The following is a 54,503-nucleotide window of genomic DNA, read 5'->3' as shown; positions in this document are numbered from 1 at the left end:
AGCAGCAGCCGCGCAGGAAGAAGCGCGACCAGCAGCAGACCGAGCAGGCGCCCGCCGGCGAGGCCGCGCCTGCCAACGACAACCAGCCGACCAAGCCTGGCAGGAAACACAAGCTGGACCAGCAGAAAGAGGCGCCGTCCGCCGTGCCGGAGACCGCTCCGACACCGAAGCAGGCTCCTGCCGGCGAAGCGACGCCGAAGGTTGAATCCCCTCCCGCCGGCGAGCAGGTTCCCGCCCAGAGCGAGCAATCCCAAGACAAGACGAAGAAGCACGGCAGGAAACCGGCTGGCGAACAGCCGGCGAATGGCGAGCAGCCCGCGACCGGCGAACAGCCGCAGACCGGTAGGCAGCCCACCACCGGCGAACAGCCGGCGACGGGAGAGCAGCCCGCCACCGGTGGGGCCGCTACCAATGGGAAGGCCGCGCCTGTCCAGGGCGAAAACCCGGTTCAGGGCGAAGCCCCCGCCGACAAGAATGCCGCCCCCATCCTCGACAGCCAGAAGGATGCAAGGCGCAAGGGTCGCGGCGAGAACGGCCAGGGCGGCGGGAACCCGGCCACCCAGCCCGCCAACCAGAATGGCGAACAGCAGAACGGCGGGCAGCAGAATGGTGGGCAGAATGCCCAGCAGGGCGGTGACCAGGGCCGGAAGCCGGTAGTGGCGCCGGTGGATCAGGGTCCGCCTCCAACCGACGACAGAGCCGCCCAGGAGGCGATCAAGACGGAAAAAATCGTCCCGGTGACGCAGGAGAAGGGCAAGCGGCTCGAGCGCGCGCCTGACGAGGACATCCGTGACCGCCGCCGGCCCAAGGGCGTCGACGTGCTCAAGGAAATCGGCGACCGGGTGATCGTCCAGTTCAACGACCAGACGTTCGTCCAGAGCAACGATCGCCCGCGCCTGACCCGCGGCGCCAAGGATGTCTACTACGAGGACCTGCCGCAAGGCCGCACGCGCGAGACGGTCGAGCGCGACAATGGCTTCCGGATCGTCACCATACGCAACCGCTACGGCGACATCCTGCAGCGGTCGCGCATCGCGCCCGACGGTCGCGAATACGTTCTGAGCTATGTCGACGAGCGCAGCTACCAGGACGAAGATGACTGGCGCGATCCCGGCGATGACCTGCCGCCGATGCGGCTGACCATCCCGCGCCGGGACTACATCCTCGATTCCGAGGATGTCGATAGCCCCGACGACTATTACACCTTCCTCGAACAGCCGCCGGTGGAGAAAGTGCAGCGTCTGTATTCTATCAACGAGGTCAAGCGTTCGGCCCGCGTGCGCGACATTGCACGGCGCATCGATCTCGACACGCTGAACTTCGAATTCGGCTCGTCCTCGATCTCCGACACCGAGGTGCAGAAGCTCCAGGGTGTCGCCGACGCCATGGAGAAGCTGTTGAAAAAGAACCCGGCCGAGACCTTCCTGATCGAGGGCCATACCGACGCCGTCGGCACGCCCGAGGCAAACCTTGCTCTGTCGGACCGTCGCGCCGAAGCGGTCGCCGAAGCGCTGACCAACGCCTTCGGCATCCCGCCCGAGAACCTGACGACACAGGGCTATGGCGAGGAGTATCTGAAGGTCGACACCTCGGCGCCCAACCGCGAGAACCGGCGCGTCGCCATCCGCCGCATCACCTCGCTCGTGGCGCCGGTGGCGAGCAACAACTGACCTGCTTTTCTAGCCACTTGCAGTGGTTTCTGGAATCAGGTCGGCAACAAGGTCCCATCCCGGTCAACCGGGATGGGATAGACCGCGGACGGCACGGCCCGGGTCAACAAGAATTGTACAGACCCCTAGAGCCGGGTCATTGAATCACCGGGCTTCGCACCCCAGATTCCTGACTGGGCGTTCCCTGCCCCGTCCCGACTCCAGCGGGACGCATTGAACCCCGCCGGCCCTCTCCGGCGGGGTTTTTTGCTTCAGGTCCACCTAGCAAACGGTGGCCTGCCGGCCGAAATACGCGCTCAACGGGACGAGGCGAATTGATGCCTACGGAAGAAACCGGCGATCAGAGGCTTGAGCGGCTTCGTCGGGCAATCGACGAGGGCGGCCAGTCAGGTGAACCGGAGCCGTTCGATGTCGAGTCCTTTTTTGAAAGCAAGCGGCGGCGGCAGGACCCCTTCAGTAGATGTTCCTGATCTTGCTGTCCGTCCTGGCAAACACCTCATCTGGCACAAAAAAGTCTCCGGCCAGCGGTCCGGTTGCGTCAGGCGCATAGACCGAGAAATCGCTGACGCCCTCGGCGCGCAGCACCTCTTCGTCGATATAGAAATTGCCTGATGCCTCGCGCGACGGCCGCATGAAGATCGCGTGCGCGGCATCGGCCATGATGTCGGGCGACCGGCTCATCGCCGCGACCGTCGCTCCGCCCAGAAGGTTGCGCACCGCGGCCGTGTCGATGGTCGAGATCGGCCACAGCGAATTGACCGCGATGCCATCCCTGGCGAATTCCGCGCTCATGCCCAGCGTGCACATCGACATGCCGAACTTGGCCATGGTGTAGGCGACATGGTTCTTGAACCATTTGGCCTTCATGTCGAGCGGCGGCGCCAGATTCAGGATGTGAGGGTTCTTCGCCAACTTCAGGTGTGGAATGCACATTTTGGACACGAGGAAGGTGCCGCGCGTGTTGATCTGATGCATCAGATCGTAGCGCTTCATGTCGGTTTCCAGCGTGCCGGTAAGCTGGATGGCGCTGGCATTGTTGACACAGATATCGATGCCGCCGAATTTCTCGACGGTTCTGCCGACCGCCTCGGCTACCTGCGCCTCCTCGCGGATGTCGCATAGCACCGGCAGTGCCTTGCCGCCGGCCTGCTCGATCTGTTCAGCGGCGCTGTAGATCGTTCCCGGCAGCTTCGGATGCGGCTCCGCCGTCTTGGCGGCGATCGTCACATTGGCGCCGTCGCGCGCGGCGCGCAGCGCGATCGCCAGCCCGATGCCACGTGACCCGCCGGAGATGAACAGCGTCTTTCCCTTGAGCGACATTTTTCCTCCGCCTGGATTGTCTTGTGTCGCGATCCTTGCGCGCGCCAGAGCGGGATACAAGAGCTTGTGGTGCGACGCGATGGTGACGTAGCGGAGGGTACCGTGCCTTGTCGGCTGCAAACGACGTGGCGCCGAAACCGATTTGGCGTATGATTCCATACCGGATGGCAGATCACCAAATGGCTTTGTTCATCAAGAATGTCGAAGTGGAGCGGTTGGCCCGAGAACTTGCCAAGAGCCGTGGTGTGCCGGTGACCGAAGCGATCCGGCAGAGCCTCGAAAACGAAACTGCTCGCGAAAACCTGACTTCTCAGCAAAACGAGTCTGACCTGATCGCGAGGCTGATGGAAATTTCAGAGCAAGCAGGCCGGATACCTCATCGGGACCACCCAATGACCGAAGACGAAGTACTCGGTTACGATGAACTCGAAATACCGAGCAGCTGACGGATACTTCGTCCGCACCGTCGCGCCGCCCCTCATTGCCCTGCCGGGCATTTCTCCCCGTATAGTGACGGGGAGAAAGACGCTCTCATCGCGGACTTCGCCAATCATCACCTTTGCAAAAGGAGCGCCGAGGTCGCGGCAACTCCCTTCTCCCCGTCACTATACGGGGAGAAGGTGCCGGTAGGCGGATGAGGGGCAGCGCCGACCTCTGAAGGGATAATCGTCAGACTTGCCCGACATCACTCCTAAACCAGAACCAGTCCCTGCCGCATCGCGATCGCGATGGCGTCCGTACGATTGGCGGCACCGAGCTTGATCAGGATCGCGGCGACATGGAACTTCGCTGTGTGGACGGAGATGTTGAGCCGCCGCGCGATCACCTTGTTGGGCGCCCCTTCGGCCAGCAGCGCCAGCACTTCCGCCTCGCGCGGCGACAGCGCTGGCCGGGCGGCGGCGCCATCGTCGACCGTTTCCTCGCCGAACAACCCGCTATGGCTTCCATCCCCATTGGCCGCGTCACCGCGGTCGAAATCCTCATGCCTATCGGGCATCGAACGCCCTTCGCCGGACACCCGGTAGCCGGCGGCGGCCAGCCTGACGGCAGCGGCGATCAAAGCTGCGTCCGCGGCCAACGGCAGCACCGCAAACACCTGGCCTTGCGGCCGGCCCGCGCGGTCCGAAAGCAGTACTTTTGGGGTCGTGCTGCCGCCGACGCCGGCTCGATCGACCGAAGCCGTGCCGTTGGCGACAGCGTCATCGACGATGGCGACATCGGCGACCCCGCCGCCGGCCACGACCGGCAGCAGATCGTCGGCCATGGCAAGCGAAGTCGACAAGCGCTCGGCACGCACGGCATCGCGCAGTGCGATCAGCACCACGAGCTGGCGTTCGCCGCGCGCCACGTCAGGCCTTGTCAGCGTGTCGCTTTCCATCCGTCCTCTCAGCTCAGCGGCTTTTCGCCGATCGTCAGCACGACGTCGCGCTGTTCGCCGCCGCGCACGACACCCAGCTTCACCGAAGCACCGGCGCTGTCGGGCCCGAGCCGACGGATCAGGTCTCGCGGACCATGCACGGCCTCGCCGTTCCACGCCACGATGATATCGCCGAGCGAGAGGCCAGCTGCCTTGGCCGGGCCATTGTCGTCGAGGCTCATCACCATTGCGCCACGCGCATCGCGGTCGCGCACCGGATGCAGGCCGGCGCCGAGGTAACCACGTGCGACATGCCCCTTTTCGCGAAGCGTCGCCACCGCGCGTTCGATCGTCTCATAGGGCATGACCAGCGCGCGGCCACGCGGGCCGAACAGAAGCATGCCGATCAGCGCGCCCTTGGCGTCCAGCACCGGGCCACCCTCGAAGCGGCCGCCGGCACCGACAGCCAGGTTGATGCGCCGGTCGATGGTGCCGCCGCGCATCGAGCGCCAGGCCGGGCCGACTTCGCCGACCGAGCCCGACACGGCCAGCACCGCGCCCTGGCTGCTGCCGATGGCTATGGCGATATTGCCTGGCCGAACGGGGCTGGCTCTATCGAGGACAGGCGCGGTGGCCGCATCCGCGGGCTTCAGCAGGGCGACGCCCGTCGAAGGATCGCGGCCGACCAGTTCGGCCTTCGCCGTCTCGCCGGAGGCGAGCGTCAGTTCGATCTCCTCGCCGGCCTCGACGGCTTCCTCGGCGGTGACGAAATAGCCGTCGCCCCAGTGGAAGGCGCTCGCCGTGCGGTGATGATGCGTGGCGAAGCTTGCCGTTGTCGGCGTCGCCTTGGCGGCGATATCGGCGATGGCATCGGAAAATGCATTCAGATTGAAGTCGCTCATGATGATCTCCTGGGTTTTCTCATGCCCCAGATATCGCTCGGCAGTACGCCAGGAGGTACTCGCCTGACGGCTAGTTGCGGGTTCGACTGGCCATCTGGTCAGGTCGCGGCGGTTCCGGCCGCTCCGCACATATAGTCACGATCAAGCCTGAAAACACGGAGCCCCCATGGCCCTCGCCGCGCCAAAATTCCAACCGGACGAGACATTGCTCGACGCCTATTCGACGACGGTTGCCGACGCTGTCGACCGCATCGGCCCGGCTGTCTGCCGCATCGAGCGCATCGGGGGGCCGGGCGGCCATGGCTCGGGCTTCGTCATCGCGCCCGACGGGTTGGTCGTCACCAATTTCCATGTCGTGGGTGACGCCAGGACGGTACGCGTCTCGATGCCGGACGGCGCCTCCAGCGAAGGCCGCGTGCTCGGCCGCGACCCCGACACCGACATCGCCCTGGTGCGCGCTGACGGCAGCTTCGCCGACGTGGCGCCGCTGGGCGATTCCAAGCGGCTGCGGCGCGGCCAGATCGCGATTGCCATCGGCAATCCGCTGGGCTTCGAATGGACCGTCACCTCGGGCGTCGTCTCGGCGCTCGGCCGCTCGATGCGGGCTTCGACCGGCAGGCTGATCGACGACGTCATCCAGACCGACGCCGCGCTCAACCCCGGCAATTCCGGTGGTCCGCTGGTCTCGTCGGCCGGCGAGGTTATCGGCGTCAACACCGCCATGATCCATGGCGCGCAAGGCATCGCCTTCGCCGTCGCCTCCAACACCGCAAACTTTGTCATTTCCGAGATCATCCGCTTCGGCCGCGTGCGCCGCGCCTTCATTGGCGTCTCCGCCGACACGGTAAACCTGCCGCGGCGCGCGGCTCTCTTGTCGCAGGTCTCGACCAGCACGGCGGTACGGCTGCGCAGCGTCGAGAAGGACGGCCCGGCGGCCAGGGCGGGTCTCAGGGAAGGCGACATCATCGCCGCCATCGACGCCCGCCCGGTGACCGGTGTCGACGACCTCGTGCGCATGCTCGACGCCGAGCGCATCGACCGCGAGACGCTGTGCACCGTGGTGCGCCGCACCGGCGTCAGCCAGGTGACGGTGACCCCGGTGGCACGGGCGGGCTGAGGCTGCCGTTCAAGCCCCCGCGGCGCCTTGCGCATACTGCGCCAGGAACTCTTTGCTGGGCGGGATCGGCTTGATGACGTCGATCAGCACGCCGTTGGGATCCTTGGTGATGAAGTGGCGCTGGCCGAAAGGCTCGTCACGCAGCGTTCGCAGGATAGGCAGGCCGGCAGCAAGGATCCGGTCATGGATCGCATCGGGATCGCGGACCTCGAAATTGATCAGCAGCCCGGAAGTCCGCCCCCGCCCCTCCTCGGGGATCGTCTCGTGGTCGCCCTGAACGATGCCGAGATTGACGCGCTTGTTGTCCACCGACCGCAGATGCACGTACCAGTCGCTCTCAAACAACGGCCGGAAACCGAAATGCCTGACATAGAAGGCCGCCGTGCCGGCGACATCGCCGGTCATCAGCACCGGATAGTAGCTCGTCGTCTTCATCTTTCCTTCTCCCGTCAACTAACATACAGTCTGCATGTAAATTGAATTAACATACAGGCTGCATGTATGCAACAGGAATCCGCGCGTCGTTCCAACCGCGATCGCACAGAGACAACGCGCGCCGACCTGATCGCGGCGGCGCGCAAACTGTTCACGGAAAAATCCTATGCCGAGACCGGCACACCGGAGATCGTTGCCGGCGCTGGCGTGACGCGCGGCGCGCTCTACCACCATTTCGCCGACAAGCAGGCGCTTTTCGCCGCCGTGGTCGAACAGGAAGCCGCGGCGGTGGCGCGAGAGATTGACCGCGCCTCCCCGCCTTCGCTCAGCGCCCGCGACGCGCTGATTGCCGGTTCCGATGCCTATCTCACGGCCATGCGCGCGCCCGGCCGCACGAGGCTCTTGCTGCTCGACGGCCCCGCCGTGCTCGGCCGCACCGCCATGGACACGATCGACAACCGCCACGGCAACCGCTCGCTGCGCGAGGGTCTTGTCGCGGCGATGCGGACGCAGTCGATGAAAAGATTGCCGCCCGAAGCGCTGACCGCGCTGCTTGCCGCCGCCTTCGACCGCGCGGCGCTCGCCATCGAGGCCGGTGCGTCGGGCGAAGACTACCGTGCCGTGCTGACGGCGCTGATAGACGGACTGTCCCCTACATAGTTGGCGAGCCAGGCCCTGTCACATCCGCGAGCGGTGACCATAAAAACCGCCGCAGGACGCAACCCGAAACCGTCCAATCCCGTTGTGGCTGGCTCACCCACCTTGCGGGCTCACATTTGGGATGGACACATGAAAAGGACCTATGAAAAACCGACACTGCGCAAATGCGGAAAATTGACCGCCCATACGGCGCAGCTCGTGGTTTCCGGGGTGACGCAGATCGAATGATTTTCGGCTGAGTTCCAGGATTCAGCCGCCGGCGTTCGCATCACCGTCGGTGTCCGGCTCCTCTTCGGGCACCTCGCCCGGCTCGAACTCGTTGAAGCAGCCGAGCCCGCGCTTGAACCGGTCGATCAACCAGGCCGCCGCCGGCTTTGGACTGCGATCGTTGCGGTGCATGGCAAACAGGGGCGAACTCACTTCCTTGTAGGGTTCGAGGTCGAGTTCCACCAGGCGGCCGCTGGCCAGGTCGTCGGCGATCAGCCAGCGCGGCAGCCCGCCCCAGCCGAGCCCCTCGCGCATCAGTATGTGCTTGGTGCGCATGTCGGTCAGTCGCCACGTGCGGTGGGCGAAGACGCCGTAATCGCGTCCCTTGGTGCGCTCGGACTGGTCGATCACGACAAGCTGCGTATGCTCGCGCACATCCTCGAGCGCCACCGGCTTCGGCAGCAGGGCCAGCGGATGATTGGGCGCTGCCGCCGGCACCAGCGACATGAAGCCGATGCGCACGAGATGCACGTCGACATCGCCCAGCAGGCCGCCAATGCCGAGATCGGCCTGTCCGCTGACGACAAGATCGGGGATGAGACCGAGCGTGCCGATATACAGGCGCAGCATCACGGTCGGAAACCGCGCCTCGAATGCCTTGAGCACCCGCACCAGCACGGGGGAAGGCAATGATACGTCCACCGCCAGCGCCACCTCGGCCTCCAGCCCGTGATGGTGCCCGTCGACGCGCGAGCGCATGCGCTGCAGCACGCCAATCATGCGCCGCGCGTCTTCCAGCATCGCCCGGCCGATCTCGGTCAGTTGCGGCTCGCGCGTGCCCTCGCGCTCGAAAAGCTTCAGCCCGAGCTGCGCCTCGAGATTGGCGATACCGTAGCTGATGACGGATTGCGCGCGGTTGAGCTTGCGGCCGGCTGCCGAGAAACTGCCGGTATCGGCAACGGCGACAAGGATTTGGAGCTGGTCGAGGGTCGGGTTGGGCTGCATCGTTGTATCTACTTTATGGATGGATCGTATCGAAAATATACCAGTTTATCTGATTGGTCGATGCCCCATATATGGCGGGACAATTCATCCCACTGGAGAGACCCGCTATGTCCATTCTTCTCGTCACCTCGAGCCCGCGCGGCGCTGCCTCGCACTCGACCCGCATCGCCACCGAGTTCGCCCAGAAGCTTCTCGCCGCTGACCTGTCGAACACGCTGGTCGTGCGCGACCTCGTCGCCAACCCGCTGCCGCATATCGATGCCGACTATGCGACCGGCATCTACACGCCGGCCGATGCCCGCACCCCGCGCCAGGCCGAAGTGGTCGGCGTTTCCGATGTCGTGCTTGACGAGTTGTTCGCCGCCGACACGGTGATCCTGGCCACCGGCTTCATCAACTTCAACATCTCCTCGACGTTGAAGTCCTGGGTCGATCACGTCGCCCGCTCCGGCAAGAGCTTTGCCTATGGCGAGAACGGCCCCAAGGGTCTCGTCACCGGCAAGAAGGTCTACATCGTGCTGGCCTCCGGCGGCATCTATTCCGAAGGTGCGGCCGTGCAGTTCGATCACGCCGTCCCCTATCTGCGCAGCGTGCTCGGTTTCATCGGCATGACCGATGTCGACGTCATCCGCATCGAGGGCGTCTCCAAGGGACCTGACGCGGTGGATGCCGCGCTTGCCAAGGCTACGGCCACGGTCGATGCATTGGTTGCCGCCAGCCGTGATATCGCGGCTGCAGCGTAAGACTCTCGGTCCATGGTTTGTCAAAGGCAGGCGTTTGCGCCTGCTTTTTTCGTTCTAGCCGATCAGATGCCTCAACAGGCTGGCCGAAGCGACCCCGATCAGCACGGTTGGCAGCATGGAAAGGCGTGTCGCGGCGACCAAGGTGATGGCCAATGCCGCGAGATCGGCGGGATTGCGCGACACGAAGGCCGGCGCGATGACAGAGATCAGCACGCAGCCGGGTGCTGCCTCCATCACCGCCGTGGCGCGGGGACTGAGCACGCGGTTGCGCAGCACGACATAGCCGCCGATCCGCGTCAGATAGGTGACGCCGGCCATCAGCACGATGGTGAGAGGGGTCGCTGCGTCGATCATGCATCACCCGCCATCAGCCAGGCCGCGGCCAGCCCCGACACCGCGCCCGCCGCGACATACCAGGCGCCGGGAACGAAGAGATAGACCAGCGCCGCGACGGCCAGGCTGACAAGCCAGGGCCGTGCCGCCGCGACGCCCTTCCACATGCCGCGCATCAGCACCAGGAAGACGGCCGGAAACGCCATGTCGAAACCGTAGGTCTCGACATGGCCCAGCATCGGGCCGAGCAAGGCGCCCAGCGTGGTGAAGGCTACCCAGGTCAGATACATCGCCAGCGCGGCACCCATGTAATAGCGCGGGCTGAAGGCCGGTGCGACACCGGCGGCGGCGCGCTGTTTGGCGTCGGCCAGGCCCAGCGCCCAGCTTTCGTCGCATAGGAAGAACAGCGCCGGAAACACCTTGCGCCGCGGCAGGTCGCGCAGGAACGGCGCGAGCGCCGCTCCCATCAACAGATGGCGGCTGTTGACCAGGAAGGTGATGGCGACGATGAGCAGGATGTGCGGCGGCGACGTCCACAGCTGGACCGCCGCGAATTCCGAGCCGCCGGCGAAGTTCAGCCCCGTCATCATGGACAACTCGACCGTGCTCAGCCCTTTCTGCACGGCCTGGGCGCCAAGCACCAGCGCATAGGGGATGGTGCCGAGCAGCACCGGCGCGCAGGATGCCACGCCACGGCGAAACTCCGATCCCGAACCATTGCCGACCGTCTCGACTGCCTGTGAAATGCTCATACCCTGCCATTGGGCGGCCCCACAGCCGCCCTGCCCTGCGTTTGAAAATCCCGTGATGTCAGGGGCAAAACATACCTACAGCTCTCCGCAATTTGGTTGCGAAGATTGTTGTCTTTCGTCAGATTTTGGCATTCACTGTTGCGAAGCCGCAGGAAAATGGAATTCAACGCCATGAAGCTCGACGACATCGACAAACGCATCCTGCGGGCGTTGCAGCGAGACGGCCGCATGGCCAACAATGATCTGGCCAATGAGGTCGGCCTGTCGCCCTCGCCTTGCCTGCGGCGCGTCAAGCTCCTGGAGGAAGCCGGTATCATCGACCGCTATGTCGCCGTGATCAATCCGGCCAGCATCGGCAAGGGCCTCACCTTCTTCACCCGCATCTGGCTGAAGGCACAGGACGAGGACACGATCGAACATTTCGCCACCGAGGTCGCCAAGCTGCCGCAAGTGATGGAGTGCTATCTCATGCTCGGCGACTGCGACGCCATGGTGCGCGTCGTGGCCGCCGGCATCGATGACTACCGGCGCTTCCAGTCGGAGCATCTCAGCCGCATCAAGGGCGTGCAGAACGTCAAGACCGACGTACCGAGCCAGACGATCAAATACACATCGGAACTGCCGATCTAGGACAAGCCAGCGCAAATCCAAGGGTCTGTATCCGTCAAAGCCCTAACGTCCAGACTGGATAAAAAATGCAACCGGATTGTAGGATGGGCGCTGGTGCCGGCGTCCTTCGGACGCAAGGGCACGGCGAAGCTGGACCGTGCCACCACAAGACCGCGTTCCGGCATGGGAGAAAACCATGAACCATTCCTACCGTTGGGTCATCGTCGCGGCTGGCGCGCTGATGTCCTGTGTCGCCATCGGCACGATGTTTTCGCTGGCGATCTTTCTCGAACCTATGGCGCTCGATACCAATTGGTCGCGCGCGGGCATTTCGAGCGCCATGACACTCAATTTCCTGGTGATGGGCCTTGGCGGTTTCGCCTGGGGTGCCCTGTCCGACCGGTTCGGCGCCCGTATCGTCGTCACGATCGGCGCCGTGCTGCTCGGGCTGGCGTTGGTGCTGGCAAGCCGCGCCGGTTCGCTTCTCACCTTCCAGATCACCTATGGCGTGCTCGTCGGGCTCGCGGCCAGCGCCTTCTTCGCGCCGATGATCGCGCTGACGTCAGGCTGGTTCGACACCAATCGCGGACTGGCCGTATCGCTGGTCTCGGCCGGCATGGGCGTGGCGCCGATGACGATCTCGCCGCTCGCCCGCTGGCTGATCTCCGCCTACGAATGGCGTAGCGCCATGTTCGACATCGGCATCCTGGCCTGGGTGCTTCTGCTGCCCGCCGTGCTTCTGGTGCGCCAGCCGCCGAAGCCTGTCGCCTCGGGTGCCGCCGCATCACAAGCCGCCGAAGGCGCTGGCCTCACGGTCGGCCAGGCGCTGCGCTCGCCGCAATTCATCGTGCTGGGGCTGACCTTCTTCGCCTGCTGCGCGGCTCATTCCGGCCCGATCTTCCACATGGTCAGCTACGCCATGCTGTGCGGCGTCGCCCCGATGGCCGCTGTCTCGATCTACAGTGTCGAGGGTCTGGCAGGCCTCGGCGGCAGGCTGCTCTACGGCGTGCTGGCCGACCGGCTCGGGGTGAAGCCGGTGCTGATCGCCGGGCTGGCGATCCAGGCGATCGTCATTGCCGCCTATCTCTCGATCAGCCAGCTCGACCAGTTCTATATGCTGGCCGTCATCTTTGGCGCCACCTATGGCGGCGTCATGCCGCTCTACGCGGTGCTGGCGCGCGAATATTTCGGCCAGCGCATCCTCGGCACCGTATTCGGCGCCGCCACCATGCTCTCCAGCCTCGGCATGGCGCTAGGGCCGCTTGCCGGCGGCATGATCTTCGACGCCTATGCCAGCTACCATTGGCTGTTCATCGGCTCGGCGCTTATCGGCCTGGGTGCCGCGGGCATAGCGATCGCCTTCCCGCCGCTGCCACGCAGGGCGTTGCAGACGGCATAGGCATCGCCGCACTGCAATCGTCGCCAGAGGGCAGACGGGCTTGACGGGCCAATGGCCGGTCAAGCCATGCTACCTCGCGGTCACGCCGACTTGAGAACCGTGAACGGCCGCTTTTGAATGGCCCGCTTGGTCTGGAAATTCGCGGCCGGAGCGGGACGGCCGACGTGAAAGCCCTGGACCTTGTCTATGCCGAACTGGCGCATGAGGACCATCTGCTCTTCGGTCTCCACCCCTTCGACCAGAATCTTGTGGCCGCGATTTCTGACCAGCGCGATGATGTCCTGCAGCATCGCCATGCCCTTGGGGGTGCCGCAGTCGTGAAGAAACGAGCGGTCGATCTTGACCGTATCGAAGTCGATGAGACGAAGCCATGAAAGGCCGGCGAAGCCCGTCCCGAAATCATCGAGCCAGATCCTGATCCCGAGCAGCTTCAGGTCACTGATGCAGCGCAGGATGTCGGAATGCATCTCCATCTCCAGCCCCTCGGTGATCTCGAAGGCCAGCCTGTTTCCGGTTACGCCGGTCTCCCCCAGAATGGTCGCGACCGACGTCGCGAAGCCAGGCGTCTTGAGCTGGATCGGCGAGACGTTGACGCTGACGACGCGCACGTGATCCTGCGCCAGGAGTTCGGCGCACACCGTCCTTATTGCCCAGCGCCCGAGCTCAAGGATGGCGCCGGTTCGTTCCGCGACGGGAATGAACAGGCTCGGCGGAACCAGGGTGCCGTCAAGCATCTTGAGGCGCATCAGCGCCTCCACGGCCTCGAACCCGCCCGACGCGACGTCCTGGATGGGTTGGTAGACGAGCGAAACGAGGTCCTGGCCAATGGCGATCTTCAGCAATGCCGCCAGGTTCTCGCTCTCGTCGCTGCTCTGGGGATCGGTCGGATCGAACAGCCGGGCACAGTTTCGGCCGCTGGCCTTTGCAAGATAGAGCGCTCGATCGGCCTCGTGGATGATCTTCTCCAGCTTGGCGGCGGTCTGCTTCCTGGTGAACGCCGCGCCCACGCTCGCCGTCACGATCGAGATGCCATCCCGGCGCAACTCATGCGCGATCGCCAGGTTCTCGATCGTGCGGCAAATGGCTTCCGCCAGATCCGCGACCTCGCCCTTCTTGTCCATGCGGGCCAGGACGATGAATTCCTCGCCGCCATAGCGGCCGATGGAGCCATCATGTTGCTTGATCAGGTCGCTGAGCGCATCGGCGACCTGGATCAGGCAACGGTCGCCTTCCTGATGGCCATAGCAATCGTTGAACTTCTTGAAGAAGTCGACATCGATGAGGATCGCCGCGAAACCGTGGCCAAGCTTTTGCCAGTCGTTCCAATAGTCGCGCAGTTTTTCGTCGATGGCGCGCCGGTTCTCCAGCCCGGTCAGCGGATCCGTCCGCGACAGCCTGAGCAGGGCCTTGCCGCGCTCGGTCGCCTCCTTGTGCTGGATCTTGGCTTCCAGCGCGTTCAGGAAGACGTTGTAGCGTTCTTCGTTCAGCTTCCAGTTAACATAGGACGTGAATGTGAAGCACGAAACGTAGAAAGTGCCGAAGACCATCTTGTATATCAGCGTAGCGGGTAAAAAGTAGTTCACCACATACAAGATGCACAAAATTATCGTCGACGTTATGATCGAGACCTTGAAGCGGAATGTGAAGAAGAGATTGGCACTCATCATGAAAATAGTGCCAAAGACCATATAATAGGCGACGCTTTCCTTGTTCGCGCCCATGGACGCGGGGCAAAGCCAGCCGATATAGCCAAAGATGATGGCCGCGGCGCAGGTTACGTCAAGCCAGTCGGTGGCGGCTCCCCTGCGAAGCTGTGCTTCCAGGACCAACAGTGCAGTCAGTCCGACAGCGAAGCGGGCCGTGATTGTAAGGGCGGCCACGTCGGGTATCAGCAGCAGATCCGATACCGAAAACAAGACGTAGATGACGACGGCGATCCAGAGGCCTGGCCTGGCTTCCTTCCTTCGCTTCGCCTGGGCTTCCGTGCGGTAAAGGGTTCGAAGTTCGGCCGCCCCCAGCTCCTGGCGCGGCGGTTCCGCATCCACCGCATCGGCCACTGCGGATGACGCGCGTTCGTTCACGACAAATCCCGACTGAAGGACATTTCGCGTTCCGAACTCTTTTCCAGCTTCTGCCCCCAACGCAGACCGACTCCTTGGCGCGACACGACTTGCCGCGCGATCAAATGCAATGACGCAGGACAAGTTTCCGTTAACTCGAACCCGGAATCCCGCCCTCAAAAACCCCAAAGAATTGATATGGTTAGCGGGAAATTAATCATATCGATAGAATGCAACGGAGCCGCCGTTGGCAAATCGAGTATTCTACGCAATAAGTTAACTGACTGTTAACTATGGAGCCTTGGTGTGCAAACTGTCTTTGACGGCCAGAGTCTGATTACTGCTGAAGCGATCGCCGGTGGTCTCCGTCGAGGAAAGCCCGAGCATCATGGCGAAGCGTTCGAAACCGCTCGCGCGGAGCTGGCGCTCATCCTCCACGCCACACAGCAACAGGTCGAGCAGCAAAAATTTCCCGCCGAGATCGTTCGCCGCCTGCTGTCGCTTCTCAATGCGCTGCGCGCCAAGGTCCATCCCGACGTTTGGCAGGCGTTGATACCGGTGGCGCAGAACCACCCGATCCAGAAGTACTTTCTGGAGGATCCGCTGACGCATTGGTCCTTCACCAAGCCCAGGGGTTATTCCGGCGACGCGCAGTTGCTCGACTACATCTATTGCGACCCGCATGTTGCCGAGAGCGTCGCAAGCGCCTCGGAGGTCGGCAAGGCGCTTTACAGCCACACCCAGAACGTTCCGTCATGCGTCGCCGCACGCGAGCGCCGCGATCTGCTGACCCGCTATGTCGATGAAACCGCGGCCAGGAACGGACCCGAAACGGAAGTCCTGGCGATCGCTGCCGGCCATCTGCGCGAGGCGAACCGTTCGGCCGCATTGGCCGAGGGCGGCCTCAAGCGCTGGGTCGCGCTCGACCAGGATCCCCAGAGCGTCGGACTGATCGCGCGCGACTTCCAGGGCACCGCGGTCGAGGCCATCGACGGCTCGGTGCGCACTGTGCTCACCAGAGGCCACAAGCTCGGCAAGTTCGACCTCATCTATGCCTCCGGCCTTTACGACTACCTCCAGCACAACGTCGCCGTGAAACTCACCAAGACCTGCCTGCAGATGCTGAAGCCGAACGGGACCTTCCTGTTCGCCAACTACGCCGAGGGCACTCCTGACGCCGGCTACCGGGAAACGTTCATGGACTGGGTGCTGCTGCTGCGGTCGGAGGTCGACATGTGGAACATCATCAACGCCAGCGTCGACCGCAACGCAGTCGACGCGCAGGTCTACTTCGGCGAGAACCGCAACGTGCTTTACGGCGTCATCCACAAGCGTGGATAATACCCGTCTGGATGCAAACCGGCTGACGTAAGACCTCGAGCGCTTCGACCGCGATGCTCGAGGGTTCGGTCCTCTTACGCGCACCCCAGGCTCGCTTCGGGAACGGCATGCCCTAGCCGAAAATCCGCTCGCCCTGTTCGTCGACGAGCTGGATGCCTTTCTTGATCGAGATGTCGACGGCGTCGTCCAGCCCGGCGAAACGGTCGGCGCGGATGAATTTGTGCTCCTTCACAACGCCGTCGACCTCCTTGGAGACGACGCCGCAGGTCTGGTACTGGCCATCAGCCTTGTAGGGCGTGGCGCTGATCGTGAAGCCCTTGTGCTCGACCTGCTTGGCGGGCGCGGCATTTCCAGGCTCGGCCGCTTCGCCGCCACCGCCGCCGCCGAAAAGACGCTTCAAAAAAGACATCGCTCAAATCTCCCTGTCGCCGGCGATCGCGGTTCGCGTGCGATTCACGACGTTGTTCCTCCAGCATGCGCGAATGTGCCGCCGCGTTCCAGTCCCCTGATGAAGACGGAGACCAGGAGCTCGATCTGCTGGCCGATCTCATCGGCCTGGCGGCGGTCGGACCTGGCCGCATAGCCGCTGGTGACGATGCCATGTACGCTTGACCAGAGGGTTCGCGCGGCGATCCGGCGCGTGTCCTCGTCGAGATCGAAGCCGCCATCGGCAAGCACGCTGGCGATGATCTCGAACAGCCGGTCGAGCCGCGCTTCGTAGACGTCGGGCTCGGTCAGCACCGGGCGCCGCCTGTTGAAGGCAAGCAGCGCCGGCCAGCTGCCGGGATGCGCCTCGACGAAGCGAACATAGGCGCCTGCCAGTGCCATCAGCCGTTGGCGCACGTCGGTGATACCACGCCTGGCAAGCTCGGCCATCGCCGCGGCGCCCGCGCCCCCCAGCCGGTCGAGCAGGCGCATGTTGACGGCGCGGTGCACCCCGTCCAGATCGGAAAACAGGTTGTAGACCGAGCCGACCGAGATGCCCGCCTGTTCGGCAATGGTCCTGGCCTTCAGATTGTCCCTGCCGCCCTCGTTGAGCAGCACTTCGGCAATGGCCAGCACCCGCTCGCCCGTCTCTTCCTTGTCGAGTGCCATGCTTTCCTTCTGAATGAGCGCGCCTAGCAAATGACCTGCTGTTTTCGACCCGACGCTGCTTCGTTTACCACATCCAGGGTATCGTGAACAGTGTTCAAAAGGTCTTGAACGAGGTTCATTCCTGCTATTGGCTACTGGCCATGGGCATCCTGCTGCTCACCGGCAGCCTCGTGAACCTGGTCAAGTACCGCACCGACGAGCGCATCTCCGCCGAGACGGCCAAGATCGAGAAGGCGCGCACGAGAAGCTGATCAGTGAATATGTCGGCAAGGAATGATGCCGACCTGCCCTGACGAGAAAAGCCCGGATCTCCCCGGGCTTTTTGTTGAGCTTTCGCGCTTCAGGAGACGCGCCGCATCGTGGGCTCAGCGATGTGTCAGCGCTTCCAGCGCTTCGGCGGCGGCTTCCAGAATGGCGATCGCCTCGGCCTGCTTTTCGGCCGGGGCATCGACGATCTCGCCGAGTGCCGCGCGCAGCCGGTGGCGGATGGCGCGGAATTCGTCGCGCGTTTCGGAGCGCTCGCCACGTCCACCCCGGCCGCCGCGACGGTCCTCGCCGTCGTCGTTCCAGCCGAACCAGTCGCGCGCCTTGGCCATCTTGCGGCCGAACCGCTCGAGATGATCGAGCACGCCGTCGATCATCTCGCGATTGTCGGCCAGATGCGCCTGCCCGGCCTCGGTGATCGAGAACACCTTCTTGTTGCCTTCGCTCGACGACACGGCATAGCCAGCCTCTTCCAGGAAGGTCAGCGTCGGGTAGACCACGCCCGGGCTCGGGGTGTAGATGCCGCTGGTGCGCTCTTCCAGCGCCTTGATGATGTCGTAGCCGTGACGCGGCGCCTCGGCCAGCAGCGACAGCGTGATCAGCTTGAGGTCGCCGTCGGCCAGCATGCGCCCGGCGCGAAAGAAGTCCCCCGGGCCGCCGCGACCGCCGCCGCCCCTGCCCCCGAACGGGCCGAAGCCGCCGCCCCCCCTGCCACCGAACTTGCCGGCCATATGCATGAACATGCGCTCGCCGAAATGATGACGGTCGGAATGATTGTGCCCAAAATTGTGCTTGTGCATTGATTGCTCCTTGAGTTCTATCTCACGATATATCTTAATTAGGCACACCCCACCGATGAGTCAAGATATATCTTACGATGCATCTTATCCAGCGGTGACGTCCACGCGTCAGGCGCGGCAGGAATGGATGGTGTGTGAGTGGGCTACCAGCGGCCCTTGCGCCGATTCCAGCCGTAGAGCAGATCGGCGAAGCGATCGTAGGCAATGCGGGTCGGCGGCAGCATGAGCCGATTGCCGAACAGGCGCGCCAGCCATCCCTCGCCAGGCGTTGTCAGCCAGACCGCGATGGCCACGTCTGCACCGACCAGCAGCCTGCCCTGGGCGTCGGTCGCATGCAGCCGGCGGCGGATGTCCTCCAGCGAGACGCCATGCGACGACAGCGCATCCGGCTCCAGGTTGATGTCGCGGAATTCGATCCGACCGGCCTTGACCGCCTCGACCAGCCGCCGCTTCTGCCGGCCGATGCCGGCATCGCAGACGGGGCAGCGCGTGTTGTACCAGACGGTCAGCACGGGCCTGGACATGTGTCAGCCGTGATCGTGCCGGTGGTGCAGATCGGGATAATGCGGATGCTTGTGGCGCAGCGGCGCATGCCGGTGCAAGTGCGAATGCGGCTCCGTCACCGGCCCGTCGTGATGATGCTGGTGGTGCTCGTCATGCACATGGCTGTGCTCATGCTCCAGCGCCTCGTGCTCATGCTCGTGATCGTGGCGTTCCGACAGATGCAACCAGAGCCCGACGCCCATCAGCAACCCTGCAATCGCCAGCTTCAGCGTCACGGCATCGCCGAGCATGACGATGGCCAGCAAGGCACCGATGAACGGCGCCAGCGAATAATAGGCTCCGGTGCGCGCCGTTCCGAGATGGCGCAACGCAAGGATGAACATCACCAGGCTGACGCCGATGCCGAAGAAACCGACAGCCGCCGCCGAGGCGACAATCGGCGCGGCGGGAAGCGAGGCGCCGCCGATCAATGCCAGGCCGACATTGACGGTACCGGCCACGAGCCCCTTCAGCATGGCGATCACCACCGGGTCTGTGGCCGATATCCGGCGCGTGAAATTGTTGTCCAGTCCCCATGCCAGGCACGCCCCCGCGACCAGCAACGCGCCAAGGTTGAAAGTGACGCCATTACCTTGCCACGAAAGCAAAACAGCGCCAGTGAGAATGGCGAAGGCACCGAAAAGCAGGTGCCGGTCGACATTTTCGCGATAGACGAGCCAGGCGATCGCCATCGTTGCCAGCCCTTCGAGGTTGAGCAGCAATGCAGAACTGGATGCCGTGTTGAGGATGAGGCCGAACATCAGCAGGACCGGTCCAACAATGCCGCCCATGCCGATGGCCAGTGCAAGCCATGGAATATCCCCGGCGGCCAGTCGCGCCTCGCCGGCATTGGCTTGCCTGCCGCGCAACAGGCGATAGAGGGCAAGGCCAAGGCCCGCGCCGAGATATAGCAGGCCCGCAAGCATGAACGGATGGACGCTGTCGAGCAGCAGCTTGGACAGGGGCGGCGTCGCGCCGAACAAGACGGCTGAGCCGAGGGCAAGCGGTACGCCGGGCCAAAGATGCGAATGGGAATGGGTCATGGCTCACCCTATCATGGTGGCGCGCATGTCATCGACCACACCGCCAGGCACGGTTTGCGAGATCGCCCAACGGAAGTCCGCGCCTCAGTTCCGATGCATGACGGCCCGACGCGTCTGTTGTCGCGAAACAGCGCCCACTCTTCACAGAGGCGCCCGTTGGGCAGGTGGCAAAACCGTTGCCGGCCTTGTCCTTCTTGATTGTCAGGCGTCCGCCAATCGCTGCGCAATGGACCGATGCGGGATTGGCCGTGCCGACCTGTTTGCGCAAGGCGGATACCGTCATCCAAGCGACGAGATGATCTCGCGGTAAGCGAGCTCCGGGAAAGCCTTCATCGTCTGCGACCTGATATTGCCGCCCGCGGCCAGCATCAGCGCGAAACGCGCCAGCACCGCATCGTCGGGCGCCTCGACCACCGCCACCATGTCGAATTCGCCCATGGTCAGGTAGAACGACTTGAACGATCCTCCCATCTCGCCCAGTTGCTTCCTGGCGGCGTCGAGGCGCTTGGGCGAGTCGCGCACGTTCTTGGCGCCGTGCTCGGTCCAGTTCATCAGCATGATGTAGGTCGTCATGGTAGGCCTCTCTCCGGGGCCACGGAGCACGGCACTCAGGCCATGGGCTTGTCGACACGGCCTCGGCCGGGGCTGGCTTCCGGGGTTGTCGCCCGAAAATGCATCCGACGCCGGAGTATCCTCCCGCTGCCGACGTCCTGCAAGCGCTACTGCGCGGGAACCCAATGCCGAGTGAGCGCGACCTCCCGCCAGCCGACACAACAAAGGCGCGGGCAGGCATCAACCGCAAATCAGCCGGCGGCGTTCAGGTAAAGCCGGTTTAAAAACCCGCCGGATTGCGGCAATCTCCGTCGTGGCCCCCAGGCCGGCAATACCCCATCCGGGGCCAATCCAGCCGCAGGAGAGCTTCATGCGCGAGACATCAGAGCTGCCGCCGGAACAGATCGAAATTCCCGCCGCCTGGATCGGCGAGGACATGGCGAAGCATCCTGAAAAATGGCTGGTCGACCTGGAGCCAGAGGACGTCGCGGAGTTGGAAGCTGCCGCAACCGGCTTTCTCGCCGGCTCGCACGATATCGGCAGTCTGACCAAGGCTGATTTCCCCTTGCCCCGGCTTGCCGGCCACCTTGCCGCGCTTCGCGAAAAACTGATTGCCGGAATTGGCTTCGAGGTGCTGCGCGGTCTCCCGGTCGAGAGATATTCCGCCGAGATGACGGCAACGATCTTCCGCGGGGTTGGCGCCCACCTGGGAAGCGCTCGGTCCCAGAATGCCCAGGGCCACATACTCGGCCATGTCCGCGACATCGGGGCCGACCCCAGGGATTCCAGGACACGCATCTACCAGACGTCGGAACGCCAGACATTTCACACCGATTCCGCCGATGTCGTCGGCCTGCTCTGCCTGCGCGATGCCAGGCAGGGCGGCGAGTCCCTGCTGGTGAGCACGGTGACGATCTACAACGAGATGCGCAAGAGACGGCCCGATCTGGTTCCCCTGCTGTTCGATCCGATTGCCACCGACCGGCGTGGCGAGATCCCGGAAGGCGAAAAGCCCTACTTCGAAATCCCGGTGCTCAACTGGCATGCCGGACTGCTGACCGGCATCTATCAGCGTCAGTATATCGACAGCGCGCAACGCTTTCCCGATGCCATGCGCCTCACTCCAGCCCATGTCGAGGCGCTGGATCTTTTCGACAGCCTTGCCAATGATGTCAGGCTGAACCTGTCGATGCGGCTCCGGCCTGGCGACATGCAGTTCGTCTACAATCATTCGCTGCTTCACGACCGCATGGGCTTTCGCGATTGGCCGGATCCCGACAAGCGGCGCCATATGCTGCGCCTGTGGCTGTCGGTCCCCGGCGACCGTCCGCTGCCGGACTGCTTCCGGCAGCGCTATGGCTCGATAGAGATCGGCAACCGGGGCGGCATCACCGTCAAGGGCGCGCGGCTGAACGTGCCGTTGCTTTGACGCCCGAAACGAAAAAGGGCGCCGATCGGCGCCCTTAACTGTTCGCGACAAAAATGAACTCAGCTATCGAGGAAGCTGCGCAGCTTGCGCGAGCGGCTCGGGTGCTTGAGCTTGCGCAGCGCCTTGGCTTCGATCTGGCGGATACGCTCGCGGGTGACCGAGAACTGCTGGCCGACCTCTTCCAGCGTGTGGTCGGTGTTCATGCCGATGCCGAAGCGCATGCGCAACACGCGCTCCTCGCGCGGGGTGAGCGAAGCCAGAACGCGCGTGGTGGTCTCGCGCAGATTGGCCTGGATCGCCGCGTCGATCGGCAGGATCGCCATCTTGTCCTCGATGAAATCGCCCAGATGCGAATCCTCCTCGTCGCCCACAGGCGTTTCGAGCGAGATCGGCTCCTTGGCGATCTTCAAGACCTTGCGCACTTTTTCGAGCGGCATGGCGAGCTTCTCGGCCAGTTCCTCCGGCGTCGGCTCGCGGCCGATCTCGTGCAACATCTGGCGCGAGGTGCGCACGATCTTGTTGATCGTCTCGATCATGTGCACCGGAATGCGGATGGTGCGCGCCTGGTCGGCGATCGAACGCGTGATCGCCTGCCTGATCCACCATGTCGCGTAGGTCGAGAACTTGTAGCCGCGGCGGTACTCGAATTTGTCGACGGCCTTCATCAGGCCGATATTGCCTTCCTGGATCAGGTCGAGGAACTGCAGGCCACGATTGGTGTATTTCTTGGCGATGGAGATGACGAGGCGCAGATTGGCCTCGACCATTTCCTTCTTGGCGATCGCGGCTTCGCGCTCGCCCTTCTGCACCTGGTTGACGATCTTTCGGAATTCCAGGATCGAAATGGCCGTTTCCGTGGCCAGATTCTGGATCTCGGCGCGCAAATCCTTGATCGCGTCCTTCTCGTTCTTGGTGAATTCCTTCCAGCCGCGCGAGGTCAGGTTGGCGATCGAGCGCGTCCAGTTGGGGTCGAGTTCGGAGCCCTGATATTCCTTCAGGAATTCCTCGCGGCGCACGCCATAGCTTTCGGCCAGGCGCAACAGCTTGCCCTCGTTCTGCACCAGCCGCTTGTTGATGTCGTAGAGCTGCTCGACCAGCGCCTCGATACGCGCCGTGTTGAGCGACAGCGACTTCACCGCCTTGATCAGCTGGTCCTTCAGCTCCTTCAGCCGGCGGTCCTGGCTGGGCGACAGCGTGCCGGCGGCGGCCAGACGGTTCTCGACCTGCTGGTCCTGCAGCTTCCTGAGCTTCTTGTAAGTGTCGGCGATGACGTCGAGCGTCTCCATCACCTGAGGGCGGAGTTCCGCTTCCATCGCCGCCAGCGACAGGCTCGCCTCGTCCTCGTCTTCCTCGTCATCATCGCCGATGCCGCGCGTGTCGGCGCCGACATTGGTGATGTCGTCTTCGTCATCGCGTCCGCGACGCGACTTTTCCTCGACCTTGGGTGCTTCCTCGACGCGTTCGACCACCGGCGCCTGCTTGGCTTCGGGGCCGGCATAGGTGGCTTCGAGGTCGATGATCTCGCGCAGCAGGATCTTGGATTCGTTGAGCTCGTCGCGCCAGATGATGATGGCCTGGAAGGTCAGCGGGCTTTCGCACAGGCCCGCAATCATCGTCTCGCGGCCGGCCTCGATGCGCTTGGCGATGGCGATTTCGCCTTCGCGCGACAGAAGCTCGACCGAGCCCATCTCGCGCAAATACATGCGCACCGGATCGTCGGTGCGGTCGGTCGGCTCTTTCTTGGTGGTGGTGGCGGCGACCGCGGTGCCGGTCTGCTCGGCCAGCTCGTTGGCGTCTTCCTCGGCATCGGCGGCGGTGTCGCCGGCCTCGGCCTCTTCGCCCTGTTCGTCATCCTCGACGACGTTGATGCCCATGTCGGACAGCATCGCCATCGTGTCCTCGATCTGCTCGGAGGTCACTTCCTCGGAAGGCAGCACCGAATTCAGCTCGTCCATGGTGACATAGCCGCGCTTCTTGGCGGCCTTGATCATCTTCTTGACAGCATCATCGGAAAGGTCGAGCAGAGGCCCATCGGTGGCGCCTTCGCGTTCGGTCTCGACCTCTTCCTTTTCCTTTGTCGCCATAGTCTTTATCTTCTCCTAGCGGCCGGCCATCGGGGCCGCGTAAGCTGTCGGACCAGTCAAATCGGATACGCCCGTTTTTCTAAACGCGCCTTACCCGGCCCACAAACTGCATCCACTCTTTTGTTTGGTGCATGCCGTTGCCCCAAAACCGGGTTTCACTCTTGGGCGGCATACATTAAGTCCAGATTAACCCTGATATCTGTGGCAGGCGGGCCGCCTGTCCAGTGACCAAGTACCTTGCATCGCTTGTTTCCCGTCGACGCGGGTGCGGGTTAACGTTTCGAATCGTCCTGATTCCGTCATTCTGTCCGAAGGTCAAGCGCCTCTGGCATGATTCGCATGAAAAAAGCGAATCAATTACCCGACTTAGCGCACCGCGCCCCCAAGGGAAGCGCGGCCGCGCCTTCATTCCTGCACTCAGCTGCACTTAGGCCCGCCCAGCCCTGCCCGACGAAACGCCAAATCCTTCGATCAGCGCTTCCGTCGCTTGTACATCCTGAAACTGCGCCTGAATTTCGATCAGATGGCGGAAATTTTCGTCCGAAGGGTCCGCCTCGAGCGCCGCTTCCGCCTGTTTCAGTTCCTTATGTAAGGTGCGCGCGCTGCGCTGCAAGTGCAACGCCTGGTTCAGGGCGTCGCGGGCATCCTCGAGCGCCGCCGTCTCCAGCGCCGGCCATTGCCGCGCCCGCTTGATCAGGCCGACGGCGCGCTCCCAGATCTCGGCGCAGCCGGCGCGCTCGATCGTCGCCACCACGGCGTGGCGGTCGTTGGCCATGTCATGCGCCATCGCGTCGAGGATGGCGGCATGCAGCCGGGTCAGATCGGAATTGGCGAGATCGAGGAACTCGACATGAGCGAAGTTCTCGTCGATCAGCGCCGGATGGTTGATCAAGGCGACGATGATCGTCGCCTCGCGCACCGACATCCCTTCGCTGCCGCGCTTGACCAGCGCCGACTGGCCGAGGCTTTCGGTGATCGCCATGCGGCCGCCGCCAGGCTTGGCGAATTGGCCACCGGGTGCGGCTGCCTTGCCCTGCCCCGGTTTCCAGTCCTGGCGGCCTTGGCGCGCATTGCGCTGGGAGCCGAAGAAGCTCTGCACCCGTTCGCGCATTTCCTGCTGGTAGTGGTAGCGCGTGCTTTCGTCGCGGATGCGGCTGCTGAGTTCCCGCAGCGTCTGTCCCAATTCCGCCCGCCGCTCCGGCGTGTCGAAGACGCCGCCCGCCGTCTCCCGCATCCACAGGAGGTCGACCAGCGGCCGCGCATCGGCCAGCACGGCGCGGAAGGCATCCGGCCCCTCGGCCTTGACCAGGTCGTCGGGATCCTTGCCTTCCGGCAGCAGCGCGAAGCGCGCCGAGCGTCCGGCCTGTACCGACGGAAGCGCCATGTCGGCGGCCCGCCACGCCGCCTTCAGCCCGGCCTTGTCGCCGTCGAAGCACAGCATCGGCTCCGGCGCCATGCGCCACAACAATTCGAGCTGGTTTTCGGTAAGCGCGGTACCGAGCGGCGCCACGACATTCTCAAAGCCGGCCTGCGCCAGCGCGATCACGTCCATGTAGCCCTCGACGGCGATGACCGTACCGCCTTTCGCCAATGCCTTGCGGGCGCGGGCGAAATTGTAGAGCACATTGCCCTTGTGGAAGAGCTCGGTGTCGGGCGAGTTCATGTATTTGGCGAGCGCATCGGGCGCCAGCGCGCGACCGCCGAAGGCGATGATCTTGCCGCGCGAATCCGGGATCGGGAACATGATGCGGTCGCGGAACCAGTCATAGGAGACCGGGATATCGTCGCCATGGCGCACCAGCCCGCAGGCCTCGATATCGGCCTTCGGCACGCCCTTGGCCGCCAGATGTTCCTTCAGCGCATTGCGGCTGTCGGGCGCGAAGCCGAGCCGGAACGACTGCTGCGTCGCGGGCGTCAGCCCACGGTCGCGCAGATAGGCGCGGGCTTTGGCGCCTTCAGGCCCTTGCAGGCGCTCCTGGAAGAAGACGGTCGCCATTTCCATGACGTCGGTCAGGCTGGCGCGTTCCTTCTCGCGCCGTTCTTCCTGCGCATCGCGAACCGGCATCGGCACGCCGGCCATGTCGGCGATCTTCTCGACGGCCTCGGGAAAGCTCAATCCCTCGAGTTCGGTGAGGAACTTGAAATGGTCGCCCGAGACCGAGCAGCCGAAACAGTGGTAACGCCCCTTCTTGTCCTCGCAGTGGAAAGACGGGCTCTTTTCGCCATGAAACGGGCAGCACGCCCAATAATCGCCACGCGAGGCATTGGTCTTTTTGCGATCCCACGCGACGCGCTGGCCGATAACCGATGAAATCGGCACGCGGTCGCGGATCTCGTCGAGAAAGGCGGGTGGAAAGCGCATTGAGGGAACTCGTTTCCCCACCATATAATCATGCCCGCGATCTCAGACGACCCCTAATGCGGACGATGCCCGGTTTCCACAGGCCAGATAGAAAGGCGGCCATTGCGGACCGCCTTTCTTTTTCAGTCCGGCACCAGTCGGAACTTACTGCGCGGCAAGCGCGCCGAAGATGACGCCGGAGAGGATGCCGACCAGCACATAGTCGTTGCCGACGCGGATCCATTCCTGGCCGCGGCCGGGATGGTGCAGGCCATAGCGGCCATAGTCGCGGATCGGCCGGTGCTGCCTCCAGCCGGAATATTTCTGGCCATTGCGCCAGTTGCTCCGCTTCACCACGACCTTCTTCTTGAAGACACGTTTTTTCATATCCCGGTGGTCGCCGGGCCTCTGCCAGTCGACCTTGGTGTAGTTCGACTGCGGCGCGACCGGAGCATTCATCGGCGCTGCCTGGCCGGTGAGTGAGGTGGCGGCCAGCATCGAGAAAGCCAGAGCGGAAAGCACAATGCGTTTCATGGGAAGTCTCCTTGGTTGTCGATGCCAGAGGAATAGCGGCCAGGGGATGAACCGAAACTGAACGTCAGCATTACAATTGTGTAATGAATCTCGCTGCTTAGTTCGAATATTTGAACATAAGCGCAAGGAGCGGCGCCAACACCCTCCCAGGTCCGCCAGATCCACGGCTCAAGCCCGTGCAACCATTTGGGGGCCCGTCCATTTTCCGACACCGGCTGTCGCCTCGCGGCGAGCCCTTGAAATCGACAAATTTTTATTACCCGGCTAAAATATTCCGACTATATTCCAAGGCTGCCATGACCATGATTCGTACCCTCGCTTTAACCACCGGTCGCCATGCTGCCCGCCGCACGCGCCATGCCGGCATGCAGGCGCCGCGATGAGCGGCTCCGTCGTCCTTCTGCACCTGGCCGGCGCGGTGGCGCTGATGCTGTTTGCCACCCGCCTGGTCAAGACCGGCGTCGAGCGGGCCTATGGCGACGTGCTGCGTCATCGCCTGCGCGCCACCATGCGCAATCCGATCATGGCGGTGCTGGCCGGCACCGGCCTTGCGATCGCGCTGCAAAGCTCCACCGCCGTCACCTTGCTGGTCGGCTCCTTCGCCGGTTCAGGCATCGTCTCGGGCGCCGCCGGTCAGTTGGCCGTGCGTGGCGCCGAGATCGGCTCGGCTCTGGTGGTCAAGCTTCTGACCTTCGACCTCACGCTGTTGGTGCCGCTCTGCCTGATTGCCGGCACGGTGATGTTCATGGCCACGGAGCGGCGCGACTGGCGCCAGACCGGCCGCATCCTGGTCGGCATCGGTCTCCTGATCCTGTCCCTCGAAATGATCGGCCAGGCGTCCGAGCCGCTGCGCAACAGCCAGCTGCTGCCGGTCATCCTCAATTACTTCTCCACCGATTCCATCACCGCTTACCTGCTGGCGGCAATGATCACCTGGCTGTTCCAGTCGAGCATCGCGGCGGTGCTGTTGATGGCGACGCTGGCCGGCCGTGGGCTGATCAGCCCTGAACTCGGCCTTGTCCTCATCCTCGGCGTCAATCTCGGTTCGTCGCTGATCGCGCCGATGCTGACACGCTCGGCCAGTCCCGAAGTGCGCGTCGTGCCGGTCGGCAACCTTTTGATGCGCGGGCTGGGTTCGCTGGTCATGCTGATCCTGTTCATGATCTTCCGGCCGCATGTTGCCTTCCTCGGCCCGACGGCGGCCGATCAGATCGTCAACGCTCATATCCTGTTCAACGTGGTCATCCTGCTCGCCGGCCTGCCGCTGGCCGGTCTGGTCTACCGAGCCTCCGAAAGGATCGTGGCGCTCGGCGCCAAACCGGCGCCGGCCGCTGCGCTCGACGTCGTCGAACTGTCGGCGCTCAACGAAAGCGCGATCGATGTGCCGAGCCAGGCCCTGGCCAACGCCACACGCGAGGTGGTGCGTGTCTGCGAGACGGTCGAGATCATGCTCAAGCGCATCATCGAACTCTACGAGGACGCCGACTCGGACAAGATCAAGGCGCTGGCGGCCCTCGACGACCGTGTCGACCGCAGGCACGCGGCCATAAAGCTCTACCTCGCCAAGGTCACCAGGAATCCGATGACCGAAGACGAGGCGCTGCGCTGCCAGGAGCTGATCGGCGCCTGCGTCAAGCTCGAGCAGGTCGGCGACATCATCGTGCGCAACATGCTGGTGCATGTGAAGAAGAAATTCGACCGCGGGCTGGAATTCACCGACGAAGGCTGGAGCGAATTGTGCGCCTTCCATGGCTCGGTGTTGGCCAATGCCCGGCTCGCCTTCAACGTCCTTGTCTCGCGCGATCCCGAAACCGCGCGCCAGCTCGTGCTGGAAAAGGACCGGCTGCGCGACCGCGAGAAGGAAACCAGCGCCAGCCATTTTATGCGCCTGCGCGAAGGCACCGCCAAAAGCGTCGAAACCAGCTCGATCCACCTCGACACCATCCGCGACCTGAAGCAGATCAACTCGCTGCTGGCCTCGATGGCCTACCCGGTTCTGGAAGAGCGCGGCCTGCTCACGGGATCGCGGCTGAAGGCGAGCTGACTGGCGGAAGCTTCCTGCAATCGCACCGATTTGGAACACGCTTCCATCATTCGGGAAGAGCGCCAAATTTAGCCTTTGCTTATCCAGCCATCCGTCGGCTAAGCATCCGTTTCCACCGGGAGGAAATCGATGGATACCCATTCGCGCAGTTTCGCCAAGGCGCTTTCCTGGCGCGTGACCGGCACCATCGATACGATGATCATCTCGCTGGTGGTGACCGGAAGCATCAAGCTTGCGGCCGCCATCGGGGTGACGGAGGTCTTCACCAAGTCGCTGCTCTATTATTTTCATGAGCGGGCATGGCTGAAGATTCCTTACGGACGCAAGTCCGTCACCTGATGGGCTTGCGATCGATGGGTCCCGTCAAGAAAACCTAAACCGGCGATAAAAATTTCTGGATTGCCTGCTACGGCCATCCATGGTTTGAGCCCTGCATTCGGGGGTTCCTTTTCATGTCGCTGCCGCTCATCGCCCTGTTCATCGCCGCCTTCGCTTTCGGCACCACCGAATTCGTCATCGCCGGCGTGCTGCCGCAGGTGGCGCAGGGGCTAGGCGTTTCGGTTCCTTCCGCCGGCTATCTCGTCTCCGGTTATGCCTGCGGCATCGCCATCGGCGGGCCGCTGCTGGCGCTTGCCACCAAGAGCCTATCGCGCAAGACCTTGCTGCTTGGCCTCGCCGTCGTCTTCACCCTCGGCCAGGCGGCCTGCGCGCTGGCACCCGACTTCGCCTCGATGCTGTTGCTGCGCATTGCCGTGGCTGTCGCGCATGGCGCCTATTTCGGCGTCGCCATGGTGGTCGCCGTCGGCCTTGTGCGCGAGGATCAGCGCGGCATGGCGGTCGCCGTCATCCTGTCGGGTCTCACCGTCTCCAACGTCATCGGCGTGCCGGCCGGCACCGCCATCGGCAACATCTGGGGCTGGCGCGCGACCTTCTGGGTGATGTGCGCGCTGGGCGTGGCGGCAACGCTCGCCATGGCGGCCTTGCTGCCGCGCACCACCGGATATCAGGCCAGGTCGGCGAGCCTTGCCAGCGAGGTCCGCGTCCTGGCGCGCCAGCAGGTCTGGACTTCGCTGATCCTGATGCTGATGCTGATGCTCGGCCAGTTCTGCCTGTTCACCTACATCACCCCAACGCTGCTGGAGGTCACCGGGCTCGATGAAAACCTGGTGCCCTGGGTGCTGCTGCTCAACGGCGTCGGCGCCACGCTTGGCGTCTTCCTGGGCGGCAAACTGTCCGACTGGAAACTGATGCCGTCGCTGATCACCATGCTTGCCCTGCAGGCGGTGACGCTGGCCATTATCTATGCCGTCAGCCCCTATCCCGTGCCGATGGTCGTCGCGATCATCGTCTGGGGCGGCCTCAACTTCGCCATCGGCACGCCGATCCAGACCCGGATCCTGGCTTGGACGGCGGACGCCTCGAACCTCGCCGCCTCGCTCATCCCGTCCGGCTTCAATATCGGCATCGCGCTGGCCGCATCGCTGGGCGCCGCCATGCTCAATGCCGGCTACGGCTATCGCAGCCTGTCGCTTGTTGGCGCCTCTGCGATGCTGGTCGCCGTCATCGTGGCTGTCATCTCCCATCTCTGGGAACGGCGCAGCGACATCGGCCCGCCAGTACCGGCGGCCGCCGAATAACATGGCAAGGACTGTCGCCGATTTCGGCCTGACCTGCGGCAACTTGCCGGCGGGCCCGCACAACGCGATCACCGATGTGCCTGGCGTGCGCGTCGGTCACCGCACGCTGCGCGACGGCGACATCAACACCGGCGTGACCGCGATCCTGCCGCATGGCGGAAACCTGTTCCGCAGCAAGGTGACGGCGGCAAGCCATGTCATCAATGGCTTTGGCAAGACCGTCGGGCTGATGCAGGTCAAGGAACTCGGCACCATCGAGACGCCTATTCTCTTGACCAACACGCTCTCGGTCGGCACCTGCGCCACGGCGCTGATCCGTGACGCCATCCGCCAGAACCCCGATATCGGCCGCACCACCGGAACGGTCAATCCGGTGGTCGGTGAATGCAATGACGGTCCGTTGAACGACATCCAGGCCATGGCAATATCAGAGCAGCATGCCCTTGCCGCGCTGGCGGATGCCCGAGAAGGCGCGTTCGAACAGGGCAATATCGGCGCCGGAACGGGAATGAGCTGCTTCGGCTTCAAGGGCGGCGTCGGCTCGGCCTCCAGGAAAATCGCGCTCGCCGGCGGACATCATCTTGGCGTTCTCGTCCTGTCGAATTTCGGCAGGGCCGGCGACCTCGTCCTGCCCGATGGGCGCCGGCCCGACCCCAGGCGGCAGGCCGAGGCCGAACGCGGCTCGATCATCGTCGTTCTGGCGACCGATGTGCCGCTCGAACACCGCCAGCTCGAGCGCCTGGCGCGCCGTGCGGGCGCCGGCATCGCCAGGCTCGGTTCCTTCTGGGGCAATGGCAGCGGGGACATCGCCATCGCCTTCAGCACCGGCAACCCGGTCGACCACGATGAAAACCGCGATCTGGTGCCGCTGCTCGCGCTCAACGAAGCACGCATCGACATCCTGTTCCGGGCGGCGGCGGAAGCGACGCAGGAGGCGGTGCTGAACTCCATGCTGTCCGCCGAGGCATTCACCGGCAGGGCCGGCACCCATCGCGCATCGCTCGCCGACTGGCTGCGCGACCAGCCCGAAAGGCGATAGGCGCGGAAAACGCCATCAGATGGCCGCCGGCGTGGAGTTTCCAAACGGTCTCTTACAAATCGATCCGAAACCGCAGGCTCTCCACGTCTTTGGCGGAGCGCCAGAACCTTACAATGCGGATGCACATGCGCCGCTTCACGCGCCTGACCAACGGCTTCTCAAAGAAAGGTTGAAGCTCACGCCAACGCGGTTGCACTTCACTTTATGTACTACAATTTTGTTCGCATCCATGCTTCTCTGCGCATGGCCCCTGCGATGCTGGCGTCACTGACAAGCTTTGGGAGATCGCGGACATCGTTGCGCTGATCGAGGCGAAGGAAGCCGAGGAGCCAGTGGTGCGCGGTCCTATAAAAAGCGGGCTTAGGCCTGTACCGGACCAGCGCATTGGGGAGCAGCATTATGCAACAGATGGTGGGCCCAAATGGGTTTTTCACAAACCTGTTTGGATTCAGTACCATCATACCTATAATCCTATTTCTTATCTTTATTGGTCGAATAGTTCTCAAAGACTGGCCTCTCATAGATCGGCAAGGAGGGTATCTTAGTTACTTCTTCATTCACCGGAAAAGAGATGCAAAAATCTTGATCGCCCTGTGGGTTGTTGGCTTATGTAGCCTTCTCACAACTGCGTTCCTCTCAACGCTTTAGCCCGAGAGGCACGCGACGCCGACCAACTCGGCAAATTCAAACTGACCCACTACCGTTCGTAGATATGGAGGCTCCCGCCGCAAGCCTTGACCCAGCATGTCCGTTTATGGATGGTTGCGCGTCGGCCTGGTCTTTTCGCGCCTACTTGCCGGTGCGCTAAACAAGATGTGTTTCGCCTGACGGCGCGCCGCGCTTTATGATCGCCTCGGGTGATTCCGTGGGGATCACAAACGGCTTCGACAGGAGAATGGGTCCGGTGCGGTTGAGATCTGTCCCGTTGGGTGTCGTTACGTTCCTCGGTCTCCTCGTCGTCGTCATGGCCTTGATGGCATCGGCCCGGTCCTTTGCCGCGCCATCGGCCATTCCGGCCTGGCTGCAGGCCCATGTCGGAGATGGCGATGGCCAGATTTCACAAGTGGTGCTGGAGCGGGCGCGCGCGCTTTACCTGAAAAAAGTCGCCCAGGGCGTCGTCCGGAACCCCTGCTACTTCGCCATGGACGCCACCCGTCCCGGCGATTTGGGCAATGGCGTGCTCGGGCGCCGCTACTATGTCGTATGCGAGGCCAGCCAGTCGTTTCGCGCAATTTCGTCGGGTCACGGCGGCGGCCGCAACCTGAAAGGCACGGTGGATTTCTCCAATGGCAGGCGCTGCGCCAGGAATTTCGGCAATGCCATGGATTCGGAACTGACCGCCGGCGGTCCCTACATGACCCGCGAGGCGAAAACCTCGTTCAAGGGCTATTATCGCATCGGCGCCAAACAGGACGTGGCCTTCCAGCGCACCTTCATCCAGTTCGACGGCGAAGGCGAAGCCGCCAACGCAAGGCAGCGCGTGATCGGCGGCCACGCGGCGCAGGTGCTGCGCGGCATGTGCCTGCGCAAGAGCCCGAGCAGTTCCTATGCCGACCATGACGGCTTCGTGCCGTTCGGCAGGCTGGTGGACTATGCCGGCGGCCGCAGCAATGGCTGCACCAGCTGGTTGCCGGCCGATGCCAGGCAGCTCATCTCGATGGTGAAGGACAACCCCACCACGCTCTATATCTATCCGGAATCGCGCGACATCGCCGCCGTGGCAAACGGCCATTCCGCTTCCGGCACCTACTGGAACGCATCCTGCCTGAAGGAGATCGGTACGCCGAAATTCTGGCCGCGAAAAACCCTTGAGCCGGTCATTGCCCAGTACAAGAAGGACCATCCGGCGGCGCCGCCGCAGCCACTGCCGATGTGCAAGGAGCCGTGAGATGGACCCACGGCACCCTGCTCCGGCTCAGTGCAGGAAATCGAGCACGGCCTGCATGAACTCGGTGGGGTATTCCACGTTCGACAGGTGAACCGCGGGCAGCACGACAAGCTTGGCCCCGGGCACGGCTGCCGCGATCAGTTCGCTGTGGCTGGCCGCCGTCACCGTGTCATGCTGGCCGGCGATTACCAATGTCGGCCGGTTGATCAGGGCCACCGTGCGGCGAAGGTCGGCGTCGCGAACCGCGGCGAACAGACCCGCCAGGCCCAGACGGTCGATCTCAAGCAACATGGCGCGGAATTTCTCGATGACGGGCTCGTTGGCCGCCACCATGCCGGCCGGGAACCAGTTGTTGAGGAACACTTCGGCGGTTTCCGACATGTCCGGCGCCTGTCGCACGACGGCGATCCGCTCGTCGAAATAACTTGCCGGCGAGAGGTGAGATGAAGTGTTGCTCAGGATCAGCCGGTCGATCCGCTCGGGCGCGTGGATGCCGAGCCACTGCCCAACGAAACCGCCCAGCGACAGGCCGAGGAAATGCACCCGGCCAAGGCCGAGCGCATCGATGAGTTCGATCACGTCGCGGCCAAGCCGGTCGAGCGAATAGGCGCCGACCGGCACGCTCGATCCGCCATGGCCGCGAAAATCGTAGCGCAGAACGCGGAAATGCCTGGACAGTTCGCCGATCTGGCCATCCCACATGTGCAGCGTCGTGGCGATGGAGTTGGACAGCACCAGCACCGGTTGCCCAGCGTCACCGTCGAGCTGGTAGGCAATGCGCGTGCCGTCACCGACAGTCACGAAATTCAGCTCACTCATGATTAAAATCCTTTTGGAACGTTGAATGAGGCAAAGCGTAGCTGTGGCTGGGATTTGGTGATATTACAAAGATAGGACAATCTCTGTAATCAAAGCTGACATGGCCGAATTCACCTTGCACGACCTCCAGTGCTTCGACTCGGTGATCCGCAGCGGCGGCTTTCAGCCGGCCGCGGCCCTGCTCCATCGCTCGCATCCGGCGGTGTTCGCCGCTGTCGCCAGGCTCGAACGACAGCTTGATCTCGTCCTCCTGGATCGCGGCGGCTATCGCGTACGGGCGACGGAAGCGGGGCTGTCGTTCCATCGACGGGCGCAATCGCTGCTGCGCGAACTGGAAGGCCTGAGCATCCACGCCGCCCAGCTGTCGATGGGTGAGGAAAGCGATATCCACGTCGTGATCGGCGACCTCTGCCCGCGCCCGCACGTACTGGGCATGCTCGGACGGTTCTTCGCCCAGTGCCCCGGCACGCGGCTGCATCTCCATTTCGAAGCCGTCGGCGGCCCGTGGGAACGCCTTTTTGACGACAAAGCCGATCTCATCCTGCACTGGATCGACAAGGGCGACGTACGGGTGGAATGGATCGATATCAGCAAGGTGTCGTTCATTCCCGTCGTGGCGCCGGGCTTTCTGCCGGAGCGCGTCGAACAACCGGTCACACTGGAGAAGATGCAGGCATTCACCCAGTGCGTGATGCGCGACACCGCCCTGCATTCGCCACGACAGGATTACTTCGTAGCCGAGGGGGCGCCGCAATGCCTGGTCCCCGATCAGGCCATGAAGAAGGAACTCATCCTGCAAGGGCTCGGCTGGGGCCACCTGCCTCACTTCCTGATCGCGGAAGAGCTGCGCGACGGCCAGCTGTTGTCCATAGCCGGCAGTCATCTGCCGGGCCGCACCGACGAATTGGTGGTGGCGCGCCGCCGCGACCGGCCGCACGGCCCGATCGCCAATCGCTTGTGGGTCCATATCCAGCGGGAAGCACCCGCATTGCGCCGCGCGTTGGAGCCTCGGGTCTAACAGCAAGCCGCGGCTTGGCGTCGAGTGGCCGTGTTGGAAGACGACGATGCGAGGGTAAAAAGCCCTACTGCAACAACCCCTTGACGATGCCGCTCGCCTTGCCGAAATCCATCTGGCCGGCATATTTCTGCTTCAGCGCCGCGATCACCTTGCCCATGTCCTTCTGGCTGGCCGCACCGGTCGCCGCGATCGCCTCGCGCGCCGCCGCCGTAACCGCCGCCTCGTCGAGCTGCGTCGGCAGGAAGCCGCGGATGATCTCCATCTCGCCGCGTTCCTGGGCGGCCAGTTCCGGGCGCTTGCCGTCCTCGAATGCCTTGGCCGATTCCTCGCGCTGCTTCACCATCTTGGCCAGGATCTGCAGGATCTCCTCATCGCTGGCGGGTTCCTTGCCGGCACCGCGATTGGCGATGTCGCGGTCGTGGATGGCGGCCTGGATCAGCCGCAATGTCGGCAGCCGGTGCTTGTCCTGCGCCTTCATCGCGGTCTTCAGGGATTCGGCGATTTTCGCGCGCATTGCTCTCTCTCCTTCGGTCGGCGCGGACAATAGCGCCGGGGACAGGCCAACGCAAACCCTGATATGCCAGGGCAAGCCTATGATATTCCTCAATGAAATAAATCGCGGCCGCGTTTCGCATGATCATTGACCGCCCTGCCCCCTTCCCCTATGTACTGGGCCTTGCATGAACTGAAGCTTGGGTGCGTGGAGGCCGCGAATTCGCCGCTTCGCGCCGTTTGCCGCGCCAACGCCCGCCGGGCTATGGAAGCGCGCGGCTTGATAGGAGTGCCGCCATGGCCGAGATGACGCCCGCCTGGGCCACTGAAAAGCCGACCGCCCTTCTGGTGCTGGCCGACGGCACCGTCATCGAGGGTCGCGGCCTCGGCGCCACCGGCTCGGCGGTCGCCGAGGTCTGCTTCAACACGGCACTTACCGGCTACCAGGAAATCCTCACCGACCCGTCCTATGCCGGCCAGATCGTCACCTTCACCTTCCCGCATATCGGCAATATCGGCACCAATGGCGAGGACATCGAAGACCTCAATCCGGCCGCTCGTGCCGGCGCCGTCGGTGCCGTGTTCAAGGCCGATGTCACCAACCCGTCCAATTACCGCGCCGCCGGCCATCTCGACCAGTGGCTGAAGAAGCGGGGCATCGTCGCGCTCTCGGGCATCGATACCCGCGCGCTCACCGCGCTGATCCGCGAAAAGGGCATGCCCAATGCCGTCATCGCGCACGCGCCCGACGGCGTCTTCGACCTCGACGACCTGAAGCGGCGTGCCGCCGCATGGTCGGGCCTGATCGGGCTCGATCTCGCCAAGGAGGTCACGTCGGGCCAGTCTTCTGTCTGGCGCGAGACGCCTTGGGTGTGGAACGAAGGCTTTGGCGAACAGGCCGAGCCTTCGCTGCACGTCGTCGCCATCGACTACGGCGTCAAGCGCAACATATTGCGCCTGCTCGCCGGTCTGGGCGCCAAGGTGACGGTGGTTCCGGCCAGCACCGGTTCGGAAGAAATCCTAGCCATGCGGCCCGACGGCATTTTCCTCTCCAACGGCCCCGGCGACCCGGAAGCCACCGGCGACTATGCCGTGCCGGTCATCCAGGACCTGCTCAAGACCGACATTCCGGTGTTCGGCATCTGCCTCGGCCACCAGATGCTGGCGCTGGCGCTGGGCGGCAGAACCGCCAAGATGCATCAGGGCCATCACGGCGCCAACCATCCGGTCAAGGATCACACCACCGGCAAGGTCGAAATCGTTTCGATGAACCACGGCTTTGCCGTCGATGCCGACTCGCTGCCCGCGGGTGTCGAGGAAACCCATGTCTCGCTGTTCGACGGCTCGAATTGCGGCGTCGCGTTGACCGGCCGCCCGGTGTTCTCGGTCCAGCATCACCCCGAGGCTTCGCCCGGCCCGCAGGATTCGCACTACCTGTTCCGCCGCTTCGTCAACCTCATCCGCGAAAAGCGCGGCGAGGAATTGCTGGCGGAAAGGGCCTGAGAGGCGTCGTGCCGCCCCTCACTTGCCTCCGGCTTATAGCTGGGCTGCATCTTCCACGACATCGTTCGTGACGTTTGCGACCGTCGCCGGCCTAGCCACCTTGGTGACGAAGACGATGACCGCCAGCACCAGGAAGCATGCACCGACCAGATAGGGCGCGCCGCCGAAGGTTACGGGCGCGCTGGGGCCGGTGAACCAGGAAAAGATCGCGGTATAGAGCAGCGGCGTGACGATCGAGGTGATCGAGAAGATCGAGGTCATCGCGCCTTGCAATTCGCCTTGTGCCGAAGGGGGAACCTTGGCTGCGGCGAGGCTTCTCAGCGGCGGATCGGCCAGCGCTTCCAGGCAGCCGACGACGATCACCGCGTAGACCATCCAGCCTTGCGAGGCGAAGGCATAGCCGAAGGCGCTGGCCGCGGTGAACGTCAGGCCGATGACCGCCGTCCTCCACTCGCCGAGCCTGGGGATGACGCGCGGCAGCACCGTGCCCATGATGATGGCGCCGCACAGGCCGAAAGCGCCGAGCGAGAAGCCGATCTGCTGCTCGCTCCAGCCGTAGCGGTAGTTGGAGACGAACGACCACACCGCCGGATACATCATGTGGCCGAGCGTCATCAGGAAGAAGACCAGCCCAATCCAGCCGATGCCCTGATATTGGCGCATCTGCAGAAGCGTGCCGACCGGGTTGGCGCGTTTCCACTCGAAGCGGCGGCGGTGCTTTTCATCGAGCGTTTCGGGCAGGAAGAACATTGCGATGAGGAAGTTCACGAAGGCGAGCCCGGCGGCGAAAAAGAACGGCACGCGCGGCCCGAACGTACCGAGCAATCCGCCCAGCACCGGCCCGATGACGAAGCCGACGCCGAAGGCGATGCCGAGCAGGCCGAAATTCTTCGCCCGGTTCTCGTCGTTCGAAATATCGGCGATGAAGGCCGACGTCGTCGAATAGCTGGCGCCCGAAATGCCGGCTAGGACGCGGCCGATGAAAAGCATCGGATAGGACCAGGCGATGGCGCATATCAAATTGTCGATGGAGAAGGTCAGCACCGAGGCGAGCAGGATCGGCCGTCGCCCGAACCGGTCGCTCAGGCCGCCCATGATGGGCGCGAAGAAGAACTGCATGGCCGCATAGACGAAGAACAGCCAGCCGCCCTCGATCGCCGCTTCGCTGATGCCGACGCCGGTCAATTCCCTGAGAAAGGCCGGCAGCACCGGCATGATCATGCCGAAGCCGATGATATCGAGCAGCAGCGTGGTGAAAACCAGCGCAAGGCCCCGCTTGGCGGTTTTGGGATCGATCATGATGGGTCAAGCTCCTCTGGCCGCCTGGGGCCGCGGGCGGACGCACCTTATAGGCGAGCCCGCGGAAAGGAACAGTGCGGGAACAGGCAGGAAGCTTTGATCCTGACAGCCCCTGACGGCGCGTTGGCCGCCAGGTCCATGTCCGAAAACGGCTGCTTAGAGCGGGCCGCTCATCGTGTTGCAGTCCGAAAGCTTGCCGCTCTTGTATCCGCGTGTCAGCCAGGTCTGCCGCTGCTGCGAGGTGCCGTGGTTGAAGCTTTCCGGCACGACATAGCCCTGCATCTTCTTCTGCAGCGTATCGTCGCCAATCTGCTTGGCCGCGTTCAGCGCGCTTTCGAAGTCGCCCTGCTCCAATATGCCCTTCTGCCCGGTGTAATGCGCCCACACGCCGGCGAAGCAGTCGGCCTGCAGCTCGATGCGCACCGACAGCTGGTTGGCATCGGCTTCGCTCATGCCTTGCCGCATCTGGTTGAACTTCCCCATGATGCCGGTGAGGTTCTGCACGTGGTGGCCGACCTCATGCGCGATGACATAGGCGCGGGCGAACTCGCCGGAAGCGCCGAACTGCTGGTCGAGCTGCTGGAAGAAGGTCATGTCGAGATAGACCTTGTGGTCGCCCGGACAATAGAACGGTCCCGCCGCCGCCGAGGCAAAGCCGCAGGCGGAGCGGACCTGGCCGGAAAACAGCACCAGCTTCGGGTCCTCATAGGTCAGGCCTTGCGACTTGAAGATGCCGGTCCAGGTGTCTTCCGTCTCGGCGAGCACGGTCGCCACGAACTGCTTCATCTCGTCATTGGCTGGCGTTGCGGCGCTGTCCTGGCCGCCGCTGTTGTCCGATATCTGGCCACCGCCGCCTGGCAGCAGGCCACCGTCGCCACCGCCCAGGATCGTTGAGGGATCAAAGCCGAAATACCATCCTGCCAGCACCACCAGGATGACGAGGAATATGCTACCGCCGCCACCGGCGCGGCCACCGATCGGAATGCGGAACTGGCCGCCACCACCACCGATCCCGCCGCCGCCGCCATCGCTGCGGTCGTCCTCGATATTGTCACTCTGACGACGGCCTCTCCAGAGCATGGCAACTCCTCGTGCTGCAAACTTCCCCATTGCTCCGGCAGGGCCGGCTCAATCCAACAAACAAGTATCGCAATGGTTGCTCCAAGTCACAGCATTTTTGTGGCCAGGCAGCGCCGCATGGCCGCTCCACCGCACTGGCCGGGAGCGCCGCAAGGCCTGTCGCATCGCCGGCATTGGAAGGGGGTTCCAGGCTTGAGGACGATCAGGTGTTTCCTGTCGATGCCGGTGGCGTTGCCGTGCCTCGGGCTTGCGAATGCCGGCGCGGTGACGCTCGATCCCAGCGTCGCCGTCACCGATCCGGCCACGTTGCAGGCGCTGGAGCGCGGCGGCCTGTCGATCAGCCATTTGCTCGGTCCCACGCTCGGCCTCACCCGCGACGCCGACAATAGCAGCCAGTTTTCGGTGCCGGCGCTGGCCAGCGTGCGCGACACGGTCAAGCGCGAGATATCAGACGAGCCGAAGACCAGCGAAGGAAATTGGGCCGGTCCGGCGGTTCTATCAAACGCTGAACCGCCCTAGCCGGCTTCCAGGCTCCGCCAGAACTGGAGGACCGTTGCGGCGATCGCCTCCGGCGCGTCTTCCTGGACGAGATGCTTGGCGCCGGCGACTGTCTGAAACGTCGCACCGGGAATGCGCCGCGCCAGCTCCCGGCCGTCCTTTATCGGGATCCAATCGTCATTTTCGCCCCACAGGATGGTGACCGGACAGCGAATCTCGCCATATCGCCACTCCACTTCCTCCGTGTACTTGTCGTCCACCTGCGCGACTTGCCTCCAGAACGCCTTCTGGCCCTCGTCGCCAAGCCATGGACGCAGATAGGCCTGCATCTCGTCTGTGCGCAACGAATTGTCCGTCGCGCCATCGATGTAGGCCCGCAAGATCGCTTCGTGGACATATGCGGGCAGCCCGGCAAAAACCTTCTCGTTCTGCCTGGCTGCCTGGACCAGCGGCGAACCTTGCGGGCTGATCGCCACTGGATCGATCAGCACCATCGAGCGGAACTCCAACCGTTGAGCAGATGACCGCGCAGAGCGGTCGATCCGCCGAAATCATGCGCGACCACGTCGGGCCGTTCCAGCTTCCAGTGGGCATAGAGCGCCGCGAACAGCTCTTTCTGCATGCCACGCGACACATCGCCGTCCGGCTTGTCCGACCAGCCATAGCCAAGCATGTCGAAATAGTGGACGCGTCGCTGCTTCGCCAGCCATGGCGCGATGCGGCGCCACTCGACCGAGTAGAATGGCGTGCCGTGGAGAACGACGGCGGGCGGTCCTTCCCCCATGACGCCCCAGGCGATCGAATGTCCCTGAAAAACAAAGCGTTCAGGCGGGCGCCACTCGATGGTCATCCGCATCGGTCCAGAGCTGCTGCCGCCTACTCTTTCTGCTTGGTACCGGCGCTCTTGCCATCGGAGCTTTTCGAGCGTTCCTCGAAACGATCGGCGCCTTTCTTCAGCGGATGTCCCGTTTCGGCCTCGGTCTTGCGCTCGTCCCTGGCGGCCGCCTGTTCCAATCCTGTGGCTGCCTGCTTGCCTTTTGCGGTCGGTGCCTGCTCGATGCCCATTGCTTCCTCCCTGGCGCGCGATAGGCGCGCAATGAGAGGGGAACGCGCATAAGCGCCGGCAGTTCCAGCGGCTAACATGGTCGAAAACGCGGCAATGAAGCGCTTCAGCGCGCCGTCATCGCCTTGCGGAACGCTTCCAGCGTCTCGGCGCTGACATGGTGTTCGATGCCCTCGGCATCGATGCGCGCCGTCTCGGCGCTGACGCCGAGCGAGCGCAGAAAGGCCTCGACCGTCTGGTGGCGGATGCGGCTTTCCTCTGCGACCTTGCGGCCGGCATCGGTCAGGAACACGCCGCGATAGGGCTTTCGCGACACCAGCCCGTCGGCGCATAGCCGCGTCAGCATCTTGGCCACCGTCGGTTGGGCGACGCCGAGGCGCGCGGCGATGTCGACCTGGCGCGCCTCGTTGCCGTCCTCGATCAGGTCGGCGATCAGTTCGACATAATCCTCGACCAGCGCGCTGCGGCGCGCTTCGCGCGTCTGCCGGAACCCTTCCGAATGGACATCGGCATCGAGCAACGGCTCACGCGGGACCGGTCTGTTCTTCAGCGCCAATGCGCGCTCCTCCTCGGGAGTTTGCCGTCCCTGCTTTTATAGCACGGGCTCTGATTCTTCAGGCCGTTTATTTGCATTCCGAGAGAGGCGCAACCGGCGTCTCCGGGGGCGTCATCCTCGCACGCACAGCGCGACATGCTAAAAAGCACCGACAATGAAATATAGCCTATTGCATAATGTTGAGCCATGGCATACCTTGAGGGCATCCTCCGGAAGTCGCGGAAAGCCTTTTCATGTCAGAAGCAGACGTCACAACCTCCCGGTCCGCATGGCGGTTCGCCAGACGGGATGAAGACGATCAGCCCAGCCTGCGCGAGGTCAACTCCTCCATCGCGGTGCCGACATCAGGCGTCTGGTTCCGCCGCTTGTTCGCCTTCATGGGTCCCGGCTACATGGTCTCGGTCGGCTACATGGACCCGGGCAACTGGGCGACCGACCTCGCCGGCGGCGCGCAGTTCGGCTACACGCTTTTGTTCATCATCATGCTGTCCAACCTGATGGCGATCCTGCTGCAGGCGCTGGCCGCGCGCCTTGGCATCGCCACCGGCCGCGACCTCGCCCAGGCCTGCCGCGCCTACTATCCGCGCCCCGTCAATCTCGTGCTGTGGATCGCCTGCGAACTCGCCATCATCGCCTGCGACCTCGCCGAGGTGATCGGCACCGCGATCGCGCTGCAGCTTTTGTTCGGCATCCCGCTGATCGGCGGCGCCATGCTCACCGCGCTCGACGCTTTCCTGGTTCTGCTCCTGATGAACAAGGGGTTCCGCTATCTCGAAGCCTTCGTCGTCGCGCTTTTGGTCATCATCTTCAGCTGCTTTGCCATCCAGATCTTCGTTGCCGCTCCGCCGGCCGGCACGATCCTGCATTCGATGTTCGTGCCGTCCTCCGAAATCGTCACCGATCCAGCGATGCTCTACATCGCCATCGGCATCATCGGCGCAACGGTGATGCCGCACAATCTCTACCTGCATTCCTCGATCGTGCAGACCCGCGCCTATGAGCGCACGGAGGCCGGAAAACGAGATGCCATCAAATGGGCGACGACGGACTCCACCATCGCCCTGATGCTGGCGCTGTTCGTCAACGCCGCCATCCTGATCGTCGCGGCCGTCGCCTTCCACGAAACCGGCCACCAGGATGTCGCCGAGATCGACCAGGCTTTCAAGCTGCTGTCGCCGCTGCTTGGCCTCGGCATCGCCTCGATCCTGTTTGCCGTGGCACTGCTGGCGTCGGGCTTGAATTCGACGGTGACGGCGACGCTCGCCGGCCAGATCATCATGGAAGGTTTTCTGCGCCTGCGCATCCCGAACTGGGCGCGGCGCCTGCTGACCCGCGGCCTCGCCATCATACCGGTGGTGGTCGTCACCGCGCTCTATGGCGAGAAGGGCACTGGCCAGTTGCTGGTCTTCAGCCAGGTGGTGTTGTCCATGCAGCTGCCTTTCGCGGTCGTCCCGCTGGTGCAGTTCGTGTCCGACAAGAAGAAGATGGGCAATCTCGCCATCCCGCGCGGCGTCGCCGCACTGGCCTGGGTGGTCGCGGCAATCATCCTGGTGCTCAATTTCAAGCTGCTCTACGACACCATGTTCGGGGTTGGCTGAAGTTCCGTTTAATCACGGGACAAACCGCCGGATCGCGCTATTTTCCCGATGCCATGAGCGACCTCGAAGATATCCGGACATTCTACGCGCGGCTGATGGCGGTCAACGCCGCCTCATCGGACCCGCGCCTGGAAGAGGTGTTCGCCAGCGTACCGCGCGAGGCCTTCCTCGGCCCCGGCCCATGGACGGTCATCACCGGCAACGGCACGGTCACCACGCCAAGCGCCGATCCGGCCCACATCTGCCAGAACGTCCTGGTAGCGCTCGATACCGACAAGGGCATCAACAATGGCGAGCCCTTCCTGCACGCCATGTGGATCGGAAAACTCGCACCAAAGCCTGGTGAGGCCATCACGCATATCGGCGCCGGCAGCGGTTACTACACGGCTTTGCTGGCCAAACTGGTTTCGCCATGCGGCACCATCACCGCCTTCGAGATCGACGAAAACCTGGCCGGGTTGGCGCGCAAGAATCTCGAAACCTACGGCAATGCGACCATTGTCCATGGCGATGCCGTGACGTCGCCGCTGCCGCCATCCGACATCATCTATGTCAATGCCGGTGTCGTTGCCCCTCCCGCCGGATGGCTGAAAGCGTTGCGCCCCGGCGGCCGCATGATCTTCCCCTGGCGTCCCGCCGAGCGCGTCCCGCTGGCGATGCTGGTGACCCGCACCGAAAAGGGCTTTGCCTGCGATCCGTTCATGCGTGCCTGGTTCATCCCATGCTTCGGCGCCTCGCTCGCGGATCTTGCGGCGAAGATCCCGACACGCGAGCAGGCCACGCGCAGCCGCTCGATCTGGCTGGTCGAGGACAGGCAGCCGGACCGCACCGCCACGGCGATCTTCGAGCATGTCTGGTTCTCGTCGAAAGCCGTTCGCGTCCGCGGCTGATCTATCGAGGGCGGACCAAATCTCGCGGCCTTTGTCGGGACGGGCGCGGTTGCTCCGTCCTTGGGTTGAAGTCCGGCCGCGATGGCGTGGACACAAGCAAGGGAGAACACAATGAGAAAGATCATCGCCGCGACCTTCGTCAGCCTCGATGGCGTCATGCAGGCGCCGGGCGGGCCGGAAGAGGATCCGGTCGGCGGCTTCGAATTCGGCGGCTGGACGTTCCACTATTTTGACGAGGTGGGAGGCGCGGCAATGGAGGAATTGTTCTCCAAACCCTTCGCCCTGCTGCTCGGCCGCAGAACCTACGACATCTTCGCCGCGTACTGGCCCTACCAGAAAGATCCGATCGCGGATGCGTTCAACCCCGCGACCAAGTACGTGGCGACGCATCGGCCGGATACTTTGACCTGGCAGAACACGCACGCGCTTGGGCCCGATATCATCACGGCTTTGCGTCGCCTCAAGCAGGAAGATGGACCTGACCTGCTCATCCAGGGATCTGGCGATCTCATTCAGACCCTGCTCGCCAACGGGCTGATCGACGAGATCCGGCTGATGATCTTCCCGCTGTTGCTGGGCAAGGGCAAGCGGCTGTTCGGCGAGGCCGCGATGCCGGCCGCTTTCAAGCTTGTCAAATCGCAGACTTCGACCACCGGCGTCATCATCGCGACCTATGAGCGCGCGGGCGAAATCAAGGTCGGCTCCTTTGTCACGGGCGAGCCATCCCCGGCCGAACTCGAGCGGCGCAAGAACTGGAAGTAAATTCGGGCATCAAGCAGCCTGCGATCGCCGCGCCAGCCCATCGCGTATATGCCGTGCGAATTCCTGCGCCGCCGTGCTCACGCCATGCCTCGGCAGGTGCAGGTTGATGGCAAAATTCGGCAGCGGCGGCAGGCCGGTGTCGAACGGCAATATGTCGAGATCGGCTGGCACGGTGGCAGCGAGCCATGTGGTGACGGCGAGGTCGGAACGCACCGTCGCGGTCGTCGCGTCGATGTTGCCGTTTTCGAACACGCTGCGCCATTCCAGCCCATGCTCGTTGAGTGCCGCCAGCACCACCGGCCGGAAGGCGCAGGTGTCGGCAACGATCGAGACGGGCAATGGCCGCTTGGCGCGAGCCACCCCACCCCTTGCGCCAACCCAGACCAGCCGGTCGATTGCCAAGCATTCGCCCGACGTCGGGCCTACCGGCTCCTCGATTACCGCAAGGTCGATGGTTCCGGCCGCGAGTGCCGCCGCCAGTTCCGGCGAGGACGCGCAGACCAGCGATATCTCGACCTGCGGATAGGCCTCGGCATAGGCTTTCAGGACGGGGGCCAGCAAGGTGCCGACAAGGTCGTAGGGAACGCCGAGACGCACCTGTCCGGCGACAGCGCTCCCCACCATCTCGGTCCAGATCTCGTCATTGAGGCTGAGCAGCCGCCTTGCCTTGTCGAACAGCCGCTCGCCGGAATGGGTCAGGCGCAGACCGCGCCGGTCGCGCTCGAACAGCCCACAGCCGAGCGTTTCTTCCAGCCGCTTGACCTGCTGGCTGACCGCGCCCTGCGTCAGGTGCAGCGCGTTGGCCGCCGCCGTCATGCTGGCCTTGTCGGCGACAGTGACGAAGGTGCGCATGAGACTGGTATCGAGATTTCGGATCATGAGCGGCATTATAAATGCTAATGATCATCATCGCAAACATTGCATTTACTGATGCCACGCTCAGTCTACCATGAAGCCTCCGACAAAGGACGCTCCATGCTCCAGCCGATCCTGCCGCTCATCCTGTTTGCCTTCGTGGCCACCGCCACGCCGGGCATCGCCACAACATTGTCGACCGCTTCGGGTGCGCAGTTCGGCTTTCGCCGCTCGGTTCCCTTGATGATCGGCAGTGCCGCCGGCCTCGCGACCGTGACGGGGGCGGCGGCCGCCGGACTTGCCGGGCTGCTGCTTGCCATGCCGTCGCTGCAGCTTGCCATGAAGATCGCCGGCTCGCTCTACCTCGTCTGGCTGGCAATCAAGATCGGCCGCGCCGGCCCACCCAACCTCGATGTCGCCATGGCCAAACCCAACAGTTTCCTGGGCGGCGCCGGAATCCAGTGGATGAACCCCAAGGGCTGGGCGATGGGCCTGGGCGCCGCGGCCTCCTTCGCCGCGCTTGCCGACGGTCCGGGACAACTCGCTTTGCTGCTCGGCTCGACCTTCGGCCTCACCGCCGCCATCTCGCTGTCCGTCTGGTGCGTGGCGGGCATGGTGCTGGCGCGGCTGCTCAAGACCGAGTGGCAATGGCGCGCGCTCAACATCGTGCTCGCGCTGGTGCTCGCCGCTTCGATCATCCCGATGTGGCGGACGGCCTGACGGCCGGCCGCCACGTCAGCCTAAGCCGCGTAGCGCGGGGCCGGCTTGTCGGCATGCAGGCTGCCATAGAAGGCCTGGCGGGCGCCTAGGAATGTGTCCAGCTTTCCCGTGTCGGCAAGCGCCGGCACGGTGACGGCCTCGCCCCTGGCCAGGCCGACAAGGGCGGCGTCGACCATGTCGTCGGCGGTCATGACGATCTCCTTCGGCAGCTGGTCGATATCACCGCCGGAAAGCTCCCAGAAATCGGTCCGGGTCGCGCCCGGCAGCACCACCTGCACCGTCACTCCGGTGCCCGCGACCTCGCGATGCAGGGCTTCGGTGAAGTTGACGACATAGGCCTTGGTGCCGCTGTAGATGCCGCCGAACGAGGTGTCGAAGGCCAGGACCGAGGCGATGTTGACGATTCCGCCCCGGTTGCGCGCCAGGAGCCCAGGCAGCACGGCACGCGTCAGCCGGGTCAGCGCCACGACATTGACCTTGATCATGCGCTCGGCCGCGTCGGCGTCGGCGGTTGCCACCACTGCCTGACCGCCAAGGCCGGCATTGTTGACCAGCAGCGTCACGGTTTCGTCGGCTGATATCGACTGCTCGACACGGCGCACATCGCCGTCGTCGGACAGATCGGCGCTGATCACGCTCACGTTGTGGCCGTGGTCATGGCGCAACTTCTCGGCCAGCGCCTGCAGCCGGTCGGCACGGCGCGCCACCAGCACCAGGTCGTAGCCCTGCCCCGCCAGTCGATCCGCATAGACGGCGCCGATCCCCGATGAAGCGCCGGTGACGACCGCCGTGCCCTTGTCATTCTTGCTCATTGTCACGTTCCTTGTGTTCGCTGGCTCGGCCCCGGTGGATAAATATCGGCCGGCAAGGCTGCTATCCGAATTAGTGGTATATGCCACTTTCCGCGAAATAGGTATACGCCACCATCTTGTCAACGGCGGCGGCGAAAACTATTTCTGCGGCAGGCTGGCGCACCTGCCAGACAATTCCAGCAAGTGCCCAGCGGTTTTGCGTCCGGAATTGCGTGACAAGAGAGAGCATTGGACGCGATGCGTTTCGCCGGAGATGCTCCACAAGGAGCGACCATGAGTGAAGCTGACGGATTTAGCCGTTGCAACAATGCCACCTTGCGGCGCACCGCACGCAGGCTCGGCCGGTTCTACGACGACGCGCTGGCGCCTTCCGGCCTGAAGGGCACGCAGTTCGGCCTGCTGTTCCAGATCAGTGTCGGCAGCGAGCCGGCGATGGGAGCCATTGCCGAGGCGCTGATCATGGATCTGTCGGCGCTCGGCCACACGCTGAAGCCCCTGGTCCGCGACGGCTATGTCGAAACCTTCCCCGACAAGGACGATCGCCGCGTCAAGCGCGTACGGCTGACGTCATCAGGACAGGCCAAGCTCGACGAGGCGATCAAGCTATGGAGCGTCGCCCAGCGGCAATTCGAGGCCATGATCGGCGCGGAGCAGGCCGCGAAACTGCGGGCCACGCTCGATGAAGTGGCTGCGTTGAAGCTGGAATTGCCCGCGGCCACTCCTTCCAGCTGAAGAAGCGGCCGCGAAAAAACAAGGATGCAAGCCTCGGAGCCGGCCTTATTCCGCCGGCATGGTGACGGCCCGGGCAAACACCCGCCCCGCCAGCACAATGCCGAGCCCGACGATCGGAAACACCGCCGCGACCAGACCGAGATCGGCGGGCGCGCCGTAGCGCAGCACGCCACCACCGACCACCGCGCCCACCGCCACGCCGAGATAGAGCGCCGAACCATTGAGCGACAGCACGATCGGGGCGGCGTCCGGCGCCAGCTTGATGATGCGGCTGGCCTGCGCCGGCGGGAACGCCCAGCCGACGATGCCCCACGGCACCATCATCGCCATCAGCGCCGGTCCGGCAATGTGCTGCGGCAGGAAGGTCGGGATGACCGACAGCATGATCAGCATGGCGGCACTCAACGCCAGCGACCAGCCGACGGTGCGCGTGGCGCCGAAACGGTCGGCCGCCTGGCCGCCGGCAATGTTGCCGATGACGGCGCCGACGCCGAAGGCGAGCAGCATGCCGGGCAGCGCGATCTCGCTCAGCCCGCCGCCCTCGATGGCAAGCGGCGCGACATAGGCAAAGACGGTGAAGGCACCGACCAGCGCCAGCAATGTCGTCACCAGGATCGGCATCACGCCGGGACGCATGGCGGCCGCCAGCCGGCGCTTCAGCGGCAGCCTGGTGCCGATGATGCCGCGCGGCAGGCGGTACCACAGGATGGCGCCGGACAGCGCGCCAAGGCCGGCAATGGCATAGAAGGTGCCGCGCCAGCCGGCGATGGCCGCGACAAGCGCGCCAAGCGGTGCACCGACAGCGACGGCCACCGTGGTGCCGCCGACGACGACGGCGATGGCACGGGCGCGGTGATGATCGTCCACCAGCGCCACCGCCGTGCCTTGCGCGGTCGCCGCGAACAGGCCCGACGACAGCGCCATGATGATGCGTGCGACGAGCAGCACTTCGAAGGATGAGCTCAGGGCGGCGACGACATTGCCGACGACGAAGAACACCAGTGTCCACAGGATCACGCGGCGCCGGTCCCATTCGCCGGTCAGCGTCGCCAGGATCGGCGTGCCCACGGCATAGGCGAGCGCGAAAGCGGTGATCAGCGAGCCGGCGAGCGGCACCGAGATGCCGGCATCCCTGGCGATATCGGGCAGGAGGCTGGAGATGACGAAGCCTTCGGTCGAGATCGCAAACGATCCGAGCGCAAGCCAGAAAATTCTCTTGTCCATGGGAAAGCGTCCTTAGTTCAAAAGTTATTGAACAATTGGACATAAAAGGGCATCATGTCAATGAAGCCAGGCAAAAATAGCATAACCATGCTGACAGCCCTGTGTCAGGACGGCCATGAAGTGGAGAAACAGTGTGTATGGACCGGGCAGGATCGACGCGTTGAAATCGGCCCGAACTGTGCTTAGGTTCCAGCCATGACCTTGCCACACCCCAATACGGACCAGATCAGCCTGCCCATTGTGCTCGGCGTGCTCGGCGACCCGACGCGGCTTGCGATCGTGCGCTATCTCGCCAGCAAGGAAGGCGTGCCGCTGAACTGCAGCCGCTTCCTCGATCTCGGCTCCAAGACCAATCTGAGCTACCACCTCGCCAAGCTGCGTGAGGCCGGTGTCACCCGCGCCGAAGTGGTCGGCACCAACCGCATGATCACGCTGCGCCGCGCCGATCTCGACGCCCGCTTCCCCGGCCTGCTCGACAGCGTCATCGCCGCGGCCGCGGACGACGCCGCCCTGCCGGCCGTCGGCGGCCACGACATCGAAGTGTCGGCCTGACACATTTCCTTTCCCTCGCTAAGCGGGAGGAAATCATGTCCCTGTCAGGGTCGCCCTTTCGACCAGTCCTTCGCCAGCCTGTGGAGCCCCCTCGAAAATGCGCTTAGCCCGCGACGGCATCATCACCTTGGGCGGCGCCGGCCAGCCGGATCGCTTCGAGACGATCGCCGTCGAGTACGACCACGAGGCGGCGGGCCAGTCCGCCGTTATGATTAGCCTCAATTTCCGGCTTACATGGCGGCGCGTCGTCCCTTATAGAATCGGCCTAACGTGCGGCAAGATGGCCGCGGCATGGAATTTCGAGTATCGGCGCACGGCCAGATGATGAGGCGCACAGTTACGCTCCGAACAGGTTTGCATGCGCTGGTTGCGGTTCCGCTGCTGATGGCGGCGTGGCCGGCTGTTGTCCCGGCCCATGCGGAAGAAGGTCCCTTTATCTCCGTTGTCACCGGGCTCGCCCCCGACGACCTGCTCAATGTGCGCGCCAAGCCGTCGGCGATCGGCAAGACCGAGGCCCGCCTGGCGGCCGGTGCGAGCGTACGGAACCTCGGCTGCAACGACATTGACGGTCATCCCTGGTGCAAGATCGAGTCTGACAATCCCAAAGCCACCGGCTGGGCTCCCGCGCGCTACCTCGTTCCCGTCAATCCGGCGACCGTGCCCGACGAGGCCGCGGATACGCCCGCCATGGCCACCGACGCCGCCGCGACGCCCGATGCACCCGACCTGACCGCTCGGCTGGGTGATGCGAACCAACCAGCCAGCCCCGAAGCCCCGCCGAAATCCGCGGCGGAGATCGCCATGCAGGATGCCTATGGCCTGGCGCTGGCTGCGGCTGAAAACGGACCCGCGGCCGAAGAGCCAACCGGGGCCACGGCCGGCGATGCCGGCCTGCAAATTCCCTGCGCCCGCTACGTTGGACAGCCCATGGCGCCTTGCGCGGCGAGCGTGACGCGCAAGGGCACGGACAAGGCCGACGTGACCGTGACCTGGCCCGATGGCGGCAGCCGCGTCATCTCCTTCGCTGCCGGCCTGCCGGCAAGCTCGGACGCCGGCAGCGAGTTCCGCTTCACCCGGGAAGGCAAACTCAACATGATCCGCATCGGCGTGTCGGAGCGGTTCGAGATCACGGACACGGTGGTGCTGGGGGATTAGAGTTCGGCGACTTTTGCCGTGGCTGCCTGATTGCTGGGGTTTGCGCCGCCCTCATTGCCCTGCCGGGCATTTCTCTCCGTATAATGACGGGGAGAAAGATGCTGGCCGCAACCTTGCGCTCTTCTTGCAACAGCGGTGATTGGCGACACCGGCGACGGCAGCACCCCTCTCCCCGTCGCTATACGGGGAGAGGATGCCGGCAGGCAGGTGAGGGGCAGCGCCAACGCACTGCAAGATACCCATTCAAACCCAACGCGCGCGCCCAGCCTGTGCAGCCCCGCCCAATCCCGCATTTTCGGGGTTACATCGGGCAAAACTCTTCCCTATAAGGCCCTCCTAGCCTGATACCAGAATCGCGAGCACAACCGGCCGGGTCTTCCCGTCCCGGTTTTTTGTGCAAGCCCGCTGCCGAACGGAATTCATAGACATGCCCAGACGCACCGACATCAAGTCGATCCTGATCATCGGGGCCGGCCCCATCGTCATCGGCCAGGCCTGCGAATTCGACTATTCCGGCACCCAGGCCTGCAAGGCGCTGAAGGAAGAGGGCTTTCGCGTCATCCTGGTCAATTCCAACCCGGCCACCATCATGACCGACCCGGAACTGGCCGACGCCACCTATATCGAGCCGATCACCCCCGAAGTGGTCGCCAAGATCATCGCCAAGGAGCGGCCCGACGCGCTGCTGCCGACCATGGGCGGCCAGACCGCGCTCAACACCGCTTTGTCGCTGCGCCGCATGGGCGTGCTCGAGCGCTACAATGTCGAGATGATCGGCGCCGACGCCCATGCCATCGACAAGGCCGAGGACCGCGCGCTGTTTCGCGAGGCGATGAAGACGATCGGGTTGGAAACACCGAAGTCGATGCTGGCCAACGCCACCGACGTCAAGAACGCCGACCGCAAGACGCATGAGGCCGAGCGCGCCGCGCTGAAGGCCGAGAAGCCCGACAATCTCGACGCCGAACTCGATGCGCTGGAAACCCGCTGGAACCTCGGCGAAGGCGACCGCAAGCAGCGCTACATCAGCCACGGCATGGCGATCGCCGCCCAGGCCCTCGACCATGTCGGTCTGCCGGCCATCATCCGCCCGTCCTTCACCATGGGCGGCACCGGCGGTGGCATCGCCTACAACAGGGCCGAATTCTACGACATCGTCCAGTCCGGCCTCGACGCCTCGCCGACCACCGAAGTGCTGATCGAGGAGAGCGTGCTCGGCTGGAAGGAGTATGAGATGGAGGTCGTCCGCGACAGAGCGGACAATTGCATCATCGTCTGCTCGATCGAGAACATCGACCCGATGGGCGTGCACACGGGCGACAGCATCACCGTCGCCCCGGCGCTGACCTTGACCGACAAGGAATACCAGATGATGCGCAACGCCTCGATCGCGGTGCTGCGCGAGATCGGCGTCGAGACCGGCGGCTCCAACGTGCAGTTCGCCGTCAACCCGGCCGATGGCCGTCTCGTCGTCATCGAGATGAACCCGCGCGTCTCGCGCTCGTCCGCGCTCGCCTCCAAGGCGACTGGCTTCCCGATCGCCAAGATCGCCGCCAAGCTTGCCGTCGGCTACACGCTGGACGAGTTGGAGAACGACATCACCGGCGGCGCCACGCCCGCCTCGTTCGAGCCGAGCATCGACTATGTCGTGACCAAGATCCCGCGCTTTGCGTTTGAAAAGTTCCCCGGCGCCGAGCCGGTGCTGACCACGGCCATGAAGTCGGTCGGCGAAGTCATGGCCATCGGCCGCACCTTCCAGGAGTCTTTGCAGAAGGCGCTGCGCGGTCTCGAAACCGGCCTCACCGGCCTGGACGAGATCGAGATCCCCGGCCTCGGCGCGACCAACAGTGCCGATGACCGCAACGCCATCCGCGCCGCCTTGGGCACGCCGACGCCCGACCGGCTGCGCATGGTGGCGCAGGCGATCCGCATGGGCACCTCGCTGGAAGACGTGCACGCCATGTGCAAGATCGACCCCTGGTTCCTCGAACAGATCGCCGGCATCGTCGCCATGGAAGCCCGCATCCGCGAGCACGGCATTCCCGGCGACGCCGTCAATCTGCGTATGCTGAAGGCGATGGGCTTCTCCGACGCCCGCCTCGCGTCGCTGACGAAGACCGACGCTGAAGTCGTTCAGAAGATTCGTGAAAAGCTCGACGTTCATCCGGTTTACAAGCGCATCGACACCTGCGCCGCCGAGTTCGCCTCGCCCACCGCCTACATGTACTCGACCTACGAAGTGCCCTTCGCCGGCGCGCTCGCCAACGAGGCGCAGGTCTCGGCGCGCAAGAAGGTCGTCATCCTCGGCGGCGGCCCGAACCGTATCGGCCAGGGCATCGAGTTCGACTATTGCTGCTGCCACGCCGCCTTCGCGCTGCGGGACGCCGGCTATGAAGCGATCATGATCAACTGCAACCCCGAGACGGTCTCGACCGACTACGACACCTCGGACCGGCTCTATTTCGAGCCGCTGACGGCGGAGGACGTGCTGGAGATCCTGCGCGCCGAGCAGGCCTCGGGCGAGCTGGTCGGCGTCATCGTCCAGTTCGGCGGCCAGACGCCGCTGAAGCTGGCCGACGCGCTGGAGAAGGCAGGCATTCCGATCCTCGGCACCTCGCCCGACATGATCGATCTCGCCGAAGACCGCGACCGCTTCCAGAAGCTGCTGCACAAGCTGAACCTCAGCCAGCCGAAGAACGGCATCGCCTATTCGGTCGAGCAGGCCCGCCTCGTCGCCGGCGAGCTCGGCTTCCCGCTGGTGGTGCGCCCCTCCTATGTGCTCGGCGGCCGCGCCATGCAGATCATCCATGACGAGGGCATGCTGCAGTCCTATTTGCTCGACACCGTGCCCGGCCTGGTGCCTGAGGACATCAAGCAGAAATACCCCAACGACAAGACCGGCCAGATCAACACGCTGCTGGGCAAGAACCCGCTGCTGTTCGACACCTATCTCTCCGGCGCCATCGAGGTCGATGTCGACTGCCTCTGCGACGGCAAGGCGACCTTCGTGTCGGGCATTCTCGAACATATCGAGGAAGCCGGCATCCATTCGGGCGACAGTGCCTGCTCGCTGCCGGTTCACTCGCTGCCCTCGGACCTCGTCGACGAGCTGGAGCGGCAGACGGCGGCGCTCGCCCGCGCGCTCAATGTCGGCGGACTGATGAACGTGCAATACGCGATCAAGGACGGCACGGTCTATGTGCTGGAGGTCAACCCGCGCGCGTCGCGCACCGTGCCCTTCGTCGCCAAGACCATCGGCCGCCCGATCGCGAAAATCGCCGCCCGCATCATGGCCGGCGAGACGCTGGAAGACGCCTTCGCCCATTACGGCGCCATGCCCGACCCCAGGAACCCCGGCCATATCGCGGTCAAGGAAGCCGTCTTCCCCTTCGCCCGCTTCCCCGGCGTCGACATATTGCTCGGCCCGGAAATGCGTTCCACCGGCGAGGTCATGGGCCTCGACCGCGATTTCGCGCTCGCCTTCGCCAAGAGCCAGCTCGGCGCCGGCGTCGACCTGCCGCGCTCCGGCACGCTGTTCGTCTCGGTGCGCGACGAGGACAAGAAAGGCATCCTGCCGGCGGTCAAGCGCCTCGCCGGCCTCGGCTTCAAGGTGCTGGCCACCTCGGGCACGCAACGCTTCCTCGCCGAAAACGGCGTCGACGCCCAGAAAAT

56 protein-coding genes and 1 pseudogene (2 of these 57 only partly in view) are annotated in these 54,503 nt (G+C 64.0%); 29 read left to right on the top strand and 28 right to left on the bottom strand.

What is annotated here, in order from left to right; genetic code table 11:
* Nucleotides 1-1,670, top strand: partial view of an OmpA family protein gene (locus FJ527_RS13180; protein ID WP_140823286.1) — the 3' portion only. It extends 430 nt beyond the left edge of the window; 1,670 of the gene's 2,100 nt are visible here — the last part of the coding sequence; its start codon lies off the left edge, out of view; it ends in the stop codon at nucleotides 1,668-1,670.
* A 317-nt stretch (nucleotides 1,671-1,987) separates the two neighbouring features.
* Nucleotides 1,988-2,140, top strand: coding sequence for a type II toxin-antitoxin system ParD family antitoxin (locus FJ527_RS29825; protein WP_140823285.1), 153 nt, complete (start codon nucleotides 1,988-1,990; stop codon nucleotides 2,138-2,140).
* Here FJ527_RS29825 and FJ527_RS13170 read toward each other — a convergent pair.
* Entirely contained in the window at nucleotides 2,124-2,990 is an 867-nt protein-coding gene (locus FJ527_RS13170) for an NAD(P)-dependent oxidoreductase (RefSeq protein WP_140823284.1), read from the bottom strand. The genes FJ527_RS29825 and FJ527_RS13170 overlap by 17 nt on opposite strands.
* Before the next feature lie 179 nt (nucleotides 2,991-3,169).
* Here FJ527_RS13170 and FJ527_RS13165 point away from each other — a divergent pair, with 179 nt between their 5' ends.
* A complete protein-coding gene (locus FJ527_RS13165) occupies nucleotides 3,170-3,436 on the top strand; it encodes a type II toxin-antitoxin system VapB family antitoxin (protein WP_181166340.1) in 267 nt (88 codons plus the stop codon).
* A gap of 245 nt (nucleotides 3,437-3,681) precedes the next feature.
* Here the strand turns inward: FJ527_RS13165 and FJ527_RS13155 are convergent, their stop codons facing one another.
* The gene (locus tag FJ527_RS13155) at nucleotides 3,682-4,368 is read right to left on the bottom strand and encodes a helix-turn-helix transcriptional regulator (RefSeq protein ID WP_140823283.1); all 687 of its coding nucleotides are present in this window, start codon (nucleotides 4,366-4,368) and stop codon (nucleotides 3,682-3,684) included.
* 8 nt (nucleotides 4,369-4,376) lie between these two features.
* Entirely contained in the window at nucleotides 4,377-5,249 is an 873-nt protein-coding gene (locus FJ527_RS13150) for a S1C family serine protease (protein ID WP_140823282.1), read from the bottom strand.
* Nucleotides 5,250-5,415: 166 nt separating this feature from the next.
* Between FJ527_RS13150 and FJ527_RS13145 the strand changes: the two genes are divergently transcribed.
* Nucleotides 5,416-6,366 carry a trypsin-like peptidase domain-containing protein gene (locus FJ527_RS13145; RefSeq protein ID WP_140823281.1) on the top strand — a complete coding sequence of 317 codons (951 nt, stop codon included), beginning with the start codon at nucleotides 5,416-5,418 and terminating at the stop codon, nucleotides 6,364-6,366.
* A gap of 9 nt (nucleotides 6,367-6,375) precedes the next feature.
* Here FJ527_RS13145 and FJ527_RS13140 read toward each other — a convergent pair whose 3' ends face one another.
* Entirely contained in the window at nucleotides 6,376-6,801 is a 426-nt protein-coding gene (locus FJ527_RS13140; protein ID WP_140823280.1) for a VOC family protein, read from the bottom strand.
* Nucleotides 6,802-6,867: 66 nt separating this feature from the next.
* Between FJ527_RS13140 and FJ527_RS13135 the strand changes: the two genes are divergently transcribed.
* A complete protein-coding gene (locus FJ527_RS13135) occupies nucleotides 6,868-7,461 on the top strand; it encodes a TetR/AcrR family transcriptional regulator (protein ID WP_140823279.1) in 594 nt (197 codons plus the stop codon).
* Nucleotides 7,462-7,710: 249 nt separating this feature from the next.
* Here the strand turns inward: FJ527_RS13135 and FJ527_RS13130 are convergent, their stop codons facing one another.
* Nucleotides 7,711-8,673 carry a LysR family transcriptional regulator gene (locus tag FJ527_RS13130; RefSeq protein ID WP_140823278.1) on the bottom strand — a complete coding sequence of 321 codons (963 nt, stop codon included), beginning with the start codon at nucleotides 8,671-8,673 and terminating at the stop codon, nucleotides 7,711-7,713.
* Between the two features lie 107 nt (nucleotides 8,674-8,780).
* Between FJ527_RS13130 and FJ527_RS13125 the strand changes: the two genes are divergently transcribed.
* Nucleotides 8,781-9,416 (top strand): FMN-dependent NADH-azoreductase, encoded by a 636-nt coding sequence (locus tag FJ527_RS13125; protein WP_140823277.1) that lies wholly within the window; start codon nucleotides 8,781-8,783, stop codon nucleotides 9,414-9,416.
* A gap of 54 nt (nucleotides 9,417-9,470) precedes the next feature.
* Here the strand turns inward: FJ527_RS13125 and FJ527_RS13120 are convergent, their stop codons facing one another.
* Both FJ527_RS13120 and FJ527_RS13115 read right to left on the bottom strand, forming a co-directional pair.
* Nucleotides 9,471-9,770 carry an AzlD family protein gene (locus tag FJ527_RS13120; protein ID WP_140823276.1) on the bottom strand — a complete coding sequence of 100 codons (300 nt, stop codon included), beginning with the start codon at nucleotides 9,768-9,770 and terminating at the stop codon, nucleotides 9,471-9,473.
* Complete coding sequence (locus tag FJ527_RS13115; protein WP_140713806.1) at nucleotides 9,767-10,501, bottom strand: AzlC family ABC transporter permease; 735 nt, start codon at nucleotides 10,499-10,501, stop codon at nucleotides 9,767-9,769. The genes FJ527_RS13120 and FJ527_RS13115 overlap by 4 nt, the downstream gene beginning before the upstream one ends.
* 171 nt (nucleotides 10,502-10,672) lie before the next feature.
* On the opposite strand from FJ527_RS13115, the gene FJ527_RS13110 reads away from it, so the two are divergent.
* Both FJ527_RS13110 and FJ527_RS13105 read left to right on the top strand, forming a co-directional pair.
* Nucleotides 10,673-11,131 (top strand): Lrp/AsnC family transcriptional regulator, encoded by a 459-nt coding sequence (locus FJ527_RS13110; protein ID WP_015316228.1) that lies wholly within the window; start codon nucleotides 10,673-10,675, stop codon nucleotides 11,129-11,131.
* 175 nt (nucleotides 11,132-11,306) lie between these two features.
* A complete protein-coding gene (locus FJ527_RS13105; protein WP_140727052.1) occupies nucleotides 11,307-12,509 on the top strand; it encodes an MFS transporter in 1,203 nt (400 codons plus the stop codon).
* 80 nt (nucleotides 12,510-12,589) lie between these two features.
* Here the strand turns inward: FJ527_RS13105 and FJ527_RS13100 are convergent, their stop codons facing one another.
* Nucleotides 12,590-14,590 carry an EAL domain-containing protein gene (locus tag FJ527_RS13100; protein ID WP_051041256.1) on the bottom strand — a complete coding sequence of 667 codons (2,001 nt, stop codon included), beginning with the start codon at nucleotides 14,588-14,590 and terminating at the stop codon, nucleotides 12,590-12,592.
* 285 nt (nucleotides 14,591-14,875) lie between these two features.
* Between FJ527_RS13100 and FJ527_RS13095 the strand changes: the two genes are divergently transcribed.
* On the top strand, nucleotides 14,876-15,910 hold the full coding sequence (locus FJ527_RS13095) for a class I SAM-dependent methyltransferase (protein ID WP_015316225.1): 1,035 nt from the start codon (nucleotides 14,876-14,878) through the stop codon (nucleotides 15,908-15,910).
* 112 nt (nucleotides 15,911-16,022) lie between these two features.
* On the opposite strand, the gene FJ527_RS13090 is transcribed toward FJ527_RS13095, so the two are convergent.
* Together FJ527_RS13090 and FJ527_RS13085 are read right to left on the bottom strand one after the other, a co-directional pair.
* Complete coding sequence (locus FJ527_RS13090; RefSeq protein WP_015316224.1) at nucleotides 16,023-16,319, bottom strand: HlyU family transcriptional regulator; 297 nt, start codon at nucleotides 16,317-16,319, stop codon at nucleotides 16,023-16,025.
* A 44-nt stretch (nucleotides 16,320-16,363) separates the two neighbouring features.
* Entirely contained in the window at nucleotides 16,364-17,005 is a 642-nt protein-coding gene (locus FJ527_RS13085) for a TetR/AcrR family transcriptional regulator (RefSeq protein ID WP_140713802.1), read from the bottom strand.
* An 83-nt stretch (nucleotides 17,006-17,088) separates the two neighbouring features.
* Here FJ527_RS13085 and FJ527_RS29285 point away from each other — a divergent pair, with 83 nt between their 5' ends.
* The gene (locus tag FJ527_RS29285; RefSeq protein ID WP_181166347.1) at nucleotides 17,089-17,256 is read left to right on the top strand and encodes a hypothetical protein; all 168 of its coding nucleotides are present in this window, start codon (nucleotides 17,089-17,091) and stop codon (nucleotides 17,254-17,256) included.
* A 114-nt stretch (nucleotides 17,257-17,370) separates the two neighbouring features.
* On the opposite strand, the gene FJ527_RS13080 is transcribed toward FJ527_RS29285, so the two are convergent.
* The 4 genes from FJ527_RS13080 to FJ527_RS13060 form a co-directional block, all read right to left on the bottom strand.
* Complete coding sequence (locus FJ527_RS13080; RefSeq protein ID WP_015316222.1) at nucleotides 17,371-18,069, bottom strand: PadR family transcriptional regulator; 699 nt, start codon at nucleotides 18,067-18,069, stop codon at nucleotides 17,371-17,373.
* A 143-nt stretch (nucleotides 18,070-18,212) separates the two neighbouring features.
* The gene (locus FJ527_RS13075; protein ID WP_181166339.1) at nucleotides 18,213-18,593 is read right to left on the bottom strand and encodes a DCC1-like thiol-disulfide oxidoreductase family protein; all 381 of its coding nucleotides are present in this window, start codon (nucleotides 18,591-18,593) and stop codon (nucleotides 18,213-18,215) included.
* A 3-nt stretch (nucleotides 18,594-18,596) separates the two neighbouring features.
* On the bottom strand, nucleotides 18,597-19,655 hold the full coding sequence (locus FJ527_RS13070; protein ID WP_140823275.1) for a DMT family transporter: 1,059 nt from the start codon (nucleotides 19,653-19,655) through the stop codon (nucleotides 18,597-18,599).
* Nucleotides 19,656-19,934: 279 nt separating this feature from the next.
* Nucleotides 19,935-20,228 carry a GYD domain-containing protein gene (locus FJ527_RS13060; RefSeq protein WP_015316219.1) on the bottom strand — a complete coding sequence of 98 codons (294 nt, stop codon included), beginning with the start codon at nucleotides 20,226-20,228 and terminating at the stop codon, nucleotides 19,935-19,937.
* 349 nt (nucleotides 20,229-20,577) lie between these two features.
* Here FJ527_RS13060 and FJ527_RS13055 point away from each other — a divergent pair, with 349 nt between their 5' ends.
* Entirely contained in the window at nucleotides 20,578-21,636 is a 1,059-nt protein-coding gene (locus FJ527_RS13055) for a TauD/TfdA family dioxygenase (RefSeq protein ID WP_140823274.1), read from the top strand.
* A gap of 59 nt (nucleotides 21,637-21,695) precedes the next feature.
* Here the strand turns inward: FJ527_RS13055 and rpoD are convergent, their stop codons facing one another.
* From rpoD to FJ527_RS13040, 3 genes are all read right to left on the bottom strand, one after another.
* On the bottom strand, nucleotides 21,696-23,720 hold the full coding sequence (gene rpoD, locus FJ527_RS13050; RefSeq protein ID WP_140713786.1) for an RNA polymerase sigma factor RpoD: 2,025 nt from the start codon (nucleotides 23,718-23,720) through the stop codon (nucleotides 21,696-21,698).
* Between the two features lie 427 nt (nucleotides 23,721-24,147).
* Nucleotides 24,148-26,082 (bottom strand): DNA primase, encoded by a 1,935-nt coding sequence (gene dnaG, locus FJ527_RS13045; protein ID WP_140721904.1) that lies wholly within the window; start codon nucleotides 26,080-26,082, stop codon nucleotides 24,148-24,150.
* Between the two features lie 144 nt (nucleotides 26,083-26,226).
* Nucleotides 26,227-26,595: an RcnB family protein gene (locus FJ527_RS13040; protein ID WP_140823273.1), complete on the bottom strand. Its 369-nt coding sequence runs from the start codon at nucleotides 26,593-26,595 to the stop codon at nucleotides 26,227-26,229.
* A 379-nt stretch (nucleotides 26,596-26,974) separates the two neighbouring features.
* Here FJ527_RS13040 and FJ527_RS13035 point away from each other — a divergent pair, with 379 nt between their 5' ends.
* From FJ527_RS13035 to FJ527_RS13010, 6 genes and pseudogenes are all read left to right on the top strand, one after another.
* Nucleotides 26,975-28,639, top strand: a complete 1,665-nt coding sequence (locus tag FJ527_RS13035) for a Na/Pi cotransporter family protein (RefSeq protein ID WP_140823272.1) — start codon at nucleotides 26,975-26,977, stop codon at nucleotides 28,637-28,639.
* Nucleotides 28,640-28,768: 129 nt separating this feature from the next.
* On the top strand, nucleotides 28,769-28,978 hold the full coding sequence (locus FJ527_RS13030; protein WP_015316213.1) for a DUF2061 domain-containing protein: 210 nt from the start codon (nucleotides 28,769-28,771) through the stop codon (nucleotides 28,976-28,978).
* Between the two features lie 113 nt (nucleotides 28,979-29,091).
* On the top strand, nucleotides 29,092-30,276 hold the full coding sequence (locus FJ527_RS13025) for an MFS transporter (RefSeq protein ID WP_140823271.1): 1,185 nt from the start codon (nucleotides 29,092-29,094) through the stop codon (nucleotides 30,274-30,276).
* A gap of 1 nt (nucleotide 30,277) precedes the next feature.
* Nucleotides 30,278-31,315, top strand: coding sequence for a P1 family peptidase (locus FJ527_RS13020; protein ID WP_140823270.1), 1,038 nt, complete (start codon nucleotides 30,278-30,280; stop codon nucleotides 31,313-31,315).
* Between the two features lie 77 nt (nucleotides 31,316-31,392).
* Nucleotides 31,393-31,860, top strand: a pseudogene (locus tag FJ527_RS29595) (hypothetical protein); the annotation flags it as partial.
* 359 nt (nucleotides 31,861-32,219) lie between these two features.
* Nucleotides 32,220-33,203 (top strand): hypothetical protein, encoded by a 984-nt coding sequence (locus FJ527_RS13010; protein ID WP_140823269.1) that lies wholly within the window; start codon nucleotides 32,220-32,222, stop codon nucleotides 33,201-33,203.
* A gap of 27 nt (nucleotides 33,204-33,230) precedes the next feature.
* On the opposite strand, the gene FJ527_RS13005 is transcribed toward FJ527_RS13010, so the two are convergent.
* The gene (locus tag FJ527_RS13005; RefSeq protein WP_140823268.1) at nucleotides 33,231-34,022 is read right to left on the bottom strand and encodes an alpha/beta fold hydrolase; all 792 of its coding nucleotides are present in this window, start codon (nucleotides 34,020-34,022) and stop codon (nucleotides 33,231-33,233) included.
* Nucleotides 34,023-34,122: 100 nt separating this feature from the next.
* Between FJ527_RS13005 and FJ527_RS13000 the strand changes: the two genes are divergently transcribed.
* Nucleotides 34,123-35,040 (top strand): LysR family transcriptional regulator, encoded by a 918-nt coding sequence (locus FJ527_RS13000; RefSeq protein WP_140823267.1) that lies wholly within the window; start codon nucleotides 34,123-34,125, stop codon nucleotides 35,038-35,040.
* Nucleotides 35,041-35,104: 64 nt separating this feature from the next.
* Here the strand turns inward: FJ527_RS13000 and FJ527_RS12995 are convergent, their stop codons facing one another.
* A complete protein-coding gene (locus tag FJ527_RS12995) occupies nucleotides 35,105-35,554 on the bottom strand; it encodes a GatB/YqeY domain-containing protein (RefSeq protein WP_140789556.1) in 450 nt (149 codons plus the stop codon).
* A gap of 275 nt (nucleotides 35,555-35,829) precedes the next feature.
* Between FJ527_RS12995 and carA the strand changes: the two genes are divergently transcribed.
* Nucleotides 35,830-37,035: a glutamine-hydrolyzing carbamoyl-phosphate synthase small subunit gene (carA, locus tag FJ527_RS12990; RefSeq protein WP_140823266.1), complete on the top strand. Its 1,206-nt coding sequence runs from the start codon at nucleotides 35,830-35,832 to the stop codon at nucleotides 37,033-37,035.
* 33 nt (nucleotides 37,036-37,068) lie between these two features.
* Here carA and FJ527_RS12985 read toward each other — a convergent pair whose 3' ends face one another.
* Together FJ527_RS12985 and FJ527_RS12980 are read right to left on the bottom strand one after the other, a co-directional pair.
* The gene (locus FJ527_RS12985) at nucleotides 37,069-38,334 is read right to left on the bottom strand and encodes a TCR/Tet family MFS transporter (RefSeq protein WP_140823265.1); all 1,266 of its coding nucleotides are present in this window, start codon (nucleotides 38,332-38,334) and stop codon (nucleotides 37,069-37,071) included.
* Nucleotides 38,335-38,490: 156 nt separating this feature from the next.
* Complete coding sequence (locus FJ527_RS12980) at nucleotides 38,491-39,414, bottom strand: neutral zinc metallopeptidase (RefSeq protein ID WP_140721869.1); 924 nt, start codon at nucleotides 39,412-39,414, stop codon at nucleotides 38,491-38,493.
* A 192-nt stretch (nucleotides 39,415-39,606) separates the two neighbouring features.
* Here FJ527_RS12980 and FJ527_RS12975 point away from each other — a divergent pair, with 192 nt between their 5' ends.
* On the top strand, nucleotides 39,607-39,933 hold the full coding sequence (locus tag FJ527_RS12975) for a hypothetical protein (protein WP_224622957.1): 327 nt from the start codon (nucleotides 39,607-39,609) through the stop codon (nucleotides 39,931-39,933).
* Here FJ527_RS12975 and FJ527_RS29590 read toward each other — a convergent pair.
* The 4 genes from FJ527_RS29590 to mntR form a co-directional block, all read right to left on the bottom strand.
* The gene (locus FJ527_RS29590; RefSeq protein WP_246677712.1) at nucleotides 39,930-40,406 is read right to left on the bottom strand and encodes an alpha/beta hydrolase; all 477 of its coding nucleotides are present in this window, start codon (nucleotides 40,404-40,406) and stop codon (nucleotides 39,930-39,932) included. The genes FJ527_RS12975 and FJ527_RS29590 overlap by 4 nt on opposite strands.
* A complete protein-coding gene (locus FJ527_RS29585) occupies nucleotides 40,397-40,762 on the bottom strand; it encodes an alpha/beta fold hydrolase (protein WP_246677711.1) in 366 nt (121 codons plus the stop codon). The genes FJ527_RS29590 and FJ527_RS29585 overlap by 10 nt, the downstream gene beginning before the upstream one ends.
* A gap of 26 nt (nucleotides 40,763-40,788) precedes the next feature.
* Entirely contained in the window at nucleotides 40,789-40,977 is a 189-nt protein-coding gene (locus tag FJ527_RS12965) for a hypothetical protein (protein ID WP_140823264.1), read from the bottom strand.
* Nucleotides 40,978-41,081: 104 nt separating this feature from the next.
* Nucleotides 41,082-41,531 carry a manganese-binding transcriptional regulator MntR gene (gene mntR, locus FJ527_RS12960; RefSeq protein WP_015316200.1) on the bottom strand — a complete coding sequence of 150 codons (450 nt, stop codon included), beginning with the start codon at nucleotides 41,529-41,531 and terminating at the stop codon, nucleotides 41,082-41,084.
* A 233-nt stretch (nucleotides 41,532-41,764) separates the two neighbouring features.
* Between mntR and FJ527_RS12955 the strand changes: the two genes are divergently transcribed.
* The 3 genes from FJ527_RS12955 to FJ527_RS12945 all read left to right on the top strand — a co-directional run bounded on the left by FJ527_RS12955 (nucleotide 41,765) and on the right by FJ527_RS12945 (nucleotide 44,781).
* The gene (locus tag FJ527_RS12955) at nucleotides 41,765-43,129 is read left to right on the top strand and encodes an Nramp family divalent metal transporter (protein ID WP_140617781.1); all 1,365 of its coding nucleotides are present in this window, start codon (nucleotides 41,765-41,767) and stop codon (nucleotides 43,127-43,129) included.
* 53 nt (nucleotides 43,130-43,182) lie between these two features.
* Nucleotides 43,183-44,019: a protein-L-isoaspartate O-methyltransferase gene (locus FJ527_RS12950; protein WP_140823263.1), complete on the top strand. Its 837-nt coding sequence runs from the start codon at nucleotides 43,183-43,185 to the stop codon at nucleotides 44,017-44,019.
* A gap of 111 nt (nucleotides 44,020-44,130) precedes the next feature.
* On the top strand, nucleotides 44,131-44,781 hold the full coding sequence (locus FJ527_RS12945) for a dihydrofolate reductase family protein (protein WP_140665015.1): 651 nt from the start codon (nucleotides 44,131-44,133) through the stop codon (nucleotides 44,779-44,781).
* A 9-nt stretch (nucleotides 44,782-44,790) separates the two neighbouring features.
* Here FJ527_RS12945 and FJ527_RS12940 read toward each other — a convergent pair whose 3' ends face one another.
* Complete coding sequence (locus FJ527_RS12940) at nucleotides 44,791-45,660, bottom strand: LysR substrate-binding domain-containing protein (protein ID WP_140823310.1); 870 nt, start codon at nucleotides 45,658-45,660, stop codon at nucleotides 44,791-44,793.
* A 96-nt stretch (nucleotides 45,661-45,756) separates the two neighbouring features.
* Between FJ527_RS12940 and FJ527_RS12935 the strand changes: the two genes are divergently transcribed.
* Entirely contained in the window at nucleotides 45,757-46,356 is a 600-nt protein-coding gene (locus tag FJ527_RS12935) for a LysE family translocator (protein ID WP_140823262.1), read from the top strand.
* Between the two features lie 20 nt (nucleotides 46,357-46,376).
* On the opposite strand, the gene FJ527_RS12930 is transcribed toward FJ527_RS12935, so the two are convergent.
* Nucleotides 46,377-47,168, bottom strand: coding sequence for an SDR family oxidoreductase (locus FJ527_RS12930; RefSeq protein WP_140823261.1), 792 nt, complete (start codon nucleotides 47,166-47,168; stop codon nucleotides 46,377-46,379).
* A 273-nt stretch (nucleotides 47,169-47,441) separates the two neighbouring features.
* Between FJ527_RS12930 and FJ527_RS12925 the strand changes: the two genes are divergently transcribed.
* On the top strand, nucleotides 47,442-47,900 hold the full coding sequence (locus FJ527_RS12925) for a MarR family winged helix-turn-helix transcriptional regulator (protein ID WP_015316193.1): 459 nt from the start codon (nucleotides 47,442-47,444) through the stop codon (nucleotides 47,898-47,900).
* A gap of 45 nt (nucleotides 47,901-47,945) precedes the next feature.
* On the opposite strand, the gene FJ527_RS12920 is transcribed toward FJ527_RS12925, so the two are convergent.
* Nucleotides 47,946-49,124 carry an MFS transporter gene (locus FJ527_RS12920; protein WP_015316192.1) on the bottom strand — a complete coding sequence of 393 codons (1,179 nt, stop codon included), beginning with the start codon at nucleotides 49,122-49,124 and terminating at the stop codon, nucleotides 47,946-47,948.
* A gap of 195 nt (nucleotides 49,125-49,319) precedes the next feature.
* On the opposite strand from FJ527_RS12920, the gene FJ527_RS12915 reads away from it, so the two are divergent.
* From FJ527_RS12915 to carB, 4 genes are all read left to right on the top strand, one after another.
* Nucleotides 49,320-49,676 carry a helix-turn-helix transcriptional regulator gene (locus FJ527_RS12915; RefSeq protein ID WP_140617775.1) on the top strand — a complete coding sequence of 119 codons (357 nt, stop codon included), beginning with the start codon at nucleotides 49,320-49,322 and terminating at the stop codon, nucleotides 49,674-49,676.
* Between the two features lie 97 nt (nucleotides 49,677-49,773).
* Nucleotides 49,774-50,001: a hypothetical protein gene (locus FJ527_RS29580; RefSeq protein ID WP_246677710.1), complete on the top strand. Its 228-nt coding sequence runs from the start codon at nucleotides 49,774-49,776 to the stop codon at nucleotides 49,999-50,001.
* The gene (locus tag FJ527_RS12905; RefSeq protein ID WP_140713923.1) at nucleotides 49,998-50,831 is read left to right on the top strand and encodes an SH3 domain-containing protein; all 834 of its coding nucleotides are present in this window, start codon (nucleotides 49,998-50,000) and stop codon (nucleotides 50,829-50,831) included. Before FJ527_RS29580 ends, FJ527_RS12905 begins: the two co-directional genes overlap by 4 nt.
* A 427-nt stretch (nucleotides 50,832-51,258) precedes the next feature.
* Nucleotides 51,259-54,503 carry the 5' portion of a carbamoyl-phosphate synthase large subunit gene (carB, locus tag FJ527_RS12895; protein WP_140713752.1) on the top strand. 247 nt of this gene lie beyond the right edge of the window, so 3,245 of the gene's 3,492 nt are visible here — the first part of the coding sequence; it begins with the start codon at nucleotides 51,259-51,261; its stop codon lies beyond the right edge, outside the window.

The sequence above is a fragment of the Mesorhizobium sp. B2-4-18 genome, assembly GCF_006441385.1.
GTDB lineage: Bacteria > Pseudomonadota > Alphaproteobacteria > Rhizobiales > Rhizobiaceae > Mesorhizobium > Mesorhizobium australicum.
Note: the sequence above shows the minus strand (reverse complement) of the source record. Positions and strands in the feature narration are given on the sequence as shown.

Coding starts and splice junctions, on each gene's coding strand:
- FJ527_RS12920 (WP_015316192.1), bottom strand. CDS start 49,124: ATGGACAAGAGAATTTTCTGGCTTGCGCTCGGATCGTTTGCGATCTCG.
- carA (WP_140823266.1), top strand. CDS start 35,830: ATGGCCGAGATGACGCCCGCCTGGGCCACTGAAAAGCCGACCGCCCTT.
- FJ527_RS13055 (WP_140823274.1), top strand. CDS start 20,578: ATGCGCGAGACATCAGAGCTGCCGCCGGAACAGATCGAAATTCCCGCC.
- FJ527_RS12915 (WP_140617775.1), top strand. CDS start 49,320: ATGACCTTGCCACACCCCAATACGGACCAGATCAGCCTGCCCATTGTG.
- FJ527_RS12965 (WP_140823264.1), bottom strand. CDS start 40,977: ATGGGCATCGAGCAGGCACCGACCGCAAAAGGCAAGCAGGCAGCCACA.
- FJ527_RS12955 (WP_140617781.1), top strand. CDS start 41,765: ATGTCAGAAGCAGACGTCACAACCTCCCGGTCCGCATGGCGGTTCGCC.
- FJ527_RS12995 (WP_140789556.1), bottom strand. CDS start 35,554: ATGCGCGCGAAAATCGCCGAATCCCTGAAGACCGCGATGAAGGCGCAG.
- FJ527_RS13060 (WP_015316219.1), bottom strand. CDS start 20,228: ATGACGACCTACATCATGCTGATGAACTGGACCGAGCACGGCGCCAAG.
- FJ527_RS13035 (WP_140823272.1), top strand. CDS start 26,975: ATGAGCGGCTCCGTCGTCCTTCTGCACCTGGCCGGCGCGGTGGCGCTG.
- FJ527_RS13040 (WP_140823273.1), bottom strand. CDS start 26,595: ATGAAACGCATTGTGCTTTCCGCTCTGGCTTTCTCGATGCTGGCCGCC.
- FJ527_RS13030 (WP_015316213.1), top strand. CDS start 28,769: ATGGATACCCATTCGCGCAGTTTCGCCAAGGCGCTTTCCTGGCGCGTG.
- FJ527_RS13170 (WP_140823284.1), bottom strand. CDS start 2,990: ATGTCGCTCAAGGGAAAGACGCTGTTCATCTCCGGCGGGTCACGTGGC.
- rpoD (WP_140713786.1), bottom strand. CDS start 23,720: ATGGCGACAAAGGAAAAGGAAGAGGTCGAGACCGAACGCGAAGGCGCC.
- FJ527_RS13130 (WP_140823278.1), bottom strand. CDS start 8,673: ATGCAGCCCAACCCGACCCTCGACCAGCTCCAAATCCTTGTCGCCGTT.
- FJ527_RS13125 (WP_140823277.1), top strand. CDS start 8,781: ATGTCCATTCTTCTCGTCACCTCGAGCCCGCGCGGCGCTGCCTCGCAC.
- FJ527_RS13115 (WP_140713806.1), bottom strand. CDS start 10,501: ATGAGCATTTCACAGGCAGTCGAGACGGTCGGCAATGGTTCGGGATCG.
- FJ527_RS13110 (WP_015316228.1), top strand. CDS start 10,673: ATGAAGCTCGACGACATCGACAAACGCATCCTGCGGGCGTTGCAGCGA.
- FJ527_RS13150 (WP_140823282.1), bottom strand. CDS start 5,249: ATGAGCGACTTCAATCTGAATGCATTTTCCGATGCCATCGCCGATATC.
- FJ527_RS13085 (WP_140713802.1), bottom strand. CDS start 17,005: ATGGCACTCGACAAGGAAGAGACGGGCGAGCGGGTGCTGGCCATTGCC.
- FJ527_RS12925 (WP_015316193.1), top strand. CDS start 47,442: ATGAGTGAAGCTGACGGATTTAGCCGTTGCAACAATGCCACCTTGCGG.
- FJ527_RS29585 (WP_246677711.1), bottom strand. CDS start 40,762: ATGACCATCGAGTGGCGCCCGCCTGAACGCTTTGTTTTTCAGGGACAT.
- FJ527_RS13020 (WP_140823270.1), top strand. CDS start 30,278: ATGGCAAGGACTGTCGCCGATTTCGGCCTGACCTGCGGCAACTTGCCG.
- FJ527_RS12935 (WP_140823262.1), top strand. CDS start 45,757: ATGCTCCAGCCGATCCTGCCGCTCATCCTGTTTGCCTTCGTGGCCACC.
- FJ527_RS29580 (WP_246677710.1), top strand. CDS start 49,774: ATGCGCTTAGCCCGCGACGGCATCATCACCTTGGGCGGCGCCGGCCAG.
- FJ527_RS13070 (WP_140823275.1), bottom strand. CDS start 19,655: ATGACCCATTCCCATTCGCATCTTTGGCCCGGCGTACCGCTTGCCCTC.
- FJ527_RS12905 (WP_140713923.1), top strand. CDS start 49,998: ATGATGAGGCGCACAGTTACGCTCCGAACAGGTTTGCATGCGCTGGTT.
- FJ527_RS13120 (WP_140823276.1), bottom strand. CDS start 9,770: ATGATCGACGCAGCGACCCCTCTCACCATCGTGCTGATGGCCGGCGTC.
- FJ527_RS13075 (WP_181166339.1), bottom strand. CDS start 18,593: ATGTCCAGGCCCGTGCTGACCGTCTGGTACAACACGCGCTGCCCCGTC.
- FJ527_RS13025 (WP_140823271.1), top strand. CDS start 29,092: ATGTCGCTGCCGCTCATCGCCCTGTTCATCGCCGCCTTCGCTTTCGGC.
- FJ527_RS12945 (WP_140665015.1), top strand. CDS start 44,131: ATGAGAAAGATCATCGCCGCGACCTTCGTCAGCCTCGATGGCGTCATG.
- FJ527_RS12930 (WP_140823261.1), bottom strand. CDS start 47,168: ATGAGCAAGAATGACAAGGGCACGGCGGTCGTCACCGGCGCTTCATCG.
- FJ527_RS13000 (WP_140823267.1), top strand. CDS start 34,123: ATGGCCGAATTCACCTTGCACGACCTCCAGTGCTTCGACTCGGTGATC.
- FJ527_RS12980 (WP_140721869.1), bottom strand. CDS start 39,414: ATGCTCTGGAGAGGCCGTCGTCAGAGTGACAATATCGAGGACGACCGC.
- FJ527_RS29825 (WP_140823285.1), top strand. CDS start 1,988: ATGCCTACGGAAGAAACCGGCGATCAGAGGCTTGAGCGGCTTCGTCGG.
- FJ527_RS12950 (WP_140823263.1), top strand. CDS start 43,183: ATGAGCGACCTCGAAGATATCCGGACATTCTACGCGCGGCTGATGGCG.
- FJ527_RS13080 (WP_015316222.1), bottom strand. CDS start 18,069: ATGCACAAGCACAATTTTGGGCACAATCATTCCGACCGTCATCATTTC.
- FJ527_RS12985 (WP_140823265.1), bottom strand. CDS start 38,334: ATGATCGATCCCAAAACCGCCAAGCGGGGCCTTGCGCTGGTTTTCACC.
- FJ527_RS13165 (WP_181166340.1), top strand. CDS start 3,170: ATGGCTTTGTTCATCAAGAATGTCGAAGTGGAGCGGTTGGCCCGAGAA.
- FJ527_RS13105 (WP_140727052.1), top strand. CDS start 11,307: ATGAACCATTCCTACCGTTGGGTCATCGTCGCGGCTGGCGCGCTGATG.
- FJ527_RS13005 (WP_140823268.1), bottom strand. CDS start 34,022: ATGAGTGAGCTGAATTTCGTGACTGTCGGTGACGGCACGCGCATTGCC.
- FJ527_RS13140 (WP_140823280.1), bottom strand. CDS start 6,801: ATGAAGACGACGAGCTACTATCCGGTGCTGATGACCGGCGATGTCGCC.
- dnaG (WP_140721904.1), bottom strand. CDS start 26,082: ATGCGCTTTCCACCCGCCTTTCTCGACGAGATCCGCGACCGCGTGCCG.
- FJ527_RS13090 (WP_015316224.1), bottom strand. CDS start 16,319: ATGTCTTTTTTGAAGCGTCTTTTCGGCGGCGGCGGTGGCGGCGAAGCG.
- FJ527_RS29590 (WP_246677712.1), bottom strand. CDS start 40,406: ATGGTGCTGATCGATCCAGTGGCGATCAGCCCGCAAGGTTCGCCGCTG.
- FJ527_RS13155 (WP_140823283.1), bottom strand. CDS start 4,368: ATGGAAAGCGACACGCTGACAAGGCCTGACGTGGCGCGCGGCGAACGC.
- FJ527_RS13145 (WP_140823281.1), top strand. CDS start 5,416: ATGGCCCTCGCCGCGCCAAAATTCCAACCGGACGAGACATTGCTCGAC.
- FJ527_RS13135 (WP_140823279.1), top strand. CDS start 6,868: ATGCAACAGGAATCCGCGCGTCGTTCCAACCGCGATCGCACAGAGACA.
- FJ527_RS12940 (WP_140823310.1), bottom strand. CDS start 45,660: ATGATCCGAAATCTCGATACCAGTCTCATGCGCACCTTCGTCACTGTC.